At 62.8% G+C, this 57,671-nt stretch carries 52 protein-coding genes (1 of these 52 running past the window's edge); 25 read left to right on the forward strand and 27 right to left on the reverse strand.

What is annotated here, in order from left to right:
- From GY769_24045 to GY769_24055, 3 genes are all read right to left on the reverse strand, one after another.
- The coding region (locus GY769_24045; GenBank protein MCP4204991.1) for a DUF4215 domain-containing protein at positions 1–3,332 on the reverse strand (3,332 nt) is incomplete at its 3' end.
- A gap of 175 nt (positions 3,333–3,507) precedes the next feature.
- Positions 3,508–4,404 (reverse strand): protoheme IX farnesyltransferase, encoded by an 897-nt coding sequence (cyoE, locus tag GY769_24050; GenBank protein ID MCP4204992.1) that lies wholly within the window; start codon positions 4,402–4,404, stop codon positions 3,508–3,510.
- The gene (locus tag GY769_24055) at positions 4,401–5,351 is read right to left on the reverse strand and encodes a heme A synthase (GenBank protein MCP4204993.1); all 951 of its coding nucleotides are present in this window, start codon (positions 5,349–5,351) and stop codon (positions 4,401–4,403) included. Before GY769_24055 ends, cyoE begins: the two co-directional genes overlap by 4 nt.
- A 73-nt stretch (positions 5,352–5,424) precedes the next feature.
- Between GY769_24055 and GY769_24060 the strand changes: the two genes are divergently transcribed.
- From GY769_24060 to GY769_24070, 3 genes are read left to right on the forward strand one after another with little or no spacing between them, the layout of a single operon-like run.
- On the forward strand, positions 5,425–5,724 hold the full coding sequence (locus GY769_24060; protein MCP4204994.1) for an FHA domain-containing protein: 300 nt from the start codon (positions 5,425–5,427) through the stop codon (positions 5,722–5,724).
- Complete coding sequence (locus GY769_24065) at positions 5,714–6,211, forward strand: serine/threonine protein kinase (GenBank protein ID MCP4204995.1); 498 nt, start codon at positions 5,714–5,716, stop codon at positions 6,209–6,211. Before GY769_24060 ends, GY769_24065 begins: the two co-directional genes overlap by 11 nt.
- Before the next feature lie 45 nt (positions 6,212–6,256).
- A complete protein-coding gene (locus GY769_24070; GenBank protein ID MCP4204996.1) occupies positions 6,257–7,705 on the forward strand; it encodes a tetratricopeptide repeat protein in 1,449 nt (482 codons plus the stop codon).
- 80 nt (positions 7,706–7,785) lie between these two features.
- On the opposite strand, the gene GY769_24075 is transcribed toward GY769_24070, so the two are convergent.
- The 12 genes from GY769_24075 to GY769_24130 form a co-directional block, all read right to left on the reverse strand.
- Entirely contained in the window at positions 7,786–8,562 is a 777-nt protein-coding gene (locus tag GY769_24075; GenBank protein ID MCP4204997.1) for a hypothetical protein, read from the reverse strand.
- 57 nt (positions 8,563–8,619) lie between these two features.
- Positions 8,620–11,553 (reverse strand): c-type cytochrome, encoded by a 2,934-nt coding sequence (locus GY769_24080; GenBank protein MCP4204998.1) that lies wholly within the window; start codon positions 11,551–11,553, stop codon positions 8,620–8,622.
- A 4-nt stretch (positions 11,554–11,557) separates the two neighbouring features.
- Positions 11,558–12,475 (reverse strand): cytochrome C, encoded by a 918-nt coding sequence (locus GY769_24085; GenBank protein MCP4204999.1) that lies wholly within the window; start codon positions 12,473–12,475, stop codon positions 11,558–11,560.
- 181 nt (positions 12,476–12,656) lie between these two features.
- On the reverse strand, positions 12,657–13,442 hold the full coding sequence (locus tag GY769_24090; GenBank protein ID MCP4205000.1) for a DUF4405 domain-containing protein: 786 nt from the start codon (positions 13,440–13,442) through the stop codon (positions 12,657–12,659).
- A 10-nt stretch (positions 13,443–13,452) separates the two neighbouring features.
- Positions 13,453–14,079 carry a ubiquinol-cytochrome c reductase iron-sulfur subunit gene (locus GY769_24095; protein MCP4205001.1) on the reverse strand — a complete coding sequence of 209 codons (627 nt, stop codon included), beginning with the start codon at positions 14,077–14,079 and terminating at the stop codon, positions 13,453–13,455.
- Positions 14,080–14,278: 199 nt separating this feature from the next.
- Complete coding sequence (locus GY769_24100) at positions 14,279–14,659, reverse strand: cytochrome c (protein MCP4205002.1); 381 nt, start codon at positions 14,657–14,659, stop codon at positions 14,279–14,281.
- 103 nt (positions 14,660–14,762) lie between these two features.
- Positions 14,763–15,671 (reverse strand): universal stress protein, encoded by a 909-nt coding sequence (locus GY769_24105; protein MCP4205003.1) that lies wholly within the window; start codon positions 15,669–15,671, stop codon positions 14,763–14,765.
- Positions 15,668–16,687, reverse strand: coding sequence for a universal stress protein (locus GY769_24110; protein MCP4205004.1), 1,020 nt, complete (start codon positions 16,685–16,687; stop codon positions 15,668–15,670). The genes GY769_24105 and GY769_24110 overlap by 4 nt, the downstream gene beginning before the upstream one ends.
- Before the next feature lie 123 nt (positions 16,688–16,810).
- Positions 16,811–17,461 (reverse strand): response regulator transcription factor, encoded by a 651-nt coding sequence (locus GY769_24115; GenBank protein ID MCP4205005.1) that lies wholly within the window; start codon positions 17,459–17,461, stop codon positions 16,811–16,813.
- A gap of 2 nt (positions 17,462–17,463) precedes the next feature.
- Positions 17,464–18,801 (reverse strand): GAF domain-containing sensor histidine kinase, encoded by a 1,338-nt coding sequence (locus GY769_24120; GenBank protein ID MCP4205006.1) that lies wholly within the window; start codon positions 18,799–18,801, stop codon positions 17,464–17,466.
- A 45-nt stretch (positions 18,802–18,846) separates the two neighbouring features.
- Positions 18,847–19,056 carry a DUF2892 domain-containing protein gene (locus GY769_24125; protein ID MCP4205007.1) on the reverse strand — a complete coding sequence of 70 codons (210 nt, stop codon included), beginning with the start codon at positions 19,054–19,056 and terminating at the stop codon, positions 18,847–18,849.
- 208 nt (positions 19,057–19,264) lie between these two features.
- Complete coding sequence (locus GY769_24130) at positions 19,265–20,161, reverse strand: HEAT repeat domain-containing protein (protein ID MCP4205008.1); 897 nt, start codon at positions 20,159–20,161, stop codon at positions 19,265–19,267.
- Positions 20,162–20,321: 160 nt separating this feature from the next.
- On the opposite strand from GY769_24130, the gene GY769_24135 reads away from it, so the two are divergent.
- The 16 genes from GY769_24135 (at position 20,322) to GY769_24210 (ending at position 37,565) form a co-directional block, all read left to right on the forward strand.
- Positions 20,322–20,981, forward strand: coding sequence for a cytochrome c3 family protein (locus tag GY769_24135; protein ID MCP4205009.1), 660 nt, complete (start codon positions 20,322–20,324; stop codon positions 20,979–20,981).
- Positions 20,982–21,017: 36 nt separating this feature from the next.
- Entirely contained in the window at positions 21,018–24,065 is a 3,048-nt protein-coding gene (locus GY769_24140; protein MCP4205010.1) for a TAT-variant-translocated molybdopterin oxidoreductase, read from the forward strand.
- The gene (gene nrfD, locus GY769_24145; protein MCP4205011.1) at positions 24,062–25,447 is read left to right on the forward strand and encodes a polysulfide reductase NrfD; all 1,386 of its coding nucleotides are present in this window, start codon (positions 24,062–24,064) and stop codon (positions 25,445–25,447) included. Before GY769_24140 ends, nrfD begins: the two co-directional genes overlap by 4 nt.
- The gene (locus GY769_24150) at positions 25,444–25,986 is read left to right on the forward strand and encodes a DUF3341 domain-containing protein (protein MCP4205012.1); all 543 of its coding nucleotides are present in this window, start codon (positions 25,444–25,446) and stop codon (positions 25,984–25,986) included. The genes nrfD and GY769_24150 overlap by 4 nt, the downstream gene beginning before the upstream one ends.
- 58 nt (positions 25,987–26,044) lie before the next feature.
- Entirely contained in the window at positions 26,045–26,617 is a 573-nt protein-coding gene (locus tag GY769_24155) for a cytochrome c (GenBank protein ID MCP4205013.1), read from the forward strand.
- On the forward strand, positions 26,610–27,803 hold the full coding sequence (locus tag GY769_24160) for a hypothetical protein (GenBank protein MCP4205014.1): 1,194 nt from the start codon (positions 26,610–26,612) through the stop codon (positions 27,801–27,803). Before GY769_24155 ends, GY769_24160 begins: the two co-directional genes overlap by 8 nt.
- Complete coding sequence (locus tag GY769_24165; GenBank protein MCP4205015.1) at positions 27,800–28,180, forward strand: hypothetical protein; 381 nt, start codon at positions 27,800–27,802, stop codon at positions 28,178–28,180. The genes GY769_24160 and GY769_24165 overlap by 4 nt, the downstream gene beginning before the upstream one ends.
- On the forward strand, positions 28,177–29,055 hold the full coding sequence (locus GY769_24170; GenBank protein MCP4205016.1) for an SCO family protein: 879 nt from the start codon (positions 28,177–28,179) through the stop codon (positions 29,053–29,055). Before GY769_24165 ends, GY769_24170 begins: the two co-directional genes overlap by 4 nt.
- On the forward strand, positions 29,056–30,048 hold the full coding sequence (gene coxB, locus GY769_24175; protein ID MCP4205017.1) for a cytochrome c oxidase subunit II: 993 nt from the start codon (positions 29,056–29,058) through the stop codon (positions 30,046–30,048).
- Positions 30,045–31,673: a cytochrome c oxidase subunit I gene (gene ctaD / locus GY769_24180; GenBank protein MCP4205018.1), complete on the forward strand. Its 1,629-nt coding sequence runs from the start codon at positions 30,045–30,047 to the stop codon at positions 31,671–31,673. The genes coxB and ctaD overlap by 4 nt, the downstream gene beginning before the upstream one ends.
- An 82-nt stretch (positions 31,674–31,755) precedes the next feature.
- On the forward strand, positions 31,756–32,340 hold the full coding sequence (locus GY769_24185; protein ID MCP4205019.1) for a cytochrome c oxidase subunit 3 family protein: 585 nt from the start codon (positions 31,756–31,758) through the stop codon (positions 32,338–32,340).
- 50 nt (positions 32,341–32,390) lie between these two features.
- A complete protein-coding gene (locus GY769_24190; protein MCP4205020.1) occupies positions 32,391–32,624 on the forward strand; it encodes a hypothetical protein in 234 nt (77 codons plus the stop codon).
- Between the two features lie 1,079 nt (positions 32,625–33,703).
- Positions 33,704–35,095, forward strand: a complete 1,392-nt coding sequence (locus tag GY769_24195; GenBank protein MCP4205021.1) for a sodium:proton antiporter — start codon at positions 33,704–33,706, stop codon at positions 35,093–35,095.
- An 84-nt stretch (positions 35,096–35,179) separates the two neighbouring features.
- Positions 35,180–35,542, forward strand: coding sequence for a hypothetical protein (locus tag GY769_24200; GenBank protein MCP4205022.1), 363 nt, complete (start codon positions 35,180–35,182; stop codon positions 35,540–35,542).
- Positions 35,543–35,553: 11 nt separating this feature from the next.
- Positions 35,554–36,357, forward strand: a complete 804-nt coding sequence (locus tag GY769_24205; GenBank protein ID MCP4205023.1) for a tryptophan 2,3-dioxygenase — start codon at positions 35,554–35,556, stop codon at positions 36,355–36,357.
- Positions 36,358–36,359: 2 nt separating this feature from the next.
- Positions 36,360–37,565: a kynureninase gene (locus tag GY769_24210; GenBank protein MCP4205024.1), complete on the forward strand. Its 1,206-nt coding sequence runs from the start codon at positions 36,360–36,362 to the stop codon at positions 37,563–37,565.
- Between the two features lie 98 nt (positions 37,566–37,663).
- Here the strand turns inward: GY769_24210 and GY769_24215 are convergent, their stop codons facing one another.
- Genes GY769_24215 through GY769_24230 form a run of 4 tightly spaced genes read right to left on the reverse strand, consistent with a single transcriptional unit; the run spans position 37,664 to position 42,831 of the window.
- Positions 37,664–38,380 (reverse strand): hypothetical protein, encoded by a 717-nt coding sequence (locus GY769_24215; GenBank protein ID MCP4205025.1) that lies wholly within the window; start codon positions 38,378–38,380, stop codon positions 37,664–37,666.
- A gap of 8 nt (positions 38,381–38,388) precedes the next feature.
- On the reverse strand, positions 38,389–39,306 hold the full coding sequence (locus tag GY769_24220) for an NAD-dependent epimerase/dehydratase family protein (protein MCP4205026.1): 918 nt from the start codon (positions 39,304–39,306) through the stop codon (positions 38,389–38,391).
- Between the two features lie 19 nt (positions 39,307–39,325).
- Positions 39,326–41,650, reverse strand: coding sequence for an LPS-assembly protein LptD (locus tag GY769_24225; GenBank protein ID MCP4205027.1), 2,325 nt, complete (start codon positions 41,648–41,650; stop codon positions 39,326–39,328).
- Positions 41,647–42,831 carry an acetyl-CoA C-acyltransferase gene (locus GY769_24230; GenBank protein ID MCP4205028.1) on the reverse strand — a complete coding sequence of 395 codons (1,185 nt, stop codon included), beginning with the start codon at positions 42,829–42,831 and terminating at the stop codon, positions 41,647–41,649. Before GY769_24230 ends, GY769_24225 begins: the two co-directional genes overlap by 4 nt.
- Before the next feature lie 137 nt (positions 42,832–42,968).
- Here GY769_24230 and ruvX point away from each other — a divergent pair, with 137 nt between their 5' ends.
- The 6 genes from ruvX (at position 42,969) to GY769_24260 (ending at position 49,136) form a co-directional block, all read left to right on the forward strand.
- Positions 42,969–43,394 carry a Holliday junction resolvase RuvX gene (gene ruvX / locus GY769_24235; protein MCP4205029.1) on the forward strand — a complete coding sequence of 142 codons (426 nt, stop codon included), beginning with the start codon at positions 42,969–42,971 and terminating at the stop codon, positions 43,392–43,394.
- A gap of 11 nt (positions 43,395–43,405) precedes the next feature.
- Positions 43,406–44,512: an endolytic transglycosylase MltG gene (gene mltG, locus GY769_24240; protein ID MCP4205030.1), complete on the forward strand. Its 1,107-nt coding sequence runs from the start codon at positions 43,406–43,408 to the stop codon at positions 44,510–44,512.
- Between the two features lie 81 nt (positions 44,513–44,593).
- Positions 44,594–46,909 (forward strand): TonB family protein, encoded by a 2,316-nt coding sequence (locus tag GY769_24245; protein ID MCP4205031.1) that lies wholly within the window; start codon positions 44,594–44,596, stop codon positions 46,907–46,909.
- Positions 46,910–47,019: 110 nt separating this feature from the next.
- The gene (locus tag GY769_24250) at positions 47,020–47,733 is read left to right on the forward strand and encodes a penicillin-binding protein activator LpoB (GenBank protein ID MCP4205032.1); all 714 of its coding nucleotides are present in this window, start codon (positions 47,020–47,022) and stop codon (positions 47,731–47,733) included.
- Positions 47,734–47,855: 122 nt separating this feature from the next.
- The gene (locus tag GY769_24255) at positions 47,856–48,548 is read left to right on the forward strand and encodes a DUF3891 family protein (GenBank protein ID MCP4205033.1); all 693 of its coding nucleotides are present in this window, start codon (positions 47,856–47,858) and stop codon (positions 48,546–48,548) included.
- A 33-nt stretch (positions 48,549–48,581) separates the two neighbouring features.
- A complete protein-coding gene (locus GY769_24260; GenBank protein MCP4205034.1) occupies positions 48,582–49,136 on the forward strand; it encodes an MGMT family protein in 555 nt (184 codons plus the stop codon).
- A 1,203-nt stretch (positions 49,137–50,339) separates the two neighbouring features.
- Here the strand turns inward: GY769_24260 and GY769_24265 are convergent.
- The 8 genes from GY769_24265 to GY769_24300 all read right to left on the reverse strand — a co-directional run.
- The gene (locus GY769_24265; GenBank protein ID MCP4205035.1) at positions 50,340–51,329 is read right to left on the reverse strand and encodes a hypothetical protein; all 990 of its coding nucleotides are present in this window, start codon (positions 51,327–51,329) and stop codon (positions 50,340–50,342) included.
- A gap of 5 nt (positions 51,330–51,334) precedes the next feature.
- Positions 51,335–52,687 (reverse strand): peptidoglycan DD-metalloendopeptidase family protein, encoded by a 1,353-nt coding sequence (locus GY769_24270; GenBank protein MCP4205036.1) that lies wholly within the window; start codon positions 52,685–52,687, stop codon positions 51,335–51,337.
- A 99-nt stretch (positions 52,688–52,786) separates the two neighbouring features.
- Entirely contained in the window at positions 52,787–53,263 is a 477-nt protein-coding gene (locus GY769_24275) for a redoxin family protein (protein MCP4205037.1), read from the reverse strand.
- Positions 53,263–53,499: a mycothiol system anti-sigma-R factor gene (rsrA, locus tag GY769_24280; GenBank protein ID MCP4205038.1), complete on the reverse strand. Its 237-nt coding sequence runs from the start codon at positions 53,497–53,499 to the stop codon at positions 53,263–53,265. Before rsrA ends, GY769_24275 begins: the two co-directional genes overlap by 1 nt.
- Positions 53,500–53,537: 38 nt before the next feature.
- On the reverse strand, positions 53,538–54,185 hold the full coding sequence (locus GY769_24285) for a sigma-70 family RNA polymerase sigma factor (GenBank protein MCP4205039.1): 648 nt from the start codon (positions 54,183–54,185) through the stop codon (positions 53,538–53,540).
- A gap of 69 nt (positions 54,186–54,254) precedes the next feature.
- Entirely contained in the window at positions 54,255–55,721 is a 1,467-nt protein-coding gene (locus tag GY769_24290; GenBank protein MCP4205040.1) for an NADH-quinone oxidoreductase subunit N, read from the reverse strand.
- A gap of 5 nt (positions 55,722–55,726) precedes the next feature.
- Complete coding sequence (locus tag GY769_24295; GenBank protein ID MCP4205041.1) at positions 55,727–57,322, reverse strand: NADH-quinone oxidoreductase subunit M; 1,596 nt, start codon at positions 57,320–57,322, stop codon at positions 55,727–55,729.
- 77 nt (positions 57,323–57,399) lie between these two features.
- Positions 57,400–57,671: part of a hypothetical protein coding region (locus GY769_24300; GenBank protein ID MCP4205042.1), annotated on the reverse strand (this coding region is incomplete at its 5' end). Its footprint extends 164 nt past the window's final position; the window shows 272 of its 436 annotated nt.

Consider the following 57,671-nt stretch of genomic DNA (forward strand, 5'->3'; position numbering starts at 1 on the left):
ACCAGGTAGTCGAGAGACGCCGACTGCAGGTTTGCCAGACTGAAGGAGTTCGAGATCAGCTCGGTGTCGAATTCGACAAAGCCGGCAGCGTCACTCGAGACACTGGCCGCCTCGCCGTCGCCGCCGGTGTAGTTCCCGCCCAGGCCCGAGCTCGCGATGTCGGTCCAGACCACGCCGGTGCCTTCGTTGTCGACCACGGTCCAGCCACCGGCGATGCCGTTGTCCCAGCCCACGACGGCGTTGCAGGCAAGATCATCGGCGAGGGGCAGGCAAACACTGGGTGTGGCCGGCGTCGGCGTATTGTCATTGAGGACCACGTCCTCTACAAAGAAGTTGCTGTGGGTACCGTTCGTACCACCAACGGTGCCACCAATGAAGAGGGTGTGCGACCCGCCGTCATTGAAGGGCGCCACCGGGAAGGTCTGTTCGACCCAGCCTCCATCGACGCCATCACAGACGACCGTCCCGATGTCGGTGCCATCGAGGCTGACGTGCAAGGTATCGCTCGGGTCATCACAGATTCCGCGCCATGTGTACAGCTTCAGGTCGGTTGCTGCCGCGGGAATGGTGATGTCCTGGTCGACGCTGCTGGTCACACCGGTGGAAAGACCGCCAACCCAAACGAGCCAACTGCCTGTCCTGGCCAAGCTGGTGGCCGGACAACCGTTGCCTGGGCCGCACAGCGGGAACTCTGCGAATCCACCAAAGGTCGAAAACGCCGTCCAATCCGCATTGGGTACACCACCTTCGAAGCTCTCGTCCGCGACGACGTTCGAGCCGTCGGGGTTCGAGGGCACCGGATCCGCACAGATCCAGCCGTCTTCGACCTCACAGGTGCTAGAGCAGCCGTCGCCGTCGGCCATGTTGCCGTCGTCGCAGACCTCGTCCGGATGATTTAGCAGACCGTCGCCGCAGATCGGCAGCGGCTCGTCGGAGCAGGTGTAAACGTGGACGTCATCGACGTACCAGCCGACCAAGCCGTTGCACTCATCGACGCCGAAGTCGAAGCGCAGGCGCACCGTGTCGCCGGGGAAAGCCAGACCGAAGAGATTGACCTGGGACTGCCCCCAGCTGCCGCCGGTGGAACCCCCGTCTGAGCCGGTAAAGGCGTCTTCACCCCCGAGCGGACTGCCGAGGAGCGTAGCGTTGTAGGCATTGAACGAGTAAGCACTGCCTGGTACCGGCGTCCAGGGGCCGCCGTTGGCGCTTACCTTGACGTTGCCGCCGTCATATCCGAACTCGGTCGCCACCCAGTGGTCAAAGGCCACGTGCGGTACTTCGCCGACCGGGAGCACAATCGCCGGGCTGTCCAGAAAGAGCGCGCCCGCCGCGTTTTCAGAAGCGCAGTTATCGCCCGCGTCGATGATGTCCTCCACGAAAGCGGCGTAGGTGCCGTTCGCACCGGCCGGCAGGCCGGTGACGACCGCCCAGTCGGGCGTGTCGAAGTCCGCGGGAACGACCGCGTCATGGCCGACGGTCCAGCCCGCGGGCAGAGAACCACTCTCGAAGTTCTCGAAAGAGGTGGTCTGAGCCGTGCCGAAGCCTTCGCAAAGCGCCGGCGCGTCGGGATCGAGCAGCGCCGTGAAACCGCACTGGGTAGGTGGCGTCCGGAACTCGACCGCATCGACGATGTCGGACACCTGGGAGCAATCCGCGGCGTCGATCATCATCCCGGAAGGAAGGCCGGTGCTCAAGTCGAGCAGGTTTGCGCCAATGAGGCTCGAGCAGGCCGCTTCCAGGGCGTCGGCGTTATCCAGGAAGTTGCTCGCTGGCGTGAGCATGATCTGGGCGGCCCATTCGATGTGGGCGGCCTTGGTCAGGCCCAGGCCGGCGCCGCTGTAACCGTTGAAGGTACCGCCATCGACCATCAGGGAGAATGCGTGGTTGGGGATACCCGAGTTGATGTGCACACCGCCAAAGTCGCTCCCGACCGGTCCGCAGTGGTATTGCGTGTCAGTGACCTTGCCGGGGTCGCCGTAGCAGGTGGGGGTCCACATGTCGCGGATCGCACCCACCAGGCCGGGAGCGTTGACGTCTTCGCCCATGAGCCAGCGCAAGCTGTTGTCGGTGCCGCCGGTGTGAACGGCGCAGGCTCCGTCGGTGCGCGGGCCGCCGGGCAGGTCAGTTTGGCGACCGTTGATCAGGTCGACGGTCTCACCCCAGATATCCGAATAGGACTCGTTGAGAGCGCCCGACTGCCACTGGTAGATGAGGTTGTTGGTGAAATCGGTATAGGCGTGGCCCCACTCGTGGGCGGTCACGTCGTCGGTGGTCAGCCCCGGGCAGAACGAGATGTAGATGCCGTTCCAGGAGGCGTTGGGGCAGCTGTCGCCCCGGTTGAAGATCGCGTCCATGGTCGCGCCGGCGGCGTCGAAAGAGTCGCGGCCGAAGGCGTTGTCGAACAGGTCGTAGGTCTCCTCCGAGGCGTAGATCATGTTGTCGGCCTCGACGTTGCCGGTCGGGAACGGATCGCCCTCGACCCAGAACGGGAACCCGTCGTAGTTCGGTCCCGGATGGGGAAAACCCTCGGCGTCATACGCCCGGCGGAAGAGTGCGTCGTGAATGCCGGTGATCCGATCGAGCACCTTGCCGCCGTGGGCGTCGACGTAGACGAACTCACGCACCGTGGGCCCGTCGTTGACCACCTCCACCTCGTAAGCGAGATAGTCGCGGCCGGGCACCCCTTGCACGAGGCCGGTACGGAAAACCATCAGCGTGGTGGCCGCCACGCTCAGACTCTCGAAGCTCTCGTCGGGGCCGACGGGCTCATCGCCCACTTCAAGCCCGCCTCGGGCGCGCTTGAACTGCATCAAGGTCACGTCACGGATCGCTCGCCCTTCCGCCTCTTCTTGACTCAGGCTCGGCGTCATGTCGAGCTTGCTGACCGGAACGAAGTTGCCGTTGGCCGCGTAGAGCTCGCCTTGGTTATTGAAATGCGCGCGCAGCTCGCCGCCGAACACTGGAATACCCATGTAGTTCTGCTTGAAAATCGCGTGCTCATTGCCGTAGCCATCGCGGACCATTCTCACAGCCTGGAGCTCGTCGTCGGCCGCGGTCACGCCGAAGGCGCTGCCGTAGGCGCGGAAGAAGTTCATCGCTCGATCACCCGCAGGAGCGATGGGACCGCGAGCGAGCGGAGCTTTCCCCTTTGTCGGCATCTGGACAAACCTCGCCAGGCCGGTCTGGTCGTCAACGCTGATTAGCGCCTCGCCCAGGGTGTCGTTGATCAGGTTTTGCACGCCTTGTGCGTGCGGGGACGGTCCCTGTGCCACCGCCAAAGATGCGGTAAGAACAAAGCCCATCACGACGGCTAGCTTCCGAGATAGCGACATTTCCAGCTCCTACTTGTCAGTGATCGGACCCGCCTCCTGCGGCTTCGCGATCGGATCAGCTCTCCTTGGATGCCGGGGAACCTAGCACACTCGAGCGCAGAAAGGAATCGACGATCATGAATATATTCCCGCCGCAAGGACTTCCTCCACACCGTGTCGGGGTCTCTTGCCCAGCCTAGACGATCCGATTCAGCACCAGTCCCAAGCACAGCGCCGGCAGATAGACCACCGACGCCAAGAGCAGACGCTTCGCCGTGCGCTCTTCCACCGACCTGGCAAACCCCACGGCCGTGCCCAACAGCCCGAGCGAGAGGAGCAGACCCACTCCAAGATACCAGCTGCCGGTGACTCCGAGCACGGTCGGCAGGAGACTCACCGGCACCAGCGCGGCGGCGTAGAGAACCGCCTGCCGGGCGGTCGATCCCCCATCGGGCTCCACCACCGGCAGCATCGGCAGCCCGGCGCGCGCGTAGTCATTGCGGCACATCCAGGCGATGGCCATGAAGTGCGGCAGCTGCCACAGGAACAGAATCGCGAACAGCGCCCAGGCGCCGGGCCCGAGCCCTCCGCTCGCCGCGGCCCAACCCATCATGGGCGGCAGAGCGCCCGGCACCGCGCCCACAAGCGTCGATAGGTGGGATACCCGCTTGAGCGGCGTGTATACCCAAACGTAGCTCACCAGGGCGACCGCGCCCAGAAGTGCCGCCAATGGATTCGCCTGCCAACCCAGGATCACGATGCCCGCGGCACTCGCTCCTAGCCCGAGAACGATCGCCGACCACGGCTCCAGACGCCCGGCCGGCAACGGCCGGTTGCGGGTTCGCTCCATGAGGGCGTCGATCCGGCGCTCGCCATGGTGGTTGAACGCCGACGCACCGGCGGAAACCAGCGCGGTTCCGACCACCGTCCAGGCGCAGGCCAGCCAGTCGACTCGCGCGGACGAGCCGAGCACGAAGCCCATCGCCGCCGTCACCGCCACCAGGAAGGTGATTCGCGGTTTGGTCAGCTCCCAGATGTCGTGAGCGCGGCTGCGTCCTGGCTCCTCCGGGACGGCCGGCTCCGCGATCGTCACGTCGCGGCCTCCGCCCTTGGAGCGGTAACCGCCACGCGCCGCGGACTGAGCCTCCAAGCGCGAAGCGTGAGCATCAGGCTGGTCGCCAGTACCATCGCTCCGACCGCCACGTGCACGGTATTGGGGAGCACGGCCTTCTTCGAAAGCACCACGGTCGCCCCCAACGTGATCTGGACCGCCACCAGACCGATCAGCGCTTGCGCTGGACGGCGGAGATGCCCCACGGATCGTGGGCCGCGGAATACGCGCAGGACGGTCCATGCAACGAGGCCGCAGACGACCAACGCGCCCAGGCGATGGCTGAAGTGAATCGCGATCGAGAAGTCGAAGCGTGGTGGAATCAGCCGCCCGAACGCCAGCGGAAAGTCCGGTATGGCCAGCCCCGCCCCGGAGTGGCGCATCACCGCGCCGACCAGGATCTGAACGTAGACCGCTCCGGTCGTGACCGCCGCCGCCGTGAACACACTCGGTGCCGCCCGCTGGGGGGACGGCTGGTCCCGCCACCAGCGCGAGGTCGCGACGGCGATCGTTACGATCAGACAGAGGAACAACTGCGCCAGCCCGGCATGGCTGACCGAGATCGGTGTCGGCAGGAAAAAAAGCACGGTCAGGCCGCCGAGAAGAGCCTGCAACAGCACCGCGACCACGGCGGCGTAGCTCAGCTTCCGCAGCCAGCGCCTCGGCTCGACGCGCGACATCGCGATCGCCAGGCCGACCGCGAGCAGGGCCACCGTTCCCGCAATGAGCCGGTGCCCGTGCTCGGCCCGGACGTTCTCGATCGTCCACCAGCGAGGCGGGTTGAGAGAACCATACGACAGGGGCCAATCGGGCACCGACAACCCGGCCTCTTTGCTCTTAACCAGGGCGCCGGCTCCGATCAGAAAGACGATGCAAGCCACCAGCGCGACCGCGTATCGATGGACCCAACCCGGGGTTTCCTCACGCATTGCCGGTCGAGTCTATCCCCATCTCGATCCCGTCCGCGGGAGCCAGCGAAGCGAAGCGTACCCGTACAACAGGATGTTAGTATCCCGCTTTCACCCGCCCGACCCGGACCATGGCAAGGCGCTCAAGCTCGACGGCTCCGAAGTGAAGATCGGGCGCTCCGGAGATTGCGATCTCGTGCTCACCGAGCCTCGAGCCAGTTCCGAGCATCTCCAGATAGCATGGCAGCCCGAAGAAGGTTACAGACTGGTCGATCTCGAGAGCCGCAACGGCACTCTGGTCAACGAGCGACTCGCCGACGATCAACTCTTGCAGCATCTCGATCGCATCCGGATAGGGGACACGGTCGTGACATTCGAGATACATGGACACTGATCATCCAAAGAACATCGGTCCTTACGAGATCCTCGGCGTCATCGGCAAAGGCGCCATGGGCAAGGTGTACAAGGCCGCGCGGCCTTCCTCGAACCAGATCGTCGCGATCAAAGTGCTGCCGGCCGATCTCGCGGAGGATCAAGAACGAGTCGAGCGTTTCAACCGCGAGGCGCAAGCCGTGGCGCTGCTCAACCATCCCAACGTCGTGCGGATCCTCGAGAAGGAACAGGCAGACGATCTGCACTACTTCGTCATGGAATACGTGCCGGGAACCTCACTCGACGCGGTCCTACGCCAACGGCGACTCTCGCTGCCCGAAGCGATCCGAGTTTTCAAGAGCGTATGCAAGGGACTCGACGCGGCCCACCAGAAGACCATCGTTCATCGGGATCTGTCGCCACGCAATATCCTGGTCTCGGAAGACCTGTCCGCGGTCAAGATCGTCGATTTCGGCATCAGCCGGATCGAGACCATCTCGCAAGATTAGGGGACCCTCTCAACGAGCGAATTCAGCCTGGGTTCGCTCCACTACATGGCGCCCGAGCAGGCACGCAACATGGTGAGCGCCGATCACCGCGCCGACATCTACTCGCTTGGAGTCCTGCTCTACGAAATGCTCACCGGACGGGTGCCGGTCGGCAGGTTCAACCTCCCGAGTCAACTCAACTCCGAGGTCCCCCCTGAAGTTGACCCGATCGGGCTGAGATGTCTGGAAGCCGATCCCCAGGACCGCTACCCGACCGTGGCCAGGCTGCTCAAGGAAGTCCGCCGCCTGGAAGACCAGCTGCGGCTCGGCCTCGTCCACGAGGTCAGAGGCATCGGCAGTCAGACCTCGAAGATCCTGCTCAAATCGACCAGCAGCCGCGTGATCCGGACGGGGCTGATCGCGGTTGGGGTGATCGCGCTGATCGGAGCGACCTTCCTGGTTGGGCACTCGCTCAAGAGCGAGCGCGAGGCGCCTTCGACGACGGCAAAGCGGCCGGTGGAAGTTGTCCAACACGAGCGGCCGGAAGTGCCGGAGACGGAAACCGACCCCTTCGCCGGCGCCCTCGACGGCCTGAACGCGCCCGACACCGAGGCGTCCGACGAAGATCCGACTGCCTCTGACGACCCCGGCGGGGCTGGCTCCCCTGGCTCCGCTGTCACCGCTGGCTCCACTGGCTCAAATCGAAAGCCTGACGCCGAGGCGGCCGCGCCGGCCGCCACGCAGTCCATGGCTGCTTCCGCGCCCGAGCGAAGCCCAGCCGGATTGGCGGCGGACCTCGAGGTGGCGCGCAACCAGCTCGAGGCCGGTCTGCTCGACGAGGCTCGACAGGACCTGGAGAACCTGATCGCGCAGCACCCCCGCGCGGAGCTGACTCCGCGAGCGTACCTGTTGCTCGGGCGGATCCACGAGAAGCGCGCCAACCGCGACAGAGCGCGCGCAACGTATGTCGAGCTTCAGAGCCGCTTTGGAGAATCCGATGAAGCGGCGGAGAGCGTGTATCGCAGCGCGAAGCTGTTGCAGGACCAAGGCGGTCGGGATCGCCTTCGCGAGGCACGCTCACTGCTGGGCGAGCTCGCGAAACAGCACCCCGATAGCCCGTGGGGCGCCAAGGCACTGCTCGAGAAGGCCGCCCTCGAGACCAAGGCCAAGTGGACCCTGGTGGACCCTATTCTCCAGACTCGCGTTCCAGCGGCCCTGGCCACCTACCGCACGCTGGTTACCAGGTACCCATGGCACGCCGGCTCCGAGGACGCTCTCTGGAACCTGGGTGAAATGTACTTGGAGCTCAAGAAGTTCGACCTGGCGGTCGAGGCCTTCGAGAACCTGGGAGACCACTTCCCGTCCACCAGGCATGACACCTGGTGGCGCGCGGGCCAGACCTACGATCGCCGTCTCGACGACAAGACGAAGGCTGTGGCCGCCTATCGCAACGTGCCCTCCAGCTCGCGGCGTTACGGCGAAGCCCAGCGCCGTATCAACAAGCTGAGCAAGTAGCGAGCCGGGATCCGGCGCAGGCAACAAGAGCGGCCGCCTGGCCAGGCGACCGCTCTCTCAAAAAGGGGCTTTTTCTCGCTCTAGCTGGCAGCGGGAGCGAAATCGAAGGAAACGCCGACGGCGCCGTCGGCCGCGACGGAAACAGACTGAGTCTGGGTTCCGAGGGTCTCGTGCCACGCCTCGAGGACGTAGTCACCCGCGGGCAGGCCGTCGATCTCGAAGGAGCCGTCGGCTCCGCTGACCGCGAAGAAGGGGTGGTCCAGGACCGCCATGTAGGCGCCCATCCACGGATGGACGTCGCACTTGAAGCGGACCATCACCTCTGCCGTGGTGAATTCCTTCTCGAGCTCCATCCCCTGGAACGGCTGCCCCTGGTTGAACTCCTCGTTGTTCTGCGGCAGGGCGTGGACATTGTGGAGCGTCGGATCGCTGTTGCGAACCACGAGCTTCTGCCCGGTCATGACGCCCGAGACATGCGGTCTGTAGGTGCAACCTTCCTGATTCAGCAGGTGGGTATCTTCGGGAGCCGAGTAACTTCCGGACACGCCCTCTTTGACGTAGACGAAGACGTTCGCCAGTTTGCCGGCATCGGCCACGACGGTTTCGGTCTCGACCGTTTCCCCGTGGAGACCGGCGCATACCGGATCGGCATCCATCTTGATGGCGGTATCCGGGTCTCCGTTCGAGTAGTTGACCACACCGGCCACGGAGCCACTACCGGCGCCCGGGGCCGGGGCCGCGGTCGGCGCCGGAGCACTTTGCTCGGCAACGGTCGTGTCACCACCACCGCCGCCGCACGCGACGAACATCGGTACGAGAAGAATTGCTGAGAGCGTGGTTAGTCGAGTTTTGTGCATTTCGACAGACCTCCTTGTGATCTTGATTATGGAAAAACACTCGGGCCGAAAAGCCCCTCAGTTAGGAGACAGATTCCACCAGATGTGATCACGCAGCGCAACCACAACCTGGTCGGGATCGGAAAGAAAGGCCTTGAGCTCTTCCTCGGACTCGAAATGGTGCATCATCTCGCGCTTCTGGGAGGCGAACATCGGCGCCGCGAGCGCCTGGGCCAGGGGCGACTGATAACTGCCATCCTTCATCTTCTGGAAGTTGGCGGGCATGTTGGTGCCGCGCACCCACGACTGCGGATCCTTGATCCACTCGGGCACCCAGTCATGCCGTAGGCGGCCGGGAGCCAAGAGGAGAGATGGAGCGAGCTCCGCTGCGCTGACCCCTGCCGTTCCCGCTTGAGGTCCTGCCGGGTGGCACTTTGCACACTGCAACATACTGAACGTCACCCGGCCGACAGCCCGGCTGCGCGCGTCGGCAACCGTTGGCGTCGAAAGAAACGCGTCCCGCTCGTCTCGTGTCTGGAAGTAGGAAACGACGGTATTGACTTCCTCGTCCTCGAACCCGAACGTCGGCATACGTACGCCCAGCCAGGGTCTCATGGAGACTTTCGAAGGATCGTGCAAGTAGCCAAACAGCCATTCGCCCTGGACGCGAGCTCCCTGCGACGCCAGATTCGGCGGCAGCTGACCTACGTCTTCGATCGCCGACTTGATAGCGTGCCCCTGGCCTTCGATCAAATGGCAACCCTGGCAGTTGTAACTCGTGATGAGCTTGCGCCCGGCTGCCAGGGCAGCGGCACCCGGGCTCTGGTCAGCGCGCCGGCTCGTTATCACGTAATCCTTGGTGAAGCCGAGCACATTGGCCACGACGGCTTCGGCCTCGCGCTCCGACATCCCGAAGTCGGGCATTCGGTAGAGCTCCTGGTAGGTCTTGACCGCTTCCTTGCCCTCGTCCCAGATCCGCGGCTCCAGCATCTTGGTCTTGAGCCAGTCATGCCTCGTATGCGGCACGTCATGCACGTGGCCGAAGTCGAACTGGTGAATCGGTTTTGAGCCCTCTTCTGTCAGCTCAACGCCAATCGGTTTGGCGTTCTCGAATCCCTCGACGTCGTGGCAGCCCCAGCAGCCGTACTTTTGAATGGTCTCCTCACCGAGATAGCTATCTCGCTCACCGTCGTCCATCTTGTCGAGCGCGGCATGACTGGCCTCGATGGTGAGATTGTTCTGGAGATAGATGAGTACGAGCTCGTCTCGAATGTCGCTGTCCACCTCCGGCAGCGACAGGTTCTCGAACGCGGGCTCCCGGCTCGACAGCAGGTAGGCGGTGATGTCGGCCGCCTCCTGGTCGGTCAGACGCATGCTCGGCATGCGCGTGTCGAGATTGTACTGCTTGGGATCCTTGATCCAGGCGTAGAGCCAGCCGCTCGAGAGCTTGCTGCCCGCTCTGATCAAGTTCGGACCGTGCAGGCGGTTGATCTGCGGGAAGAAGTCGTCCCGCTTGGCTTCGGCGTCACGAACATGACAGCCTGTGCAGCCGACCGTCTCGAACAGCTCCTGTCCGCGCGTCGCATTGCCGGGCGGTGCCGGCAGATACTCGGCCGTCTCGGACTCGCCCCAGAGATAGGCAACGATGGAGCGAATCTCGGCCCTCTGGCGCTCCAGATTGTCCTCCGAGGTGGTATTGGGCTGGAAGAAGAAATGCGGCATCCAGCTGGTCGGCCTGAAGTCCCGCGGTGCCGAGATCCATTTGTACGCGAACCCGGGCGAGATCTTGGACGCCACTTTGCGCAGCGAGGGGCCCGGCCGCGGGAGGTCTTCGTAGGCCTCATAGTCGATCTTGTGGCAAACGTAGCAGCCCATCTTGTTGATCAGCTGACGGCCGGTGTCCTGAAGCTCGGAGCCGGGAGTCCAGAGATTGCCCTGATGACATCCGATGCAGCCGGCCTCGGAATACTTCGCAGGGAAGATCGGGCTCTCGAGGTACTTCTGCTTCTTCCAGCCCCACTTCTCGATCCATTCCTTCTCTTGCTCGTCGTCGATCGGCGAATGGCCGGCGCGAGCAAAATCCGTCGCCCGATCGAGTCCGCCGTGACAGGTCGTGCATCCGAACTCGTTGTACGGATGGGGTGAGCTCGCGCTCAGGAAGATCTCAGGCCTGGGGTGACTGCGAAACGGCTCTTCCCATTCCTCGCCTTCGAAACCGACGCGCGTAGCCGCTACGTGACAGGTCATGCAGCGATCCACCCGATCCACGTCGGTGAAATTGATGTCGTTGTAGAGGCCGGAGAGGATCACCTGCTCGATCTTGAGGTCCGGGAGAACGAAGTCCATGAAGGGCGCGTTCAACACGAAGTAATCGATTCTCTTGTCGAGACTCGCCACCTGCTGCTGGAGGTTGTCGTAGCCCGAATGGAGCGCCGTGAGTCGTTGCTCGGCTTCTTCAACGCCGCTGCGCTTGCTCTCGATCTCCGCCTCGAGCGACTTCTTCTGCTCGGTAAAGGCCTCCAACTCTTTACGCTCCTCGGTGAGACGGGCGTTCAGGCTCTCGACCTTCGCTCGGCGCTTGGCGATGCGACCTTCGTTGCCACTCTGCAGCGCGGAGTCGTACTCGAAGCGTTCGGTATCCAACAACGATTTGGTCGTTCTCGAGCGCACGTCGGCGGCGTAGAGGTTCTTCCCGGTCTTGATCAGCGTCGCAGCCAGCTCTTCGATCTCACTGCGCTTGCCTTCGAGCGATGCTTCTTCGGCGGCAATATCCTGCTGGATCTGAGCGATCTCGTTCTCGTTGAGCTTTGCTCTTTCGGCTTCCGCCTCCACCACAAGCTGCTGGCGCTCGCGCTCGCGGAACTCGGCCTGGAACCGCTTCCACGGTTTCGCATAGTCGTCCCAGACCATCCACAAAGTGGTCGCGAGCAACGCTATGGAGCTCCACGCGAAGACCGCGTTCATGCCGCGGAAGTTGTAGTGCCGATCGGGAGTCTTTTTCGGTGCCGCCATGGCTTTAGATATTGAAGAAAAACTCCTGAATGTGGACGATGTACTTCAGATTGAAGATCCAGCGGGCGAACATCTTGATCGGCAAGAGCATCATGGTGAGGAATAAGGTGATACCCGTGTAGTAGCGCGCCCCTCCCATTTCGTCGTAGAAACGCTTGAAGTACTTCACCTTGGTCAGCGCTACCGGCAAGACAATGAAGTACCCGATCATGAGAAGAATGCCGAAGATCTCTCGCGGCAACCAATGCGAGGGCAGGCCGACGCCGAGCATCTTGATCCAGATGATCTCCGAGAGATCGATGTTGACTAGGGGCTCGATCTTGTTGATGTCCCAGAATTCGTAGGGCCCGAAGAAGTTCCAGTTCGGCCCGCGCAGGAAGGTGCCGATGACGATCAACTGCACCCACAAAACGATGTAGCCGAACAGAAAGAGAACAATCTCGGTCTTGCGTTCTTTGAAAGTGTAGTAGCCGTTGCCCCTGGGATTAGTATCGATATATGGAATCGCCATCAGGCCGACGATGATCAATCCGGGCAGCACCACGCCGGCCATCCAAGGATCGAAATAGACCAGCATTTCCTGTAGGCCCAGGAAGTACCAGGGCGCCTTCGAAGGGTTGGGCGCCACCGACAGGTTGGCCGGCTCTTCGAGCGGCGCCTTGAGCACGATCGACCACACCACCATGCCGACGGTGAGGACGACCATGCAGATCAACTCGGAAAAGACCAGGTCCGGCCAGGTGAAAACTTTGTCCTCCGATTCACTCTTCTCGAACGTGGGCGCGCCGTTCTCGGTGGACTCGTCGTTTTTAATCGCCTTGTACATGGCCAGCCACCAGAAGTACCCGGCGAGATAGACCATCATGACGATGGGCACGTTGTCGGGCTTCGCCACGACGCTGCGGAAGTTCTCATCGAGCATGCTGACGCAGAAAAAAAGCGTGATCAACGCCAGCATGATCCAGCCGCCGGTGCGCGTCCAGAGTTTCTTCATCTTCACCGATGCCACAAAAAGGACGACGGAGAGAGTGAACGAAAACTGGGGATACGAGAGCGTATTGATGAGATTCTTGATGGCTTCCATGGCTTCTCGGGGCTGGCGCCTAGACCGGGCCGGAGATTCCGCCGTCCTTGCGCACGCGCCAGAAATGCACCGCCATCAAGCAGGCTGCGACGAACGGGATACCCAGGCAGTGGAGAACATAGAAGCGAATCAAAGTGCCGCCGCCGATCGTTCGGCCGGCGATCAGTCCGAAACGGGCGTCGCTGCCGACGTGAATCAGTTTCTCCCCTCCCAGGGTCAGAAACGCCGCACCGGGCCCCTCATGGCCCAGCAAGGGCGTCGCCCTTGCCATGTTGGAACCGACCGTAATCGCCCAGATGGCTAGCTGATCCCACGGCAGGAGGTATCCGGTGAAAGAAAGCAGGAGGGTCAGAACCAGCAGAATGACGCCGACATTCCAGTTGAACTCGCGCGGGGGTTTGTACGAGCCGGTCATGAACACGCGGAACATGTGCAGCCAAACCGCAATCACCATGGCGTGGGCCGCCCAGCGATGGAGCTCGCGCATAATGCCGAAGGCCACAACCTCGCGCAGATCGACCATGTCGAAGTACGCATATTCGACTGTGGGCCGGTAGTAGAACATCAACAACAGGCCAGTGATCGTTTCGACCAGGAACAGGAAGAAGGAGGTGCCGCCCATGCACCAGGTGTAGCTCATCCTCAGACCTGATTTCTTGACCTTGATCGGATGCAAGTGGAGAACGACGTTCCCCAGCGTCGCCAGCGCGCGCTTGCGGTTGTCGGTCGGAATGCCGACCCGGAAGATCGACTTCCAGATCTGGGATTTGACGATCGCTTTCTGAAGGTCCTTCAGTTGCTGCATAACGCTCCGCTCAGCTCACCTCGATAAAGGAGCTCGGATCGTCCCACTGCCCCTGCTCCCAGAGATACTTCTGTGATTTGTCGACCAGAATCTGACCGTCGTCGGGATCGATCGAGATCTTTGCCCTCTCGAGCGGCCGCGGCGTCGGTCCCTCGAAGTTGATGCCATTCTTGTAGTAGCCACTGCCATGGCAGGGACACTTGAACTTGTTCTGGGCCTCGAGCCATGCTGGCGGGCATCCCAGGTGAGTACAGATCGCGATCAAAGCGGTCAGCCGGCCCTCGTTGTTGACGATCCAAACCCCGTTGGCTTCCTTGAAGCGCTCGTCGACCACGCCGGGAGGAAAGTCCTCCGTGTTACCGACCTTGAATGAAGTCGGCGGCTCGAAGAGCACGTTGGGGAACATGAACCGCCCGAACGCGGTCATGCATCCGCCGATGGCGGCGGTGAAACCCACCCAGCCTACGGCGGCCCACGAGAACAACCCGCGGCGGGTGATCTCGGCCCCTTGGGAGGTCGCCTGTGCCGGTTTCGCTGCCGGCACCCTGGCTACCGTCGCTTTCGGCGACACCGCCGCCGGGGCCGAGGATCCATCCGCCTCGCTAGCGGCGCCTGAACTGCTCTTTTCGTCGGTCATCGGCTATTCGGACCGCGATCCCGAACCCCAAAAGAGGGTCAAGACTGTTTCGCGTAGCCGTGTTTTACGTGAACCGGCCTGTGCTGTCAAGGCGCAGAACGCCTGAGCGGCCGGGTCATTTCGAGTGGACCCGGACGGTCATCCCAAGCTCGTGCTCGAGCGTCTCCAGCCTGCGGTGCCGACCGCTACCCTGCGTTGCCTACTGGAGCGACCGGATGTAGCCCGCGATCAACAGAAAGTCGGCGTCGGTCAAGGTCGGATTCCCGCCCATGGGAGGCATCTCCACGCCGCGCTCGTTCAGCGGATCGGTCGCCGGCCGGCCCTTCTTGAGGAACGCGACGAGCTCCTGATCGCTCAGGTTCTGGGTGAACTCGTTATTATGAAGGTCCTTGCCCAGCGCCGGCATACCACCGCCATCGGGACCATGGCAGGTGGCGCAGGTGCCCTTGAACAACTCGTGGCCCTGGGCTACCTCGGGCGAGGCTCCCGCGCCTCCACCACCACAAGCGACCAGGGCGACCAACGACAGAGCGGCGACTCCAACGACAAATCCCGACAGAATCATTCTTCGATCAATCATCAGTAGCTTTCTCCTTCGGCTAACGTACTCGTTCATTATCCATCAAAGGAGCGAAACCGGCGAGCATCGCTCGGGGCTCTCGGATTCGCCCGCAAGAGGGTGGCTAGAGAATCACCTTGCCTTTGGATTTGACGACGAAAACGGGGCACTCGGCCTCTCTGATCACCTGCTCCGCCGTACTCCCCACGAGCATCCGCTCCAAGCCGCTCAGGCCGTGGGTGCCGATTGCCAGCAAGCCAATGTCGTTCTCTCTCGCGTGGTCCAGAATCTCGCTAGCCACCCGACCCGAGCGAACCGTTGTGGTGTAGTTGAGGCTCTTGGAAAGGGTCTCTGTCGCCAGCTTGGCCAGTGCTTGCCGCGCGCGCTCCAGCCGCTCCATCACCACATCCGATTCCGAGGGAACGTAGAAGTACGGATAGGGAATCTCCTCGGTGACGTGGAGCAGCTCGAGACCGGCATGGTAGAGATGTCCGAGCTTCTCCGCGTACCGAATCGTCAGCTCCGAAGCCTCGGAGAAATCCACCGGTACCAGGATTTTGCTAATGCTCTCTTCCTTGACACTCGTCGCGTCCGCGCGAACCGTGAGTACCGGGCAGGAAGCGTGACGGGTCACAGCCTCGGCGACACTGCCCAGGAAGAGCCGGGCCGGACCCCGGCGTCCGTGAGTCCCCATGACGATCAAGTCCGGGTCGATCTCCTCGGCATACGCGAGAATGACGCTGGGTGCCGAGACGCCGCGTCGCTTGATCTGGTGCAGTGTCAACATCTCGCGACCCTGCTGCTTGAGCAATCCCGCCATGTTCGAGTCGGCGATCTCGAACAGGTGGCGAAAGACCTCCTCGGAACCGGGGAACTCCTGCTCGGGATTATTCGGATCGAACTCATGCAGCACCACAGCGTGGAACATGTAGAGCTCGGCCTCCAGACGCTCGGCCAGGAACAACGCCCGACCGAAGGCCGCGTCGGCCGACTCGGAGAAATCCGTCGGAAAGAGAATCTTCTTGATCTTCACGACACACCACCTTTGTCAGCAGTCTTTACGTTCTCAGCACTAGGCTCGCGCCAACGGGGCTCGGTCTGCTCGATCACTGCTTCAGCCACCGATGCCCCCAGGGCGATCTCGGGAGGGATGAAGAGGACGGCACAGCCGGCCTCGGTCGCAACGACTCTGGCGACGCTACCGAGGAGCGCTCGCTCGACGCCGCCCTGGCCGTGAGTACCCAGAACCACCAGGTCGGACTGAAATTGCTCGGCTGCCTGGAGAATCTCATCCGCCGGACGGCCCACGGCAATCCGCGACGAAAGCTGCGCTGAACAGGTTCCGGCTGCCTCTCGACCGAACCGCGTCAGCTCTTGGGTTGCGAACTTCTCGAGCTGATCCGATGAGAACGGCTCGGACAGCGAGAGCAGAAGCTCGCTGACCGCGAAAAACAGCTCGACCTTCGGTGCGGGAACGCCGATCTGCAGAAGGAAGCCGAGCCCACACTCGAGTGCGTCACCCGAAAGAAGCGAGAAATCGACCGGCGCAAGCACCCGCTCGATCGGAAACCTCCAATCTCCGCGAACCACCAGAACCGGGCACTTGGCCTGACGCAGAATCCGGTCCGCCGTGCCTCCGAGGACCTTCGCGAAGCGACCTCTCTCCGAGGCGCCGATGACGATGAGTTCGGCACCGAGCCTGTCCGCGTTGTCCAAGATGACGCGATGCGGAGTTCCCGACTCGACCCGTGACTCCATCGCTACCGTGATGTCCAGGCGCTCGATCTGTGAGATCAGCTCGGCGCGCTGCATCTCGGACCACTTCCGGTAGAAGTCCGACTCCGCCCAACCCGTGCCGAACCGCGGTACCAGTGCATCCAACGGCAGTGAGTGCACGATATTCAACCGGCCTTTGACGGCGCGAGCCACGTCGAGCGCCGCGCCGACAACCACGTCGCTACCCTCCAGCAACGAGGTCCCGACAACTACGGTCTCGATGGGCTTGAGGGCAATCCGGGCACGCCGCCCCTCGGGTCTCGGCTGGTCCACAACAGGCTCCTTCCTCCCCATTCCAGCCTATGAGGGCACAGCCTGTCGTTCACCACCCGGCCTGACGGGAGAGGCCCCCACCCTGCCGGGCGGCAGTCAACCTGGACGCGTCAAAGACCGGTTCTATTCCGGCGTCGGAGGCTCTACCAGCCGGTGCTTCAGGGCGTAGGCCACGACTTGCGCGCGGTTGTGAAGATGTAGCTTATCGAGGATGTTGCGGACGTGGAACTTGACCGTGTTCTCGCTGATCCCGAGTTGTTTGGCCAGCCGCCGGTTGGTGGTCACACCATCAACCATGAGCTCAAGGACTTCCTGCTCGCGCACGGTGAGCGCGTCCGGGTCGTCGCTCTTCTTACCGGCCGGCCGCGCGAACTCGTCAAGGAGCTTGCGCGCCAGCGAGGGGGTCAGAGCGGGCTCGCCGCGCCCGACCGCTCCGAGCAGCGAGAAGAACTCGTCCGCCTCGAGGTCCTTGAGCAGGTAGCCCTTGGCCCCCGCCTTGATGGCCTCGAACAAGCTCTCATCGTCATCCGAGGCCGTCAAGATGACGACCTTGATCTCGGGTAGCTCCGCGGCCAGGTGCTTGGTCGCGGCGAGGCCGTCTACCTCGGGCATCGCCAGGTCCATGAGCACGACGTCGGGTTTGAGCTCCCAGGCTTTTTCCACGGCTTCGCGGCCGTTGCTGGCCTCACCCACTACTTCCAGCTCTCGGGCGATCAACAAGCTGCTCAGGCTCTCCCGAAACAGGGCATGGTCATCGGCAATCAGAATCCGCATCTTCATTCCTCCATCTTGGGCAGCTCGAACAATACACGAGTACCGCCTCCAGTGCTCGATTCGATCTCGAGACGCCCGCCGGCACTCTCCGCGCGCTCACGCATGATCGTCAGGCCGAATCGGGGTAGTTCCGCGCGCGCAACCGACTCGGGGTCGAAGCCTACCCCGTCGTCCTCGACCACGGCCTCGAGCCCGCTCGAGTGGCGCCGGATGCTTACCCGGACCTTCGTCGCCTTGGCGTGCTTGCGCACGTTGGCGAGCGACTCCTGGATCACGCGCAAGAGCTGCAATTCCACACGAGGAGGCACCGAAAGCGGTTCGTCGAGCGTCAATTCACCGCTGATGCCGCTAGAGATCTGCCACTGCTTGAAGTATTCCTTCAAGACCTCTGCCAGCGGCCGGTTTCCGGAGGGCCGTGACCGAAGCGCCAGAATGCCCTCACGTACGTCAGTGTACGCCTCTCGCGCGGCCGCCGATAGCTGCTCGAACTGCTGGTTGGCCTGCTCGGTTTTGCCCGCTTTCAAGTACTCGCGGATCGCCTGTGCCTTGGCGTTCACGTACGCCAAAACCTGGGCCATGCCGTCGTGCATTTCCCGGCCGATCCGGACACGCTCTTCGGCGATCGCCACATTCTCGAGCTCCTGGTGCAGGTACGACTTGTCGATAGCCACCGCGGCGGTGACGGCGAAGCGAACCAGGGTCGCCTCATCCTCCTCCGAAAACGCTGAGCCATCGGTCTTCTCGGTAAGGTAGAGATTGCCGCGAAACGGACTCTGACAGAGAATCGGCACCGCTAGCAGGGTACTCATCGCCGGGTGATGCTCGGGAACTCCGTAAGCGCGGGGGTCCCGACTGATGTCGACCAGCCTCAGGTGGCGCTCCTCGTGCAAAACGACACCCAGCAGCCCCTTGCCCATCGGAGGATGGCCGATCTGCGCCCGTTCCTCCTCGCTCAACCCGCAGGTAAGGAACTCCAGGATCTGCTTGTGCTCGTCGATCACCGCCAGGGCTCCGTAGCGCGTGCCCAGCAGCTGGCACGCTTGATCCACGACTTTTTGTAGGATCGCCGCGAGAGCCAGTTCGCCCTGAATATCGCGCGCCGCCTTGTCGAGAGCCAGCAACTCCCGGTTTCGCCGCTCGAGCCGCTCTTGCGTGTGCGCGAGCACGGTGAAGACGGCGCCCACCAGAAAAAGAACCGTCAGAGCCACGACGCCCGCCCACACCAGCCGCCCCGGCCAGGTTTGCAGATAGGGGTCGAGTGGCTTGCGCGCCAGCTCGAGGATCAGCAGGACAAGCAACAATCCCGCTAGGTAGGCCCACTTGAGTCTCCGGATATCCATTCGACGCCGGCAGTATAGCGATGCTTTCGGCGGATCGCTCTCGGCCTAGCGTCGGATTCTTCGCGTGCTCCAACCCAGCACGGCGTAGAGCGGGGACCAACCGATGAGTCCCGTCACCAGCGGGTACCAGCCCAGAATCCGGAACGCCACTCCGGCGAGATCGTCGACGGGGCCGAACCACCCGACGCCGAGAATCAGGGCACCGGCGATCAAACGGATTGTCTGGTCGAAACGGCTCTCGTTTGGAAAGGCCATCAGCCCAGGTCCGTCCTTGGAAACATGAACGCAAGTCTCCCCGAGCCAGTCGGCCGGTGCCACACCCTCAGGGGTGGGCTTCGCATTACTACCGGGCGGGATTCTTGCGGCCCCGCGACCCGGCTCGGATCCACGAATCGCGAGAACAGGGGCCAGACACCAACAACAGCGGCATGGTTGTTGGAGTGCAAGCGTCGGTTCCCTGTTGTTAGGTGCCTGTCCTCGTTCCCTGCTGCTCGACGTACTTGCGCGCGTCGATCGCGGCCTGACGGACGCGGTAGCTGGGGTCGCTCTCGGCCAGTTCCTCGAAGGTCCCGAGCGCGTTCGCTCCGTCGATGCGAGCGAGAGCGCCAAGCGCGCCGATCATGGTTTCTTCCTGCTGTTCCGGAGTGATCTCGGGCACTTTGCCGATGAGGTTACGATCGAGCATGCGGTGCAACACCGGCACCGCTTCGCGGCTGCCGAGACGACTCACGGCGAGCGCCGCGTTCCAACGCACGTCGGCGGTGCCGTCGTCCAGCATCGCCTCGAGTCGGGGAATCGCGGCCAGATCGCCCAGCTCGCCCAGCGCGTAGGCCGCCACCTTACGGATCCCGGCGTCGTCGGAGCCGAGCTCTTCGGTCAACGCCGGCACCGCGCTCGAATCTCCGATTCGCCCCAACGCCCACAAAAGATAGATCCGCGTCTGCGAATCGCCCTCCTGCTCCAGCGCGTCGGTCAGCACCGGCACGGCTTCCGGATCGTGGGTGTAGCCAAGGACCAGAGCGAGATAGCGCTTGATCTCCACATCCTCGGCTTCCAAAAAGAGCCGTCGAACTTCAGCCGCAGCCTCCGGCTGCTCGGCCAGGGCGTCGGGGTCGGCGATCAGGATCTTCGACAGTTCGTAGGCGGCCTGAGCCCGGCGAGGCCGCCACGACGAGCGCAAGTCGTTCAGATAATCATCCAGATCTTGGTGGTCGTAGGCGATCCAGCCGAAGCCGACGAAGACCCCAACGCAGATCAGAACCACGACCAGCGGAACGATGAAGAGCCCGAAGAACGCCCGCAGCGGGCTATTGGTGTCGGCTTCCTCGAGAGACGGCTTCGGCGTGGGTTCTTCGCTCATTGAACGCCGGAGTTTACCGCTTCAGAGAAAGAAATCCGAGGTTGACAGCGGCAGGTATCTGTATATCCTGTCGCGAACCTTGTGAAAGCTTTCACAAGCCCCGGCCGGGGTTGCCCGCCCGGCCCAGGCAAGTTAGTTTCAGGCTCGCTCCCGACAGCTCATGGCTCAGATCTTCCATCGCAGCACGAATACGCTCTCGAAGGTAACGATCTTCGGAGCCGTTTTCTTCGTCGGAGCGCTCGGTTGGGTGTTTGCGGAGCTGGATCGGTCGTCCTACAGCACCGGCCAGGGCGTCGTCATCAAGCAGCCGATTCCGTTCAGCCACGACCACCACACCGCGGCGCTGGGCATCGATTGCCGCTACTGCCACACCTCGGCCGAAGAAGCTGCCAGCGCGGGCATCCCCCCCACGGCCACGTGCATGAACTGCCACAAGCAGATCTGGGCCGACAGTCCGATGCTCGAGCCGGTTCGCCGGAGCTACCGCGACGACGAACCCATTCGGTGGGAACGAATCCACGACCTGGCCGACTTCGTTTACTTCGATCATTCGATTCACTCGGCGAAGGGAATCGGCTGTGCCTCCTGTCACGGCCGTGTTGACGAAATGCCCCTCATCTACCAGGCCTCGTCTCTGCAAATGGAGTGGTGCCTGGAGTGCCATCGCAACCCAGAGCGATTCGTTCGGCCGCGATCGGAAATAGTCAATATGGCCTGGAAAGCGCCGGGTGGTGGAAAGGGCCAGGAACAGCTCGGGAAGCAGCTTGTGACCGAGTACCGCATCCAAAGCAAAACCAACTGTTCCGTCTGTCACCGATAGGACATCGTGAGCGAACCGAAGAACACCGCCAAATTCATGGAGCTGCGCAAGCGCCTCGAGCGTTCGCACGGCAAAAACTTCTGGCGCAGCCTGGAAGAGCTCTCCGGGGATCCGGCGTTCGAAGAGCTGATTCACCGCGAGTTCCCGGCATTCTCGGCTGAATGGCCCGAGGGCGTCAGCCGACGCCGCTTCCTGCAACTGGCCGGAGCGTCTCTGGCTCTGGGCGGCCTGACCGCGTGCACGAACCAGCCACCAGAGAAGATCGTACCGTTCGTGGACCAGCCTGAGAACTTGGTCCCGGGCCAGCCGCTCTTCTTCGCTACATCGCTCGACCTGGACGGTTTCGCCCAGCCAGTCATGGCCGAAAGCCACGTCGGCCGGCCCACGAAGATCGAAGGCAATCCCGAGCACCCGGCAAGCCTGGGCGCGTCCGACCTTTTTCCCCAGGCTGCGATTCTAGGTTTGTACGATCCCGATCGCTCGCAAGTCGTCAAGCAACTCGGCCGGATATCCTCCTGGGCCTCTTTTCTAAGAGAGGCTCAAAGCACACTCTCGGCGCTGTCAGCGTTCGGCGATCTGAAGCTCCGGATCCTGACCGAGCCGGTTTCCTCTCCAACGCTTCGACGCCAAATCGATGGGCTTTTGTCAGCGCATCCCGCCGCTCGCTGGCATCAGTATTCGCCGGTTAGTCAAGAAGCCGTCTATGCCGGCTCCAAGATCGCCTTCGGCCGCGAGCTCCAGCCTCGCTATCGGTTCGACCGGGCGCAGGTCGTGATAGCGCTCGATTCCGATTTCCTCACCCAGGGTCCGGGCAGCGTGCGCTACGCCCGCGACTTCATGGCCGCTCGCCGAGTGCACTCGGCCCAGGATGCAGAAGGCCCGCGCCCGATGAACCGGCTCTACGCGCTCGAATCGAGCATCAGTGCCACCGGCGCCAAGGCCGATCACCGGCTTCCGATTCCGGCGGCCGATTTCGAGACCGCGGTGCTCGCCCTGGCTCACCTGCTCGGTGTGCCCGCTGTTGCCGATATTCCCGCTGCCAGCGGTCTCGGAGAGGCGGAAGCCGCGTGGCTCGAGGCGGCAGCGGAAGACCTGAAACGCCATAGCGAGCTCTCGCTCGTCGTCGCGGGCGACCACTGTTCCGCGGCGGTCCACGCCTTGGCTCACGCTATCAACGCTCATCTGGGCAACCTCGGCCGAACTGCCGAGCTTCACCAGCCGAATTTCGAGATCGACGGCCTCGGTGTGGATTCCCTGAGGGAGTTGACGAGCTCTATGCAGGCCGGTGAGGTCGACGTCCTGATCTTGGCCGGAGGCAATCCTGTGTTTGACGCGCCCGCCGACCTGGATTTCGCCGCGGCTCTGCTCAAGGTGCCGAACCGCTACCGCTTCGGCCTCTACGAGGACGAGACTTCCGCCTACTGTCAGTGGCACATACCCCAAGCCCACGATCTGGAAACCTGGGGCGACGGTCTCAGCTACGACGGCACGATTACTCTTCGCCAACCCCTGATCGAGCCGCTCTACGACGGCAAATCCGCGCTCGAGTTCTTCGCGGCGATGTCGGAGGACGGACAAAAGACGTCGCGCGAGATCCTCGAGGCCTCGTGGTCCGAAGCCTGGGGAGGGGATTCGGAATCCACCGAGGAAGCCGTAAGCTTCGAGGCGCGCTTTCGCCGTGCCATCCACGACGGTTTCCTGGTCGATTCGGCGCCCGCGGCCGAAAGTGCCGTTCTCGATCCGGCCGCGGTATCCAAGGCCGCTTCCGGGATCGCCAACAGCGTCACCGGCGAAAGCGCGGTCGTTTTCCGACCCGATCCGACAATCTACGACGGCCGCTTCGCCAACAACGGCTGGCTCCAGGAATGCCCGAAACCGCTCACCAAGCTCACCTGGGACAACGCTGCCATTGTCGGTCCGGGAATGGCCGCACGCCTCGGCGTCAAGAACGAGGACAAGGTCGCGGTTGCCGCCGACGGCCGGGAAATCGAGCTGCCTGTTTGGATCCAGCCTGGACAGCCCGATCGCACCGTGACAGTTCACCTCGGCTACGGGCGAACGGCCGCCGGCCGGGTTGGCAACGGAAACGGCGCCGACGCCTATCGGCTGCGCTCTTCGTCCCACCCCTGGATCGCTCCCGGGGTCAGTGTGCAGAAGCGTGAGGGATCGATCCCGCTTGCGAGCACGCAGCTCCACAGCAATATCGAGCTCGAAGGCAAAGAAGCCGAGAAACGGCACCTGGTTCGAACGGCTTCCGTGGAGCACTTCCGCCAAGACCCTGAGTTCGCGAAGCACCTCGGGCACTCGAGCGAAGAGGACCTGAGCCTCTATCCCCCGGTCGAGTACAACGGTTACGCCTGGGGACTGTCGATCGACCTGACCAGCTGCACCGGCTGCAACGCTTGCGTGATCGCCTGTCAATCGGAGAACAACATTCCTGTGGTGGGCAAGGAGCAGGTCGCCCGCGGCCGGGAAATGCACTGGATCCGTGTCGACCGCTATTTCGAAGGCAGCCTCGACAACCCGAAGGTGTATCACCAGCCGGTGATGTGCATGCACTGCGAGCAGGCGCCATGCGAAGTGGTCTGCCCGGTGGCGGCGACCACGCACAGCTCTGAAGGTCTCAACGAGATGACCTACAACCGCTGCGTCGGCACCCGCTACTGCTCGAACAACTGCCCCTACAAAGTACGGCGCTTCAATTTTCTTCTCTACCAGGACTTCGAGACGCCGGTGGCGAAGCTGATGCGCAACCCGGACGTCACCGTGCGCTCACGGGGCGTCATGGAGAAGTGCACCTACTGCGTGCAGCGCATCAACCAGGCGCGGATCACCAGCGAGCGCGAAGGTCGCCAGTTCCGAGACGGCGAGATCGTGACCGCCTGTCAGCAGGCTTGTCCCACTGAGTCGATTGTCTTCGGAAACATCAATGACGCCGAGTCCAAAGTCGCCGAACGCAAGGCGTCACCTCTCGACTACGGAATCCTCGAAGAGTTGAGCACGCGGCCGCGGACCACCTACATGGCCGAGCTGCGCAACCCCAACCCCGCGCTCGACGACGAGCCGGAAGCGCATCACGGATGAGCGAGAAGCGCACGAACGTCTCCACCGAGATCCTGACGAAGCCGCCGGTGGTCGGTCCCGGACACACTGCAGGGTCGGTTACCGACAAGATCAGCGAGGTCGTCCTTGCCAAGACGCCCAAATGGTGGTTCCCCGCCTTCGGGGGCGCCTTCCTGCTGATGAACCTGCTGCTGCTGGCCCTGGCCAAGTTGTTCTTCACGGGCACCGGCATCTGGGGCCTGAACATTCCCGTCGGTTGGGGATTCGCAATCATCAACTTCGTCTGGTGGATCGGTATCGGCCACGCAGGCACTCTGATCTCGGCCATTTTGCTACTACTCAGGCAGCCGTGGCGCACCTCGATCAACCGGTTCGCCGAGGCGATGACGCTTTTCGCCGTCGCCTGCGCCGGGATCTTTCCGCTGATTCATGTCGGTCGCCCGTGGCTCGCCTACTGGTTGCTGCCCTATCCCAACACCATGCAGCTGTGGCCGCAGTTTCGCAGCCCTCTACTTTGGGACGTATTCGCGGTTTCGACCTACGCGACGGCCTCGCTACTGTTCTGGTACGTCGGTCTGATCCCGGACATGGCGACGCTTCGCGACCGCACCACGAAGCGCTTCAAGCAGATCGTCTACGGTTTCCTGGCGATGGGCTGGCGCGGCTCCGCCACGCATTGGCACAACTACGAAACCGCATATCTGCTGCTGGCCGGTCTGGCCACTCCGTTGGTGGTCTCGGTGCACACGATCGTCAGCCTCGACTTCGCCGTCGGTCAGATTCCCGGCTGGCACGCGACCATCTTCCCGCCGTATTTCGTGGCGGGCGCGATCTTCGCCGGCTTTGCCATGGTGCTGACACTCTCGGTACCGCTGCGCAAGGTCTTCAACCTCGAAGACTTCATCACCCAACGCCACATCCAGAATATGGCCAAGGTCATGTTGGCGACCGGGCTGATCGTGGCCTACGGCTACATGGTCGAGATCTTCATGGCCTTCTACAGCGGCAACCAGTACGAAGAGTTCATGCTCCTCAACCGGATCCAGGGGCCCTACCGGGTGCAGTGGCACCTGCTGCTCTTGTGCAATGTGTTGGCTCCGCAAATGATCTGGATCAGCAAGGTCCGTCGCACTCCCTGGATGGTCTGGGTGGTCGCGATGTTCGTCAACGTCGGCATGTGGCTCGAGCGCTTCGTCATCGTCGTAACCAGCTTGCACCGCGACTTCCTGCCCTCTTCATGGGGAATGTTCCACGGGACTTTCTGGGACTGGGCGACTTTCATCGGCACGATCGGTCTATTCCTCTCGCTCCTGTTCCTGTTCCTGCGCTTCCTGCCGATGATCTCGATCTTCGAGATGCGCACCATCGTGCCCGAACCGGACGTCCATGAGGAGGAAGGATGAGCCTGGAACGCCAGCCGCTGTTCGGGCTCATGGCGGAGTTCGGAGGTCCGCGTCGCCTGATCCGCGCCATCGAGGCCGCCCGCGAAGCCGGCTACACGGAGTTGGAAGCCTACACGCCCTACCCCATCGAGGATGTCTGGGAGGCGCTCGGACAGCACAAGTCGAAACTGCCGGGGATCGTTCTCGCCGGCGGCATCCTGGGCGCGATTCTCGGATTCGGACTCCAGTACTGGGCTTCGGTGATCGCCTACCCACTCAACATAGGCGGCCGACCGCTCAACAGCTGGCCGGCTTTCATCCCGGTCACCTTCGAGACGACGATCCTGGTGGCCACCTTCTTCACCGTCCTGGGAATGTTCGCCCTCAACGGCCTACCGCAGCCGTACCACCCGGTCTTCAACGTCGAGCGCTTCGCGCTGGCTTCGCGAGACCGCTACTTCCTGTGCATAGCGGCGTGGGACCCGATCTTCGACCGCAAGGGAACCGCCGATTTCCTGAGAGCTCAACAACCCGCCGAGGTCTCCGAAGTTGCGTCTTAGCGAGGGGGCGGTCCTTTGTCTGATTGCCGTCGCCGGCGCCGGCGGCTGCCGTCAGGACATGCACGACCAGCCGGTGCTCGAGCCCAACGAGGCAAGCGACTTCTTTGCCGACGGCAGAGGAAACCGGATGCCGATCGAAGGTACTGTCGCCCGCGGCCAGCTCCGCGACAACGAGGCTTTCTACACCGGGCTTTCGGGCGACCAGTTTCTGGCCGAACTACCGGTGGCCAACACGCGCGGACTGCTCGAGCGCGGGCAGAACCGCTACGACATATTCTGCAGCCCCTGTCACAGCCGCATCGGTAACGGCCGGGGCATGATTGTCCGTCGCGGCTTCAAACAGCCGGCTTCCTTTCACGAGGCCCGCCTCCGCGACCAACCGGTGGGCTACTACTTCGACGTCATGAGCCGGGGCTTTGGCGAGATGTCGAGCTACGCCCCGCTGGTCAAGGCCGAGGATCGCTGGGCAATCGTCGCCTACATCCGCGCTCTTCAGCTGAGCCAAAACGTGGTGTTGGCCGATCTCGATGAGCCGAAGCGCAAGGCAATCGAAAGCGCGGTCGAGGCCCAGGCCACGCCAGCCGCCAACGAGGCCGGCGAGGTCAACGAGGAGACTGCCGCTCATGATTGACGCCGGGCGCTTCTCACCGCCTGCCGCTCTGGGCCGGCTCAACAAACGGGCTCTCCTGATCGGGGCCGTCGCGGCCCTAATCTCGGTGGCGGGCCTGTTTCTCGACCGGACCCAGTTCTTCCGGTCCTACCTGGTCGCCTGGCTTTTCTGGATGGGCATCGCAATGGGCGGCTTCGCCACCATGATGCTGCATCACATGTCATCGGGCGCCTGGGGGCTGATGATCCGGCGCATCTTCGAGGCCGCAGCGCGAACCCTGCCCGCCATCGTCGTTCTGTTCCTGCCGATTCTCTTCGGCATGGAAGAGCTGTTTCCTTGGGCTCGAGCGGAGGCCACCGACGACCCAGTGTTGCAGGTCAAGGCCTGGTACCTGAACTCACAGTTCTTCACTCTCCGGGCTTTTCTCTGCTTCGCGATCTGGGGAGGATTCATCTGGGCTCTTCTGCGCTTGTCGAAGCGGCAGGACGAAGCCGGCGATCCCCGACTGTTCCGCAAAATGCAGAGTTTCGCCGGTCCCGGTCTCGGCATCTACGGTCTCACCGCGACTTTCGCCTCGGTCGACTGGCTGATGTCGCTCGATCCGCACTGGTACTCGAGCCTCTTTGGCGTCTACTTCATCGGCGGGCAGGCGGTGGCGGCGATGGCGTTCGCGATTCTCATGGTGGCCTTCCTGGCCCGGCGCGAGCCGATGCAGGGCACCTTCCGCCCTCAGCACTATCACGACTACGGCAATCTGCTTTTCGCCTTCGTGCTGCTCTGGTCCTACTTTGGGCTGTCACAGTTCCTGATCATTTGGATGGGCAATCTCCCCGAGGAGACGGCCTGGTATCTCCATCGTCAGCAGCACGGATGGATCTGGGTCTCGCTGGCTCTGGTGATATTCCACTTCGCGGTTCCCTTCGCCCTGCTGCTCTCGCGAAAACGGAAGCGCAACATCCATGCGCTCGCCAAGGTCGCGATTCTGCTCCTGGTCATGCATTGGATCGACCTTTTCTGGCAGGCAGGACCGGCGTTCTCCGACCACCCGGGCTCCGGCTCCTCGGGATACCCGATCCCGCACTGGCTGGATCTCACTACCCTCGCGGCAGTCGGAGGTCTCTGGTTCGCGGCTTTCACCGCGCAGCTGAACAAGCACTCGCTCCTGCCGGTTGGTGAACCCCACCTCGAAGAGGCTCTCGAGGCATGAGCTCGCAATGGAACGAGCAGCTCGATCGCGAGCTCAGCCTGAAGGGCCTGATCATCTTTGCCGTCGGCCTGACCGTGGTCGTCGTCGCCATGGCCGCTCTCATGTGGGTCTTGGCCGGCACACTGAAGGGGCGGCTGGCGGATCAAGACCCGCCGCGGCCGAAACTACCCGCCGCTCGCACTCAGCCCTTGCCACCGGAGCCGCGTCTTCAGGCCGAGCCCGAGGAAGACCTGCGGCTCATGCGTGAAGAGGAAGAACACTTGCTTTCTACCTTTGACTGGGTCGATCAAGCTTCGGGCGTGGCGCGAGTGCCGGTTGCGACAGCGATCGACCTGCTGGCTGAAGAGTCGAGGCCGGGCTCGGAGGAGGCGCCGTGAGCGCGGGTAGAAAGGCGCTTCTATGGGCGTTCTTGGGTACTGTTCTTTGCGGTGCCGGAGTCGGCATTGGACCCGCTGAGGCGCAACCCACGGCGCCGCCCAAAGTCGGGCTTCCCGCCGGCCAGGTACCCGAACAGCTGCGCGGAATCGGGTTCGAGCAACGGCTCGGCGAACCGATTCCTCTGGATCTCGAGCTCGTGGATGCCGCGGGACGGACAATCCTACTGGGCGATCGCCTCAGCGAGCGCCCGGCATTGCTGGTTCCCGTTTACTACGACTGCCCGATGCTCTGCGGCCTGGTCCTCGAGGCCCTGTCCAAGAGTCTGAGGGTTCTGTCGCTGGAAGTCGGTCGCGATTTCGACGTCGTCGTCTTCTCGTTCGATTCCACCGAGGGCCACGAGCTGGCGGCAAAGACCCGCAAGCGGATTCTCCGGTACTTCGACTCGGAGGCCGGCTGGAGCTTCCTGGTCGGTTCGGACGAGTCCATCCGGCGACTCACCACCTCGATCGGCTATACCGCCAAGCGCGATCAAAAGAGCGGCGAAATGGCACACGCGGCCGGACTTTTCGTTCTGACACCCGAGGGCCGGATCGCCCGAGTTTTCTTCGGCATCGACTATCCACCGCGGGATCTTCGACTGGCTCTGGTCGAAGCCGGCGAAGGCACGATCGGCGGCTTTGTCGACCAGGTGCTCTTGTTCTGCTTTCGCTACGACCCGGCGACCGGGCGTTACAGCACGGCAATCCTGAGAATCGTTCGCGTCGGCGGAATGCTGACGGCCTTGGCCGTCGCTGCCTTCGTCTATCTCGCACGGCGTCGCGAGCGCGTCCACTCGCCGAACACAACCGCCGGCAGCGCCGAGGGAACCGCCTAAATGTCAGACAGGTTTCCACTCTTTCCCGAAAGCGCGACCAAGCTGGCGCGAGAGATCGACGCGCTCTACTTCACGGCACTGGGCATCACCGCGGTCTTCTCCCTCCTGATCGCGGTTTTGGTTCTCTATTTCGCGATCCGTTATCGGCGTCGAAGCGAGGACGAGGTCGGCAAGCCCGAAAAAGGCGGCCTGTGGCTCGAAATCGTGTGGTCCGCGATTCCGCTGGCAATCCTCATGGGTATGTTCGGCTGGGGCGCCAAGATCTTCTTCGAAGCCCGGAGACCTCCCTCCGACGCCGTCGCCTACTACGTGACCGCGAAGCAGTGGATGTGGAAGTTTCAGCATCCCGACGGCCGGCGTGAGATCAACGACCTGCACGTCCCGCTCGGCCAGACCATCAAGCTGGTCATGACTTCCGAGGACGCGATCCATTCATTCTTCGTTCCCGCCTTCCGGGTCAAGATGGACGTGCTTCCCGGTCGCTACACCACACTGTGGTTTCGGGCCGAAAAAGCCGGTACCTTCAGGCTCTTCTGCACCGAATACTGCGGAACAGAGCACTCCTTCATGCGCGGCTCGGTGGTCGTGATGGAGCCGCGGGACTATGAGGCCTGGCTGGGGAACCGGACCCTCGGCCCGCAGCGGGTCGCGACCGGCGAAGAGCTCTTCGCGCAACTCGCCTGCGACACCTGTCACCGCAGCAACAGCGCGGCTCAAGCTCCAATTCTCGACGGTATCTTCGGCAAGGTGGAGAAGTTCGCCGACGGCTCTGAGGTTCTGATCGACGAAAACTACTTGCGTGAGTCGATTCTGAATCCCGGCGCCAAGCTCGTCGAGGGATACATGGCGATCATGCCTACCGCGCAGGGCCGGCTCTCCGAAGAAGAGCTCCTCCAACTCATTCGCTACTTGAAATCACTCGGCGAGGAAGCACCGGCTGAGCCCGAGACGGCGGGATCGTCAGAGGGACCGGCAGAGGAACAGGGATCATGAGCACACAGGTTGCCAAGGCCGATCGCCGGCGAACGCACTATCTCAACGCCGACTTCGGCGTGAAGTCCTGGCTGCTGACCAGAGATCACAAGCGGATCGCGCTTCTCTATCTCATCTCGGTCAGCCTGTTCTTCCTGCTCGGCGGGCTGATGGCCGTCTTCATCCGGCTGGAGCTCGTGACGCCAGCCGGCGACTTCGTCCAGGCCGGCACCTACAACCGCCTGTTCACCATGCACGGCATCCTGATGGTGTTCTTCTTCTTGATTCCGTCAGTGCCGGCGGTCCTGGGAAATTTTCTTATACCCCTCATGATCGGCGCCAAGGACCTGGCCTTCCCGAGGATCAATCTGGCGAGTTGGTACGTCTACACGATCGGCGGCCTATTCACGCTCTGGGCGGTCCTTCAGGGAGGCGTCGACACCGGCTGGACGTTCTACGTACCGTTTTCGACGACCTACTCCAATACCTATGTCATCGCCGTCGGGCTGGGGATCTTCATCACCGGCTTCTCGTCGATCATGACCGGGGTGAACTTCATCGTCACCATCCATCGCATGCGAGCCCCGGGGCTGACCTGGTTCAGGCTGCCGCTCTTTGTCTGGGCGCACTATGCCACCAGTCTGATCTTCATTCTCGGGACCCCGGTTCTGGCGATCACGATTCTGCTGCTGGCGGCCGAGCGCATGTTCCACATCGGGATCTTCGATCCCGCCCTGGGCGGCGACCCGGTTCTCTTCCAGCACCTGTTCTGGTTCTATTCGCACCCGGCGGTCTACATCATGATTCTGCCGACGATGGGAGTCATGTCGGAGCTCGTCACCGCGTTCGCCCGCAAACGGATCTTCGGCTACAAGGTCATGGCCTTCGCGTCGGTCGCGATCGCGATCCTGGGTTTCCTGGTCTGGGGCCACCACATGTACGTCTCCAGCCAGTCGCCTTACGCCGGAATGATCTTCTCGGTCCTGTCGATGCTGGTTGCGGTGCCGTCGGCGGTCAAGGTCTTCAACTGGACCGCGACGCTCTATGAAGGTTCCGTCTCCTGGGAGACGCCGATGCTCTATGCGCTGGGTTTCATCGGCCTGTTCACCATCGGTGGCCTGACCGGCGTCATGCTGGCCACCCTCGGAATCGACATCCACGTTCACGACACCTATTTCGTGGTCGCCCACTTCCACTACATCATGGTGGGCGGCGCGATCATGGGCTTTCTCGGCGGCCTCCACTTCTGGTGGCCCAAGATCACCGGCCGGCTCTACCCGATCTTCTGGTCCAAGTTCGGAGCCATCGTAATTTTCCTGGGCTTCAACCTGACCTTCTTTCCCCAGTTCCTGCTCGGGTACATGGGCATGCCCCGGCGCTACTACAGCTATCCGGACGACTTCCAGGTCTTGAACGTCATGTCCTCGGCCGGAGCCACCATCCTCGGCATCGGTTACCTGATCCCGGTGATCTATCTGATCTGGTCGATGCGTTACGGCAAGCGCGCGAGCGCGAATCCCTGGGGGGCCGTGGGCCTCGAGTGGGAAACCCACTCGCCGCCACCGACCTTCAATTTCGACGAGCCGCCGACGGTGGACCACGAGGCCTACGAGTACACCAAGAGAAAGGAATCTCGTGTCGAATAGCACGGCGTCGGAGGCGCACGTCCCAGGCCTGGCTCACCACTGGGATAGCCATTTACAGCAGCAGGAGGCCTCGTTCTTCGGAATGTGGGTCTTTCTGATCACCGAGATCATGTTTTTCGGTGGTCTTTTCACGGCCTACGTGGTCTACCGCACCGCGAATCAGGAAGCCTTCGCCCTGGCAAGCAGCGAGCTCTCGATCGAGTGGGGAGCGTTCAACACGGTCGTTCTCATCAGCTCCAGCCTCACCATGGTGCTGGCTGTTTGGTCGGCGGCCACGGCTCAACGCAAGGCGACCGTCGGGTTTATCTTCGGCACCATTGTCCTGGGTTCGGTGTTCCTGGGCGTCAAAGCCATCGAGTACAGCCACAAGTTTCACGAGCACCTGGTTCCGGGCCCGGGCTTCGATGCCTCGCACTTCCCGGAGGCGATGGCGAACTCGGCGCAGATGTTCTTCAACCTCTACTTCTTGATGACCGGCCTGCATGCACTGCACATGGTGATCGGAATCGGCCTTCTGATCTGGCTGATGGTCTTGGCCTGGAAGGGCAGGTTCACGCCCGAGAATCACAACTTCGTCGAAGGCATAGGCCTTTACTGGCATTTCGTCGATATCGTGTGGATCTTCCTCTTTCCCCTGCTCTATCTCCTGGGAAGGAACGCGGCGTGAGCGAACTCGTACCCGCGGTCAGAATCCACATCGCGGTCTTCCTCGCTCTGATGGTCGGAACCGCCCTGACCGTGGCCACCGCGTTTGCGGACCTCGGCGCCTTCAACGACGTCGTCGCCCTGACCATCGCAGTCGTCAAGACGACCCTGGTTGTGCTCTTCTTCATGCATGTCCGCAACAGTGCCCCGATGACCAAGCTGTCGATCATCGCCGGGTTCCTCTGGCTCGCCATCCTCATCGGCCTGACGCTCTCGGACTACTTCAGCCGCGGCTTCCTGGGCTAGACCTCGGGGCCACCATCATCGGGGACATCCTCATCGGGGACATCATTCCTTGGTGTCCCCTCCCGACTGGTTCTCGGAGCCAGTCAACCTTGTAGCGGTCGAGCCCCGCTTGCCCTGGAGCGAAGCGAAGGGTCTCGACCGTCCTATCGTCACCGACGACCCTTCGATCCCCACTACCGATTGAGGCCGCCGGTGCCGCCTCTCCGCGAGCGAAGAGAGGCTCGCTCCGAGGCGCACGCGGCCGGCCCCCAGCCGCGGCTCGCCGGAGTCCCTGTAGCGGTCGATCTCCGCTTGCCCTCGAGCGAAGCGAAGGGTGTCGACCGTCTTCTCTGCCGCAAACGGCAGCTCAGCCGACGGGCTCCGCGTTCTGGGGCATGGACGCCGCTCGGTGTCCACACCTCCGGCCAACGACGACGCCCGCGATGTGAAACTCAAGGAGCGCACCCTGACGAAACTCTCCAGCCAAAGGCCCACCTGGCTCGCTTCACCCGCAGGGAGCTCGACGAGGCGGTGTTCGCGGCCTACGGCTGGCCGCCGGACCTGACCGACGACGAGATCCTGCAAAGGCTCCTCGCTCTGAATCTCGAGCGTGCCGAGGAAGAACGGTCCGGCGCGAAGTAACTTGAGTCTCTCAGCAGACCACTCCACGTTCTCGGTGCTATCCGGAAGGATTCTTCGGCCATCTTCGACGGCCTCAGAATGACAGGGTGGGACTGATCTGCCGCGAGTCAGAAGCCGAACCTCCGAAGCAAACCGATGCGGCAGGCAGCCGGCCCAGGGGGCTCGCCGCAAGCGCCCGAGAGGCCGAAACGGACAGCGCTCTCGGCTTGCGCGTAGCGGCGCGCAGGCGAGGGCCCAACCGCCGCAGGCCTCCTAGCCCGAGCCGGCCCCTGGCCGGGTGCCTGCCGATCGGCGACGACCCGCGCTTGAAGGAGTGGCGCGTGGGTTCCGGAGCGAGCCTCTCCGCGCTCGCGAAGGGACCCACCGTCGCGACTCAATCGGCGCACCGACCTCAGAGCCGGTCGACACTCTTCGCTTCGCTCGAGGGCAAGCGGAGATCGACCGCTACAATTCCCGCCATGACGCTCTTCGAAATCTTCGCAACGCTCATCACCCTGGCCGCGATCTTCAGCTACCTGAACTTCCGATTCCTGAAGCTGCCGGCCACCATCGGCCTGATGGTCATGGCGCTGGTGACTTCGCTGATTCTCATCTGGGTCGGACACTACTCTCCACCGGTCTTCGAGGCCGCCCAGGGGCTATTGAACTCGATCGACTTCAATCAGACCCTCATGCACGGCATGCTCGGTTTCCTGCTGTTTGCCGGTGCGCTTCACGTCAATATGAGCGACCTCCGAGAACAGAAGTGGGTGATCGCGCTTCTGGCAACGGCGGGCATCTTGCTCTCCACTCTTCTTGCCGGCAGCCTGGCCTGGGTCGTCTTCAACCGAGTGCTCGACTTCGACGTCCCGTTCATCTACTGCCTGCTCCTGGGGGCCATCGTGTCGCCGACCGACCCGATCGCTGTCATGGGAATTCTAAAGACGCTCGGAGCGCCCAAGTCTCTCGAAACCAAGATCACCGGGGAGTCCCTGTTCAATGACGGGGTCGGCGTGGTGATCTTCCTGGCGATCGCCGGGGTGATCGGCTTCGGGCACGCCTCGGCTCAGGGGCACGAATCCGCAAACCAGCTCAACGCGCCGGCCGCCGTCGTGAGCCATGAGGCGGCCGAGACAGCGCATACAGCATCTGAAGCCGGCGAAGCCGGATCGGAAGTCTCGGTAGGTGACGTCGCCAAGCTCTTCGCGCTCGAAGCGGTCGGCGGAGCGCTCATCGGGTTGGTCCTCGGGTTCATGGCTTTTTATCTGCTGTACACCATCGACAATTACCACCTCGAGGTCTTGATCTCGCTCGCCCTGGTTGCCGGCGGTTACGCGCTTGCCAACCGGCTTCACCTGTCGGGCCCGATCGCCATGGTCATCGCGGCGCTCATCATTGGCAACCACGGCCGTGAGGTGGCGATGTCGGATTTGACACGCAGCAACCTGGACACATTCTGGGAGCTGATCGACGAGATTCTGAACGCCATTCTCTTCCTGTTGATCGGTCTCGAAGTGCTGGTGCTGCGCTTCAACCGGGAGTTCCTGCTCGCAGGCCTGCTGATGATCCCGGCGCTCCTGGCGGTGCGTTTCGTCTCGGTCGGAATCCCGATCACCCTTAGGAGGCGCTTCAGGGGCTTCACGCCCCATGCGGTGAAGATCCTCACCTGGGGCGGACTGCGCGGTGGAATCTCGGTTGCGCTGGCGCTATCGATACCTAGAACGCTCCACGGAGAGCCGGTTGCCTATCGTGAAGTCATCCTTGCCGTGACCTATTCGATCGTCGTCTTCTCGATCATCGTCCAGGGGCTCACGGTCGGCCCCCTCGTTCGACGTTGCCTGGGCGATCCGACAGCCGAGCCGGCAGCCTGACACCCCGGCCCGGCAAGGCCCCGTTCAGGCGATCAGCCGTGAAATACTCCCCGCAAAGAGATTGACGTCGAAAGGAGTCGGGGAATGCCCTATACGGTCTACAAGCTGATTCACCTCAGTGCGATCCTGTTTCTGTTTACGACTGCCGGCGGCGTTGCGCTCTATGTCGCCAACGGCGGCACCCGGGAGAACAACGTTGCCAACAGGTGGGTCTCCGCGATTCACGGGCTGACCCTGGTCTTGATTCTGATCAGCGGTTTCGGTCTCGTCGCCAGGATCGGCACCGGCTTCGAGCTCTGGGTCTGGGCCAAATTCGCGCTCTGGTTCATCCTCGGGAGCCTGGCGCTGCTGCCACTGCGCAGGCCCAACCTCGGCTATCTCTTCTTCTTTCTGATTCCGCTACTCGGTGGCCTGGCCGCCTCGCTGGCGATCTTCAAGCCGTTCTGAAGGGCTGGTCGATGAGCTCCGCAGCCGGCGGCAAGCCTCTCAGCTACAGCAGCTATCTCAAGATCGACGAATTGCTCGATCTGCAGAAGCCGCTTTCCGAGGGACCGGAGCATGACGAGACCCTGTTCATCATCATTCACCAGGTCTATGAGCTCTGGTTCAAGCAGATCAACCACGAGATCGACTATGCGCGAATAATGCTCGAGGCCGACCGAGCCGAAGACGCTCTCGCCGTCCTCAAACGCATCCTCACCATCCTCAAGATCATGGTGGCTCAGGTCGACGTCCTCGAGACCATGACACCGGTTTCGTTCAGTTCGTTTCGAGCCCGTCTGGAGTCGGCCAGCGGCTTTCAGTCCGCTCAGTTCCGTGAGTTCGAGTTCCGGCTCGGCCTGAAGAAGCACGCAATGGTCAATCACCACCCCGCTGACAGCCCGGGAGGCAAACGGCTGCGCAAGCTCGTGGATGAGCCGACGATCTACGACTCGTTTCTTCGTTTTCTCGCCGGGCGCGGCTACGCGATTCCAGAGGAGCTCTCGGCTCGCGACGTGCGCGAACCGATTCCCGAATCGCGAGCCCTTCAGGACATCCTTGTCGACATCTACCAGAGCGACCACCTTTGCTCCACGCTCTGCGAGCGCCTGGTCGACCTGGACGAGGGAGTCCAAGAGTGGCGATATCGCCACGTCAAGATGGTCGAGCGCACCATCGGGACCAAGCCGGGCACCGGCGGCTCCGAGGGAGCCGACTACCTGAAGACCACCCTGTTCCAACCGTTGTTTCCCGACCTCTGGGCCATTCGAAGCCGGCTCTAGCGATGCCAAGGAATCCCGAGGAGTTTCGGGCGGATCCCTGCCCTCTCGTCCGCCACTACTCACGCTTCCGCGTCGGCGAGCGCTGGCTTCTGAGCGGCCATTCCCACCAGGCCTGGCCGGACCGCGGCTTTCGCGGCCAGCAACGGGCCTGGGAGGACGCCGCCCTCCACGTCGACGACAAGTGGGAGCGGGCGTTCGCCAAGGCCGAAAGGGTTCGCGAGGGCTACCGGTGTCTCCTCGATGACTCCGGCGGCCTCTACTCGCTGGCCGCTTCCACCCACGATCTCCTGATCAAGCTCTTCTCCGCCCTTCCGCTCGCCGAACGACCCAAGATCGTGACGACGACGAACGAGTTCTACTCGATGGCCCGGCAATTGGCGCGATGGCAGGAGGAGGGGATCGAAGTCGTGCGGGTGCCCTCGCTACCGGCGCTTACCGTCGGCGAGCGGCTGGCCGAAGAGGTCTGCGAGCGCACCGCCGCCGTTTACACCTCAACCGTCTTCTTCGATACCGCAGCGATCGCCGGAGACCTCACCGCAGTGGCGGACCGCTGCCGGCACCACGGCGCGGCTCTCGTTCTCGACGTCTACCACCAGTTGAACGTCGTACCGTTCTCGCTCAGACAGCGGGGACTCGAAGACGCCTTTGTCACCTCTGCCGGCTACAAGTACTGCCAGCTCGGAGAAGGCAACGCGTTTCTCCGTTTTCCGAGGAATTGCAGGCTTCGACCCGTTGCTACCGGTTGGTTTGCCGAGTTCGGAGAGCTGACGCAGGAGAAGAAGCCCGGCCAGGTCCGGTACGCTTCCGGCAACGATCGCTTCGCCGGAGCGACTTACGATCCAACCAGTCACTACCGGGCGGCCGAGGTTTTCGATTTCTTCCAGGAGGAAGAGCTCGAACCAGAGCTTCTGCGAGCGATCAGTCAACACCAGGTCGGCCTGTTGATGCGCAGGTTCGACGAGCTCGACCTCGATCCCGCTCTGATGTGCCGCAATAGAGACCTCCCGCTGCCCGCGACAGGAGGGTTTCTGGCCCTCTCCTCGCCCATCGCCGGCGCGGTTCAACGCGCGCTCAAGCGGGCCGGTGTCTTCACCGACAGCCGGGGCACGACCCTGAGGCTCGGGCCGGCACCATATCTCTCCGACCGCCAGATAGAGCAAGCCGTCGGGATTCTCGGTGAGACCGTCCGCTCCCTGGCCCGCCAATAAGGAACCTAGGGCTATGCACCGACGCGACCCTATCGGCCCGCGTTCCGGCATCAGTGATCAAGGGGGAGTTGGGGCGGGCAGTCTGGCCAGCAGGCGGCTCAGCCCACCAGAGCCCTGAGCGCGTAACCGACGGCGTACGCCAACCCCGCGGCGACTCCACCCACCGCCAGCGTCGCGAGCCCGGTCTTCCAGTAGGCGTGCAGCGACCAGCGACTGCGGGCGCACCCGATCAGAAAGAAGACGACGCCGGTAGCGACAATCGACACAACGAATGCGCTCTTCAGTCCGAGCAGATAGGGCCCGAGAGGTACGGCCCCACAGATCAGAAAGGCCGAGAAGGTGCTTGCGGCTGCCCACCCGGCGGAGCGAGCTTCGGGCGGCAGACCGTACTCCTCGGTCAACATGGTCTTCACCCAGCGCTCCCGATCGGAGCTGATGACCTCGACGATACGATCCAGCGTCTGTCCTTTGAAACCCTTGAGCGCGAATATCTGCCGGAGCTCCTCGCGCTCACCCTCGGGTGCCTCTTCGATATGACGGAGCTCGATGCTCCGCAAGTGGTCGATCTGGTCGTGCTCGGCCTTCGTGCCGGAGTAGTTGCCGGCCGCCATGGAGAAGCCGTCCGCCAAGAGATTGGCCAGTCCCAGTACTACGATGACCGTCGAGGACAGCTCGGCTCCCACGACACCCGAGACGATCGCGAATGTCGTCACGGCCCCATCGATGCCGCCGTAGATCCAGTCGTGGAGATAGCTGGCATCGGGACCACCGGCGAGCCGCCTTCCGATTGCCTCGGGGCTGTGGTCGTGTTCCATGGCAACGGTCAGGCGGAACCGTGAGCCACCGGTGTGGATGCCTTCGTCGCCTGCCAGAGATCCTCGAGCGCACCATTCAGACCGCGCCGGGATCGCCAACCGAGTGCGTTCAGCTTCGATGTGTCGGCACACAAGAGCGGAACGTCGACGGGCCGCAGGCGCTCGGCATCGACCTCGACCGATACGGTCATGCCGGTAATCTCGATCAGTCGATCCAACGCCTCCTGGATCGACACCGCCGTGCCGCTGCCGAGATTGTAAATTTCGCGAGCCTCTCCCCGCTCGACCAGTTTGACGAAAGCGGTCGCTCCGTCCGATACATGGACGAAATCCCGCCGGGCCTCGAGGTTGCCCACCTTGAGGACCGCCGAATCTAGCTCCCGCTGGTCGGCCAACTGAGCGGCAAAGCTCGGCAGGGCAAACGCGGTTTCCTGACCGGGGCCGACCAGATTGAACATCCGAACGACGATGCCACCGGACGCCAGAGCCAACCTTTCGGCGGCCGCCTTGGTCAATCCGTACGGATTCCGCGGCGCCGGCCGGCGGCTCTCGGGAATCGGCTGGCTCGCGGACGGAACCGAGCCATAGACCTCACTGCTTGATGCGAGCACGATCCTGGCGCCAGGTGCCGCGGCGACGATGTTCTCTACGCCCAGAACATTGGTCGCGAAGTACTGCGGCATCCGATCCCAGGATCGGCCGACGTGGCTCAAACCCGCAAGATGGATAACCGTCTCCGGAGCCATCTCCGATACGACCCCATTCAACGCGGAGCGATCCAGAATGTCGACCTGCGTCTCGACCACTCCCTCCCGCGGCTCGCCTCCCTCGAGTCGAATCCCGTAAACCTCGTACCCTTCCGCGAGGAGCTTGGGCGCCAAGTGCCTGCCCAGGAACCCTGAGATACCTGTAATCAGGACTCGCATGGCGGTCGCCGGTCTCCGATCAGCGGAATCGATCCTGTTCGCCGTGGTTGAGATCGAGAAACGTGCCGATGTTCTTGAGTGACACAGCCATCCGGATGTCGCGGTCCCTGCGCACGGTCGTCTTGAGCTCGCGGAACTCGAAGCGGATCCCGTAGCACTGGGAGGTGTAGTAGAAAATGTGCCGATGCTGCTGAACCAAGCCCGTAAGGAGATCCAGGTTGATCTGGTTCTGCATGCGCAAGTGGTTCTTGACCAGAGTCAAGTCCGTAAACACGCGGGCCTGATGACTGCGTGTCGTTCCCTGCTCGGGATTGATCGAGGTCACCCATGTGAGTCCGACGGAATCGGCTCCAAACCGGAGACCGCCCAGAAGCGAAGCCGAGCTCAACCGGTCGAACAGGGCACTGTAGGAAGTTCTCGCCTCCAGACTCGCCCGGTCCGAGGGAGTGAAGCGCAAACGCGCTGTGATCGGCGATTGCTTTCCGAGTCGGCTCATGTCGAGGGACTGCTCGAAAGGCTTATCGCTCAGGCTAAAGGACTGACCGATCTCGAACGACAGAATCTCCCGTGCCCCGACCAGGGAGTCCTCGTCCGCCGGCTTGGCCAGCAGGCGATTGACCAGGCTGACGCTGAAAATCTCCTGATCGACCAGAGTATCGACCTCGTCGAACAGAGGTACGAACTCCTGGTCATCGAACTCGTCGATGCGCGTATACGACCATCGCGGCTCGATGATGTGCTTGAACTTGCCAAAGCTGCCGACTCTCTTGTCGACGACCTTCGAAAAAGAAGGGCCGATCAGCGACGCGGAGACCGAGGGCGCGGTTCGAGTCAAGGACTCCCCTCGGAAGGCCGTCTTGCTTGGGATGACGCTATCTTCGTACCAGGTCATGCGGGCCGAGGCCGCAACCGAGAACGAGAGCCAGGGCACCGTACTGATCGGAAGCGTCAGGCTCGGCAGGAAATCCGCTCTGGCGTAGCTTCCCTGGATGACATTGGTCCGGTCGACCTCGAGCCGGTTGGCCGAGCTCAACAGGCTCAGGTAGAGCGGCAGTCGGCCAAGGCGGGTGGGACGAAGGCGATACTCGATCTCGGCGAGCTGCCTCTGCGTGACGGTTACGTCTCTTCGAATGAAGGTCTCCCGCTCGTCCGCCAGGATATTGAGGGAGTGCGATCCCCAGTTGCCCGACACAAAACCGGCCGAATAGAGCGAGCGGATCGAGATGTCGTTGAAGTTGCGCTCGAAGTCCCGAAAGAACTCGAAATCCGAAAAGTCGGTGTAGTTGACGACGCCGCGCATTCCGAGCGGTAGCCGGTCGCTGGTGTGCTTCCAGGACGCCTTCCAACGCACGCTGTCCTCGATCGGATCATCGATCGCGAACGCTTGGAAGGTGCCCCCGGTGAACAGACTCGGCCGATAGCGAAACTCCGTGCCGAGGCCGTAGTACTCATTGCCGTAGAGATCGCCGTAGATGGTGGTGTCGTAACTGTCGCCGAACGGCTGGAAGTACGCGAGTCCCAGAACCGCACCACGGCTCGACGAGTACCCGAGATTGGGAAACAAGAGACCCGGCACCCGGCCGCTCTTGACCGGGAACAGAGCGTAGGGCATATAGAGGATGGGGAGCTTCTTCACCCGCATCCGGGTGTTCTTGACCTTGGCGAAACCGTCCACCTTGACCCGCGCCTTGCCGAGCCGGAAGCTCCAATCCGGTGTTCGGTCCTCGCTGCACGAGGTCATGGTGCCGTCGGTGACGGTGTACACATCCTCGTCGACCTTGGAAATCTCGGTGCCCTCGAAGTACACATCCGGCGAGACGAAAGCCTGCGCTTCGAAGAAAGTACCTTTCTTGGTGTCGAGATCGAAAAGAACTCGCTCGCCGGTGATCCGGCTGGGGCCCTCATCAAGTATGACTCGACCTTCGGCGGTCAGCTTCTTGGTCTCGAGGTCAACCGTCACCTGCTCAGCCTGCAGCCTGATGTTCTGATAGCTGAACTCGACCGCATCCGAGGCGGTCACGACGTTCTCTTCAACGTATTCGAGCGTGCCCGCGGTCCCGGACGCGATGCCGCCACCGGTCTCCGAAGCGAACGGGAGAGAGAAGGTAATCCTCTCGACCGGAGCCGGCTCTTCCTGCTCGGCATCGCCGGCCGGCTCATCGAGCGCGTCGTCGATCGCAGCGGATTCAGAGACGTCACCCACTGTCGGCGGTTCTTCGGCCGCCGAAGGGGCTTCGGGCGCTTGAGCCGCCTCCTGTGCCTCAGCGACCGGGATTCCGACCAGCACCAGGGCCGCGACCACCAAGGCGCTGAGAAGACCCGCTTGCCCCCGCGCCCGCCTCATCCGAGCCTTTCCACGACAACGGCCGTAGCTTCGCCACCCCCGAGGCAAATGGCGGCACAGCCGCGTCTGGCACCTCGCTGTGTCATCGCGTGCAGGAGGGTCACCAGGATTCGGGCTCCCGAGGCACCGATAGGGTGTCCGAGTGCGACCGCGCCGCCGTTGACGTTGACCCGATCCTCGGACAATCCCAACTCCTCGATGAACGCCATGGCTACCACCGCAAAGGCCTCGTTCACCTCCCAGAGATCGATGTCCTCGATCTCGACTCCGGCGCGGGCGACCGCCCGACGGGCGGCCTCGGCCGGCGCGGTCGTGAACCACTCCGGCTCCTGTGCGAACGAGGCATGAGACACCACTCGGGCCATCGGTGGCGTGCAGTCCAGGCTCTTGGCGTGCTCGGCGGTCGTCAGCACGAGCGCCGCGGCGCCATCGTTGATCTTGCTCGAGTTCGCTGCGGTGATCGTGCCTTCCGGGTCGAACGCGGGCCGGAGCTTGGCCATCTTCTCCAAGTTCACTCGCTCCGGCTCCTCATCGTTGGCTACACGCCGGGGATCGCCCTTGCGTTGCGGCACCTCGATCGGGACGATCTCCGCTTCGAAAGAACCGCTCTCGCCAGCTCGCTGGGCGCGCCGGTAGCTTTCGGCGGCAAAAGCATCCTGGCGCTCGCGCGAATACGCGTACTTCCTGGCGCAGAGCTCGCCGCAGTTGCCCATGTGCCCGTCGTTGTATGGGTCCCACAGGCCATCGTGAATCATCGAATCGATCAACTTCCCGTGGCCGAGTCGCAAACCGGCCCTGGCATTGAGCGCCAGATAGGGGGCCTGGGACATGCTCTCCATCCCACCCGCGACGACCAGATCGAAATCCTCGCAGCGCAGCTCGTTCGCGGCGACCATGACCGCTTTCATCGCCGAACCACAGACCTTGTTCAAGGTAACTGCGCCGGTTGTGACCGGGCACCCAGCGCCCAGCGCGGCCTGCCTCGCGGGCGCCTGACCGACGCCGGCCGCGAGCACCGAGCCCATGTAAACCTGTTCAACTACCGCCGGCTCGACCCCTGCCGCTTCGATGGCGCCGGCGATTGCCGCCGCCCCCAGCTGGGGCGAAGTAAGTGAGCTCAACTTCCCCTGGAAGGCGCCGATCGGCGTCCGCACGGCGCTTAGAATCACGACTTCCCGCATAGCTGTGCTCGGTTTCGCGGTCGGGCTGAAGAAGTCGTAGTGGCCCGAATACCTCCGCTCAAGCAGCGAAATCCTAGCACACACCAATGGCTCTCGACTCTGTTGACAGATCTCCGAACCGGGGAGAGATTAGGTCGATGAAAGCCCTGGGAATCGACTTCGGCGAGAAGCGCATCGGGCTGGCGATCTCGGACGCCGACGGCCGCTTCGCGATGCCCTGGAAGACTCTGGCGCGCCGCAATGACCAGCAGGCCATCGAAGAGCTCGGCGAGATCGCCGCGCAGGAGTCGATCGATCTGATCGTTGCCGGTGACCCGCGAAACCTGGATGGCGACGCGGGCCCCCAGTCCGAGCGTGTGGCCGCTTTCCTGAAGAAGCTCTCCGCCGCCCTCGATCTGCCGATCGAGACGGTCAACGAGAGCCTGACCAGCCGCGAGGCCCACTCCCGGTTGCGCCAAGCGGGGCTGACCGCGCGCCAGCGTCGAGAGCGCGTCGATTCGCTGGCAGCCCAGATTCTGCTGCAGGAGGCTCTCGACCGTCGCCGAAGGGCGGACCCGGCCTGAAACGGCAATCCATGGGAGCCGCTAGACGCACAGTCGTACTGGCCAGCCTGCTGGCAGTACTGCTCCTGCTCGGCGCCATTGCCGCCGGCCTCGGTCTGGCGTACGCGCACCGCACGCTCGAGGAGCCATTTCAAGCGTTCCCAGGCTCTGAAACGGTGGTCACGATCTCCTCGGGCACATCCGTGCGGGACAGTCTGAGCCTGCTCGAACGCCAGGGCGTCATTGCCAACCAGCACCTGGCACGGCTGTATTGGAGGTTCGTGCTCGAGGATCCTGTCCTGATCGCCGGCGAGTATCTATTCAGCGGACCGGCATCGACCCTGGAAGTGCTGACCAAGATCAGGCGCGGCGAGGTCCTAGCTCATCCGGTAACGATCCTCGAGGGCCTCACCTACGATGAGATCGCGATGCGTCTTTCCACCGAAGGCTTCGGATCGTACGAGGTATTCCTGTCCGAGATGGCTTCACCAAGCCTGATCGAGGACCTCGATCGGAACGCCGTGGATCTGGAGGGCTATCTATTCCCGGACACCTACGCTTTCGCACGCGGCACGAGCGAGGCGGAGATCGTCAAGACGATGGTAGCGGCCTTCCGCGAGCGCTTTCTGGAGGCCAGGGCGATGGCCAAGGCCGAGGGCTCGAACGGCTCTCCAACCGAGGGTGTGACAAGGACTCCGCGCGAGGTCGTGATTCTGGCGTCGATCGTCGAGAAAGAGGCGCTTCTCGATCAAGAGAGACCGCTCATCGCCGGCGTCTATGCCAACCGACTCGAACGAGGCATGGGCCTCTATGCCGACCCCACGATTATTTACGCCCTCAAGCGTGTCGGCACGTGGGATGGCAACCTGCGTCGCCGGGATCTCGAAATGGACTCGCCCTACAACACCTACCGAACGGCAGGGCTACCCCCGGGGCCCATTTGCTCGCCCGGACTCGCCAGCCTGGCGGCAGCGCTGGCGCCCGCGGATGTCCCATATTTGTACTTCGTCAGCAGGAACGACGGCACCCACGTGTTCGCCCGGACTCTGGCCGAGCACAACCGAAACGTCCACCAATGGCAGAGGCTCTACTGGCAGCGGCGGTGGGCCGAGAAACGAGAGGGTGAAAAACTGCATTGACGCGACCCAAGAGACTTCGTTACGAAGGGGTTACCCGATCCAGCCGATTGTCGGTTTCAGGGATCAGGCACGGAGTTAATGATGGACCAGCCCCAGAATTTCGGCCAGTTTCTCCTATTCCAGAAGAGCGAATCGAATAGCTACCGATCGTGTTATCGGGCCGGTGTCACCCGCGGCCGGGCGATCGAGCGGATCATCCGGCTGGAAGTCCTCGACCAGCCTGATATCGACGCCGAACGGGTGCTCAGTGGCCTGGATTCCTCGGCAAGTCTCCAGGAGAAGCTCAAAGACCCCCACATAGCCGCCGGTGCCGGCGTCGGACAGGTCGAGGGAAGCCCGTATGCAGCCTACGATTTCAAGCTGGGCACGACACTCTCGGCATTCCTGAGCGCCGCGCGGCGACGCTCCTTCCCGGTTCCCTTCGACCAGGCGCTCTTCATAGGCGAACGAATCGCACTGGCCCTGGCCGCCGCCTATCGGATCGAGCACGACGATCGTCATGTGCTCCATACGTTCCTGACTCCGGATTCGGTCTTGCTCTCGAACGAAGGCGAGGTCAAGGTCGGCGGATTCGAGTTCGGACGCGCTCTGCGCGATCAACTTGCCGGGCGCCCCTTCTGCGCGCCTTACCTTTCGCCCAAGTGCCGTGCAGGCCAGGCTCCGCTCGATCAAGACGACGTGTTCTCGCTCGGTTCAATTCTGTACGAGCTGGTAACCGGAGAGATTCTCGCCATCGAAAACGTCGATCTCGACCATATGGTCGTCCAAGCGACCGGCGAACCGGCCCCGGAGAGCCTGCGACTTCTCCTCGAGGGGAGCTTCGCACCGACAGCGAGTCGAATCCCGCACGTCATGGCCTGGCAGCAGAGTCTGGGCCGGCTCATCTTGGACGGCGAGTACAACCCCACGACATTCAATCTGGCCTTCTTGATGCACACTCTCCTTCGAGACGAGCTCGAGCGCGGAGTCGAGGACCTCAAGAAGGAGAAGAGGTATGTGCTTCCTCAACCGAGAGAGAGTGAGTCGACCGAAGAGGCGACAGCTGAGATCTCGACTACGCTTTCATCAGTAACCGAGGTACCCGAAAACGTCGAGGAGCCCGACGTGGAGCTCGCCCCCGGCGATCACGACGAGCCGACGGCCACCGGAGTCGAAGCACTATCCTGGGCGCACGCGGCTGAGGTACCCGGTATAGCAGCAGACTCGGCCGGCCGCAGACCCTTCTGGCTCGGCTTTGCGGTTTCCGTCGTCGCCGCAAGCGCTGTACTGGGCGCACTCTTGGTTTTCGGAAGCAGCGCCGAAGAATCCGCCACGAGCCCGCTGGCTGCTCCGGCAAACGCAACCACGCGACTTCCGCTGGTCGAGGAGACGCCGGTGTCCTTGCCAGAGCCTCCGCCGACCGACCCTGGGGATGCCGAAGGGTCGCAGACCCCGTCGGCGCCCGTGGTGCTCAGCGAGGTCGTCAACGGAGAAGTCGGCCAGCCCCTGGACGAGGAGGAGGTTCGCCGGGTCGTAGCCGAGCGCGCAGAGGAGATCGAGCGCACACTCAAGGCCGAGTACGAGCAACAGCTGGAGAGCCTGCGCTCAGAGATCATCGAGAGCCGAGAGCGCGAGCTCGCAGCCGAGATGGAAGCGGCGCCGCCTGAAGAAGTCGTCAGCCCTTTCAGCGAAGCGGCCCGAGTCACCGAAATCGCATCCCTTCAGAGCGGACTCCAAAGCGAGGGAACCCCCGAGACGCCTCCGATGGATGCCGTGAATGCCCTACCGCAGCCGGCCGGGACCGAACAAGCCGCTCCAGCCCCGGGCGGCGCGCTCGCGGCTCGGGATGAGCCCTTGACTCCGGCTCCGACGGACCCAGCCGCTCGAGCAGCGGCAGCGACCGAGAACGAGCCGCTCGAGACCCAGAATGCAGCGAACCGGTCGATGCCGGCGCTGGAGCCTCCAGCAAAGGCTCCTTCCCCTGTCGCGCCGAAGAACCAGGCGCCGACTCCGGACGAACTCGTCCGGTTGTCGCCACCGCGGCAAACGGCGAAACCGACGGCGACGGCCCCGAAGCCTGCAGCGCAGGCGCCTTCCCCAGCCGCCGCCAAGATCCAGGCGCCGACCCCCGTCACCGCCAAGATTCAGGCGCCGACCCCGGCCAAGCTCGTGCGGTTGACTCCACCCACCTACCCGCTGGCGGCGCGCCGACTCCAACTCTCCGCGACCGCCAGAGTCAAGGTCCTGATCTCGCCCCAGGGCAAGGTCAGGGAGGCCGAAGTCCTCGGTCCGCCGCTCGGCAGCGGCTTCGACAGCGCCGCGATCGCCGCGGTGCGCAGGTCACGCTGGCAGCCGGCCACCAGGAATGGCGAGCCGGTGGAGTCCTGGACCGCGGTCACGATCCAGTTTCAGCCCTGAACTTCTTCCGACAGACTGGCCGGTATTGTCACTTGCCTTCGTATTCTGGATAGAAGCCCTTTATAATAAGGTTTTGTGCAGACGATTGGCCGCAGGCCGGGAGGAGACGTATGAAGCTATTTTTCAGGAGTTCGATTGTGGCCGCCGGGGCGCTGGTATTCATGGCAGGCATTGCTGCCGCGGAAAAACCCTCGATCGGAGTGGCCGAGTTTCGCAACAAGACCAACGCCGGCTGGTGGTACAGCGGTGTGGGCTGGGACCTCGCCGACACGGTCACCAACGAACTCGCTTCTCTAGGTTCCTTCACCGTGGTCGAGCGAGCCAACCTCGAGCCGGTGCTCCGGGAGCAGGACCTCGCCGACTACGGTCGGGTGAGCAAGGGCACCGGTGCCAAGATCGGCAAACTCACCGGCGCCAAGTATCTGGTTATGGGTAGCCTGTCGTCGTACGAAGAGAACGTCAAAGGCGGCAAGGGCGGAATCGGCTACAAAGGTATCCGGCTCGGCGGCAAGAAGAACGAGGTCTACATGGCCGTCGATCTGCGGGTCGTCGACACCACGAGCGGCGAGGTCGCCTTCACGCGCACAGTGGAAGCGCGGACCGGCGGCAGAGGCTTCAACGTCGGTGTGTTCAGGAGCGGCTTCGGCGGCAACCTCGCCAAGGAGGAGAAGACACCCGCGGGCAAAGCCATTCGCGCATGTCTGATCGAAATCGTCGACTATCTCGAGTGCGCCATGGTCAAGCAGGATTCATGCATGGCCGAGTTCGACGCCAAGGAGCGCAAGCGGAGAGATAGCGCGAAGGGCTCGATCAAACTCGACTAGAACGATTCGAACCGGTCCGCGGCCTTGCCGCGGACCGGTTGCTTTCCCGAACAACAAGCTCCCGGACGGGCAACCCCCTCCGAAACCAGACCGTGATCGTCACTGAGCGAAGTGATGAGCTCTTGCTCTTCACACAACCGGATCATGCCGCGCTGGCCGGCTCCTTGATGAATCTATGGCGGAGCGACGGTCTCCCCGAGCATCCGCGACGCCAACAGCTGCTGCACGCGATCCGCGAGCACGACAATGGCTGGCGCGAAGCCGATGCCGCGCCACAGGTCGACCCTGTGTCCGGCAAGCCCTTGACGTTCAACGAGATACCGTCCGAGGATCGTCTCCGGATCTGGCGGCGCGGCGTTCACCGCGTCGCCGCCGAGGCCCCCGTCGTCGGACTCCTCGTCCTGAAGCACGCGCTCGAGATTCATCCGGACTACTGGAGCGAGGCCGGCTGGAATGAACTCGGAGAGGACTTTGCCGAGCTCGAAGAGGAGCTTCTGGCGGTTGCCGGAGTCACTCGATCACTGGTCCAGAACGACTACAAGTTTCTCGAGCTCGCCGACACCCTCTCCCTGGGGGCCTGTGGGGCCTTGGGCACCGACCCCGTCCAAAGCGTCTCGGACCGCTACCGATTCGAGCTCGAGGTGGGACGTATCGCGCTCAGCCCCTTCCCGCTTGCCGGGGCGACGACTCTGGGCATCGCCTGCCGAACGCTGACCAAAACGACCTTCGAAAGTGACGCGGCCCTCGCCGCGGAGCTCGCCGTCTCGACTTGGAGCCGGCTTCCGGTACACGTAGAGCCCCTCGATGGCAGATGATCCGGCACCGACTCCGTGATAGCCTTTCGCCCCATGTTGGAATCCGCAGATGCGGGGCAAGTGGCGACCGAAGCCCCTGAGCCGATTCAGCGTGTGCTGGTTCCGTCCGCACTTGGGGCGCTCGGCCTGGAGCTCACCGGCGAGAAGCTGACCCACGTGGTGATCGTTCCCAAGGGTCGGGAGCGAAAGGAATTCACCCCATTCGGAGATCTGAAAAGGTCCGAACGCAGCGACTTTCTGGACGAGACGCTGGGTCGTTTCTCAGAGTACCTGGCCGGCGCTCGCAGCCGCCTCGGAATCGACTATGACCTCGGCCCGTCGGGCGTGACCGGCTTCCCCAGGCGTGTGCTCCGCGAGACCGCCAAGATCTCGTACGGGAGAGTCCGCACTTACCAGCAGATCGCTTCGGCGGCCGGAAACGGGGGGGCCTACCGTCAGGTTCTGGCAATCCTCCTGACCAACCCACTGCCGCTGGTGATCCCCTGCCACCGGGTCGTGACCGTAAAGTCGGGGCCCGGCAGCTATGTTGCCGGGCCCAAGAAAAAGCTTTGGTTACTGCGCCTGGAACAGCGCGGCTTGACGATTTAGGCCTCGTCGAGCTCGACCCGCAGCGCGGTTTCTTCGCCGGAGTCCACGAAGAAGGCGATCTCCTCCGAGTCGAAACCGGGCCGGACCACCTCGAGGGTGTGCTTCCCGGGCGAAACCATCAGGCCCGAGTGAAGCCGCGCCAGCTCATGGCCGGAACCGAGGAAGCGACCGTCCAGATAAATCGAGGCATCCACCGGATCGATTTCCAGGGTGAGCCTGCCCGGCTCCTCGCGAGCGTCCATACGGTCCGAGCGCCGAGCCGAACCTCGATCGGTGTCAGCCGGCTGGCGGTAGCTCTGGACTTCTTGGCGTTGGCGCAGCTCATCTCGGTCGAAAGCCGTCAACTCTTCCGCCGGGATTGCTTCGCCCGGCACCATGTGGTGATCGATATCGAGCACCACGCCTTCGAGCACGTTCACCTCGCGCCGTACGGTCTCGAATCCCTGCCTATAGAGGATTAGCTCGTGCCGGCCGTCCCCGAGCCAGAGGTGCCCGGGATACCCGTCAAACCGACCGGCCGTTCCGACGTACTGGCCGTCCACCCACACCTCGGTCTTCTTCGGACGAACGTTGAGATCCAGCGCGCCAAAGTCGCTGTAGTGCCGAGGATGATAGGGATAGTAGACAGGGTAACCGTAGTAGAACGGGCTGTAGTAGTAGCCCCCGTAGCCGCCGTAGTAGGCACCCCAGCCGCCGTAGTATCCCAGCCCGAAACCGTAGCTATAGTGAGAGCGGCGGTGGTGGCCCCGGTAGCCGTGATGCCCGCGAGACCCCCTGCTGCGTTCGCTCCCACCGCTGCGCGTCGAAGCCGCTCCGCGCGAACGACTGGGGCCGCTTCGACTCACGGCGGTTCGACCCGAGCTGCCCCGGCTCTGTGAGCTGTCCGAAACCGATGTCCTGCTGCGCGCCTGTTCCGCGAAGCTCTGGCTCGCGCTGAAGGCGCCGATCGCCACCACGAGTCCGGCGGTGAGAACGAGTTTCTTTGAGAGTTGCTTCTGGATCATCGGCTACCTCCTTGTTGCCCATCTCCGAGCATGCGTCCATTGGTCTAGTTTGCAAGCTCCAGACCAGCGTCGCCGAAACTGAGGTAGCCGGAAGGAGCAAGCGCTCCGGTCTCAAACGGCCCGATCGGCACGGACTTGGCTGTCCTCTGACGAGGTCAATTCCGCCGATCTCCTGTACACCCTCTCTCCCAGCGCCGCATCATTGGACGCAAAGCTCGAAGGGCCTGACGCTGGGCTTCGCCGGAAGAACCTCGGCGATCTCGGACAGCGCATCCACGACCTGGCGACGCCTCTCCGGCGGTGCCAGCACGGCCACACAGCCGCCTCCACCCGCACCACAGGCCTTGCCCCCCCAGGCGCCGGTGTCCGTCGCCAATCGCAACATGTCCTCGATCCGGGGCGTGGAAATGCCTTCTGCCAGTTCGCGTCTGTGGGCCCACTCGCGGGACATCAACTCACCGACCCGCTCGAGGCTTCCCGCCCGAAAGGCCTCCACGACGGCACGAGCCGTACGCGCGATCTCCGTGAAACCCTCGATCACCGCGGGATCGCCATCGAGCCGGCGGCGAACGATGCGCCAGTTGTTTCCCGCAGAGAAGTGGCTCTCGCCCGAATAGGCCACAACCAGCGAAGCTCCAAGCGCCTCCCAATCCGCTTCCAGGCTCTCGACCCGCTCGCCACCCGGCTCGTGCTCGATCGCGAGCAGCCCGCCACAGAGAGCCGGCAGGTGGTCCTGTCGACCGGTCGGCAGGCCCATCAACCGGGCTTCGACATCTCGCGCAAACCGGCTCCGAGCGTCAACGCTCTTTTCGACTGTACCGGCGAACTTCTCGGCTGCGGCAACGAAAGCGACCGCGATCGCGGAGCTCGCTCCCAGGCCTCCGCCTTTCGGTGAATCGCTGTGAATCTCGATCTCGAGCGCCTCGAGCTCGAGACTCGAGACCAGGTGGCCAACCAGAGCCGTCGAAGGGTCGACCAGCCAGTGGGCCAGATCGCGGGTCGTCCGCACGGTCGCGCCGGTCACCAGCCGGTACTCGCCATGGCTCGGCCGCAGCACTACCTGGGTTGCGATGTCGACTGCCAGGCCGACCGTGACCGCACCCGGGTGGAGCAGTCCCAGGGGCCAGATATCCAGGGTACCGCCAGCAAAATCGACACGGCACCACGTGCGGGCGGAAACCTCTTTCACGGCTTCTACTTGGTACCGACAGACGAGCTCGAAGAGCTGCTCGAACCTGCGTCGGCGAGCTGCGCCACCTCGGCCAACCGCGAGGGTTCGAACGTCTTGCCCTCGTTCATGCTCAGCCGCAGCTCATCGCGCCATGCCAAGAACTCGGGCAGGCGGCGATGGGGCACCGGATCCGCCGGAACGCTTTTCAGAGACAGCGGATCGATCCAGCGGCCATGGCGCTGCACCCGATAGTCGAGGTGGGGCGCGGTCGAAAGCCCGGTGCTCCCGACATAGCCGATCACGTCGCCCTGCATGACTCGCCGGCCGGAGCGAATCCTCTTGGCGTAGCCGGACAGATGGAGGTACGCGGTGAGATAGCTATTCGGATGGCGAATCTTGACGGTCTTGCCTCCGCCCCGATCCCAACCGGCCGAGACCACGGTGCCGTTCGCGGTGGCTCGCACCGGCGTGCCGATTCGAGCTCCATAGTCGACGCCGTAGTGAGGGCGATAGCGCTTCAGAATCGGGTGGAAACGCTTTCGGCTGAAGCGCGAAGTAACCCGCGAGTAACGCAGTGGCGAGCGTAGGAACATCTTCTTCAGCGGCCGGCCGTCGGCATCGTAATAGGCACCGTCGTCGCCGAATCTGTAGGCTTCGAGAAGACGACCTCCGTTCTCGTAGGAAACTCCGAGAATCGAGCCGAGTCCGTCAGCGACTCCATCCAGGTACACCGTCTCGTAGAGAATTCGAAAACGGTCGCCGGTCCTGAGATCGCGGGTAAAGTCCAAATCCCACTGAAACACGTCGGCCATCAGAATGGCCAGGTTGATCTCGCCTCCGGCGGAGGCGATCGCGGTTTCCAGCGCACCCTCCAGAGTCCCCTCTATCGAGCGCACCTTGACGGAGCGCTCGAACGGGTGCCAGTCTCCCTGCCAGCCATCACCGCTGCGCGCGACTCGCACTCTGCCCTTCCTCGCCATCCAGAGCTCGAAGAGCTCGACGCTGCCGTCTTCGGCAAAGCTGGCCGAATACTGGTCCGCCGGTCGGATCTTGCGCGGGTCGGCCCAGGGCGAGAGCTCGTCGACGACCTCCACAACTTCGGATCGAGCCAATCCCACACCGGTGAGTGCGTCGCTCAGGGTTTCGCCGCTCTCAAACGGGTACAGAAGCAGGTAAGGCTCGACGGCGCCCCGCTCCATCATCGACTGAACCGCCGCAAACGGCACCGTCGGGAAGATCGGATACGGGGACTCGGCATAGGCCGCCAGGCGACGCTCGGTAATGTGCAGTGCCGCGACGACCAGAAACAGCGGGACGTAGACCCACTTTCTCCAGCTACGCGAAGGGGCTCGTTTGCTGGAAGTGGAGGTCGGCACTGCCGCTGGGAGACCGGCCGGGAGGCCTGAAAGGCTGCTAAAGCTCGACCGGCAAAAGATACCACAGCCCTTTGCCCACCCGTCCAGACGACGAGTCGACTATTCGAAGATCGGTCGGAGGACCGGCCCGACGTCCGACGGCAGCTTGCCGCGGAAGGCCGGGCTGCCGTCTCTTACGGCCAACAGGCTCGGCAGATAGGTGATCTTGTGCTTCTTCGAGAACGAGGCATCCGGGTCCAAGAGCACCTTCACTTTCGGCTTCCGGCCCGCGAGGAACTTCTCCACCGCGCCAGCGTCCTCCTGAAAATTGACCAGAAACACCTGGGCTCGGTCTCCCCAATCGGAGTGGATCTCGTTGACCAACTCGACAATGCCCCTGCATTTCGGAGACCACGTCGAGAAAACCACGAAGAGGGCGTTCTCTGAGACTTCGTCGGCCGTTATCGCGGTCCCGTCCAGATGGGTCAATCCCGCGACGTCAACCGTCGCCGCGGCGCTCAGCGGTGCCACCAGAACCGTGGCCAAGGCCAACAGAGCCGCCCAGCCGAGTTTTTCGCGTGGGATCCGGGTAGGCATCAATCCCCGGCCTGATAGTGGCGTAGGCCGCTCAGGATGCGCTGTCGCAACTGCTCCGGAGCGACTGCTTTCACGCAGCGTTTCCGCACCACCGTGATCAACCGTTCGGCATAGATCGTCCGGCGCGCGCACTCCGGGCAAACCGCCACGTGCTTGCGGAACGAGACCAGAAGCTCACCTTCCATCTCGTTGTCAGCGTAAACGAATACGACTTCTCTGACCTTGCGGCAGTCCATAGATCGTCCGAATCCGCCCAAATGGCCCCACACCCCAGTTAACGGCTGGCCTTGTCGCGATATTCCTCTGGCGAGCGCTCGCGATTGCGCATCTTGGCGGGCGATCCGTCGCGAAGATAGCCGTGCTCGCGAGCATAGGTAAGCATGGTTCTCTCCAGGAGCTTTCGACCCCGGTAGAGGCGGCTCATGACCGTGCCGAGGGGGACCTCGAGGATTTCAGCGATCTCCTTGTACGAGAACCCCTCCAGGTCGGCCAGGACAATTGCCATCCGATAGTCGTCGGGTAGCTCGTCCATCGCCCGCTGAACGTCCTCGTCGAGCACGTTCTCGAGAAGTTCTTCTTCCGGGCTCTTGATCTTTCGAGTCGCTTCTTCGCTGACGCGACTCTCCAACGCATCTTCGATCTCGGCGAAGTCGGTCTGAAGAGGTCGGCTCTGCTTCTTTCGGTAGTTGTTGATGAAGCTGTTCTTGAGGATCTTGAACAGCCAGGCCTTGAAGTTCGTGCCTTCCTGAAACTTGTCGTAGTGACGGTAGGCCTTGAAGTAGGTCTCCTGCACCAGATCCTGAGCGTCCTCGCTATTGCGCGTCATGCGAAACGCGGTGTTGTAGAGCGAATCAACGAAGGGCATCGCCGCCGCTTCGAAGTCCCAGCCTTCGCTGTGGCTCATGTCGGGTTTGGTGCTCATCGCCTCAGACTCCGGCCCCGTGCTACGCAGAAACCGTGCCAAGAATTACGAAGCCGCGGAGCCCAATCGTCAGAGCAGCCCGCCCAGACTGCTCTTCGCAAACTGAACCAGGGGCCCCGGGAGAATGCCCAGGAGGACCGTGACTACGGCGCAAAGAGCGATCGTACCGACCAGGCCGGGTGCGTGAAGAGCAGAGGGCGTATCGTCCGAGGAATCCTTCAAATACATCTGCACGGCGATGCCGATGTAGTAAAACAGCGAGATCGCGCTGGTCAAGACGCCCACGACGGCCACCCAGATCCAACCCGCTTCGACCGCCGCGGCAAACAGATAGATCTTGCCGAAGAAGCCGCCGGTCGGCGGGATTCCCGTCAGCGCGAGCATGAATACCAGCATCATCGCCGCCAGAAACGGCGAGCGTTGAGCCAATCCGGCGTAGTCGTCGTAGGTCTCGCCGGCGTATTCCTTGCGCTCGAGCAGGATAACGGTACCGAAGGTACCTATCGTAATGAAGGTGTAGGCGAAGAGATAGAACAGCACCGACCAGAGGCCGTCCTCGGTGGCCGCGAGCACGCCCATCAGCACATATCCCGCGTGGGCGACCGAGCTGTAGGCCAGCATGCGCTTGACGTTCGACTGGGTGAGCGCCGCGAGGTTGCCCCAGATCATCGTGATCACGGCAATGCCCGCCGTAACCCATTGCCAATCCGGCCGCAGATACGGCAACCCCTGATAGAAGATGCGCACCAAGATGGCGAACGAGGCGGCCTTGGACGCCGTCGCCAGGAAGACCGTGACCGGGGTGGGCGCTCCCTCGTACACATCCGGCGTCCAGACATGGAAGGGAACCGCCGCGACCTTGAAGAAGAGACCCATCGCGAGCAACAACCAGCCCGCGGCCGCGAGCCGATAGCCGGCGTCCAAGCTCATCGCACTCGGCAGTGTGGACGCGAGCAGATCGAGTTGCACCGTCCCGGTGGCACCGTACAGAAGGGAAATTCCGTAGACCAGGATCCCACTCGAGAGAGCACCCAGGATGAAGTACTTGAGCGCGGCTTCGTTCGACTTACGCTCGTGCTTGAAGAAACCCGCGAGAATGTAGCTCGACAGTGCCATCAGCTCGAGTGAGATCCAAATCGACAGCAGGCTGTGGCCGCTTGCCATGAACAGCATGCCGGTCGTCGCCAGCAGAATCAGCGAGTAGAACTCCGCCGGCCTGTAGCCGCCATCGCTCAAGAAGCGATCGGACAGCACGACCGTGAGCGCCGCGGCCATCAGAAACAGCAACTTCCAGAAGAAAGCGTATCCGTCGACGATGAACATCCCCGACAGGATCACCCGCGGAGTCTCGGGCACTCCCTGCACCGTGACCAGGAGAACGGCGGTGCCCACAAGAGCCGCCAGTGAAACCGCGGAGCAGATTCGATAACCGTTGCTGGATTTGAGCGCTCCGCTCAGTAGGAGCAGCATCCCGGCCGTGGCCAGGACGATCTCAGGGAGAAGAACGAGGAACTCCTGAGGCTGAATCGAATCCACTTGCTTCAGTCTCCGCCGTGCTCAGAGATCCGGTGTATCGAGCCCATATCGGCGTGCTGCCCGGGCTCGGGCCGATTCGATTCGACGATCTCGACGATGTAGCTCACCGGCTTCTCCAGAATCCTGAAGAAGGGCTTCGGATAGAGGCCGATCCAGAAACACAGGACCACCACCGGCACGAGGTAGAGCAACTCCCTCCGGTTCAGATCGGACAGGCCCTTGTTCTCGGGATTCTTGAGCGGACCGAAGAAGACGCGCTGGTACATCCACAGCATGTATGCGGCGCCCAGGACGATCCCGATCGCGCCCATGAGCGCCCAAAACCAGCTGCGGTTGAAAGCGCCGACCAGAATAGTGAACTCACCGACAAATCCGTTCAAGGCGGGCAGGCCGATCGACGACATGGTGATGATCAGGAAGACCGTCGCGAACAGAGGCATCTCCGCGGAGATGCCGCCGTATTCGGCGATCATGCGCGTGTGGCGGCGCTCGTAGATGACACCCACGAGAAGGAAGAGAGCTCCGGTAGAGAGGCCGTGATTGATCATCTGGAGGATGCCGCCGTTGAGTCCCGGACCGTTGAGGGCGAAGACCCCCAGCATCACGAACCCGAGATGGCTCACGGATGAATAGGCCACCAGCTTCTTCATGTCTTTCTGCGCCATCGCCACCAGCGCACCGTAGATGATCCCGACGATGGCGAGAAAAGCCATCCAGGGCAGCAGCTCCCAGGTCGCAACCGGCAAGATCGGCAACGAGAACCGGACGAATCCATAGGTGCCCATCTTCAAGAGGACACCGGCCAGGATCACCGAGCCCGCTGTCGGCGCCTCGACGTGGGCGTCCGGAAGCCAGGTGTGAAACGGAAACATCGGCACCTTGATCGCAAATCCGACAAAGAACGCCAGAAACACCCAGAACTGCAGCTCCGCTGGTATCTGAGACGCAATGTCGTGGAACTGCGTTATCGAGAACGTGCGCGGATTGCCCAATCCCTCCATGTCCAGTAGCCCGCCGGCGTTGTAGAAGTAGAGCGCCAGAATGCCGAGCAGCATGAGTACCGAGCCGACCAGCGTGTAGAGGAAGAACTTGATCGCAGCGTAGAGCCTTCTCGGACCACCCCAGATGCCGATCAGGAAATACATCGGCACCAGCATCACTTCCCAGAAGACGTAGAAGAGAAAGAAGTCCATCGCCATGAACACGCCCAGCATGCCGGTCTGGAGCAGGAGCATGAACACGTAGTACTCCTTCTCACGCACCCGGATCGCACTCCAGGAAGAGAGAAAGGCGAGGACGCCGAGCAACGTCGTCAGCAGAACCAAAAGTAGCGCGATGCCGTCGACGCCGAACTCGTAGCGGACTCCGAGAGTCTCGATCCAGCTGTGGCTCTCCCGAAACTGGAACAGCTCCCCATCCCTCTCGAAGACGAACCAGAGGGGCAGTGAGATTAAGAAATCCAGGAACGCAATGGCTGTCGCGAACTTTCGAACTCCCTCGCCCTGCTCCTTCTTGAAAAGGAACATGACCGCCAGCGCGCCCAGCAAGGGCAGATAGCAGACGATGCTCAGGATCGGAACTTGTAGAACCCAATCGAACATGGACTAACTCCCAGACGTGGAGAAAACGGCTTCCAGAACGGCCTCGACTCGGCTCTTGGGCTTCGAGTAGGGCATCATCAACTCATTCGGACTAGCAGATAGAACACGCTCAGAACCAATACGCCGACGGCTAGCACGGTTGCGGATTGCGACACGAGCCCGGTCTGCAGCGAGCGGAAAAAGCGCGAGCCCGACCGCATCACCCAACCGTTGAGATTCACCAGCCCGTCAACCACGTACTTGTCGAAGAAGCCCGAGAGTAGAGACACCCCGACCGTCAAGTGGCGCGAACCGTTGACCAGAAACCCGTCGATAAAGCTCGAGTCGAAACGGAAAAGGCCTCGTGCCG

Source organism: bacterium, from assembly GCA_024224155.1.
In the GTDB taxonomy this organism is placed as follows: Bacteria; Acidobacteriota; Thermoanaerobaculia; order Multivoradales; family JAHEKO01; genus CALZIK01.

Excerpts from the sequence above, each read along its gene's own strand:
- GY769_24275 (MCP4205037.1), bottom strand. The coding sequence starts at position 53,263 with ATGCCTACCCGGATCCCACGCGAAAAACTCGGCTGGGCGGCTCTGTTG.
- GY769_24075 (MCP4204997.1), bottom strand. The coding sequence starts at position 8,562 with ATGCACAAAACTCGACTAACCACGCTCTCAGCAATTCTTCTCGTACCG.
- GY769_24245 (MCP4205031.1), top strand. The coding sequence starts at position 44,594 with ATGGACCAGCCCCAGAATTTCGGCCAGTTTCTCCTATTCCAGAAGAGC.
- GY769_24220 (MCP4205026.1), bottom strand. The coding sequence starts at position 39,306 with ATGCGAGTCCTGATTACAGGTATCTCAGGGTTCCTGGGCAGGCACTTG.
- GY769_24165 (MCP4205015.1), top strand. The coding sequence starts at position 27,800 with ATGAGCTCGCAATGGAACGAGCAGCTCGATCGCGAGCTCAGCCTGAAG.
- GY769_24120 (MCP4205006.1), bottom strand. The coding sequence starts at position 18,801 with ATGGATATCCGGAGACTCAAGTGGGCCTACCTAGCGGGATTGTTGCTT.
- GY769_24140 (MCP4205010.1), top strand. The coding sequence starts at position 21,018 with ATGGAGCTGCGCAAGCGCCTCGAGCGTTCGCACGGCAAAAACTTCTGG.
- GY769_24055 (MCP4204993.1), bottom strand. The coding sequence starts at position 5,351 with ATGCGTGAGGAAACCCCGGGTTGGGTCCATCGATACGCGGTCGCGCTG.
- GY769_24115 (MCP4205005.1), bottom strand. The coding sequence starts at position 17,461 with ATGCGGATTCTGATTGCCGATGACCATGCCCTGTTTCGGGAGAGCCTG.
- GY769_24070 (MCP4204996.1), top strand. The coding sequence starts at position 6,257 with ATGGCGCCCGAGCAGGCACGCAACATGGTGAGCGCCGATCACCGCGCC.
- rsrA (MCP4205038.1), bottom strand. The coding sequence starts at position 53,499 with ATGGACTGCCGCAAGGTCAGAGAAGTCGTATTCGTTTACGCTGACAAC.
- GY769_24185 (MCP4205019.1), top strand. The coding sequence starts at position 31,756 with ATGTGGGTCTTTCTGATCACCGAGATCATGTTTTTCGGTGGTCTTTTC.
- GY769_24225 (MCP4205027.1), bottom strand. The coding sequence starts at position 41,650 with ATGAGGCGGGCGCGGGGGCAAGCGGGTCTTCTCAGCGCCTTGGTGGTC.
- ruvX (MCP4205029.1), top strand. The coding sequence starts at position 42,969 with ATGAAAGCCCTGGGAATCGACTTCGGCGAGAAGCGCATCGGGCTGGCG.
- GY769_24160 (MCP4205014.1), top strand. The coding sequence starts at position 26,610 with ATGATTGACGCCGGGCGCTTCTCACCGCCTGCCGCTCTGGGCCGGCTC.
- ctaD (MCP4205018.1), top strand. The coding sequence starts at position 30,045 with ATGAGCACACAGGTTGCCAAGGCCGATCGCCGGCGAACGCACTATCTC.
- nrfD (MCP4205011.1), top strand. The coding sequence starts at position 24,062 with ATGAGCGAGAAGCGCACGAACGTCTCCACCGAGATCCTGACGAAGCCG.
- GY769_24260 (MCP4205034.1), top strand. The coding sequence starts at position 48,582 with ATGTTGGAATCCGCAGATGCGGGGCAAGTGGCGACCGAAGCCCCTGAG.
- GY769_24135 (MCP4205009.1), top strand. The coding sequence starts at position 20,322 with ATGGCTCAGATCTTCCATCGCAGCACGAATACGCTCTCGAAGGTAACG.
- GY769_24065 (MCP4204995.1), top strand. The coding sequence starts at position 5,714 with ATGGACACTGATCATCCAAAGAACATCGGTCCTTACGAGATCCTCGGC.
- GY769_24190 (MCP4205020.1), top strand. The coding sequence starts at position 32,391 with ATGGTCGGAACCGCCCTGACCGTGGCCACCGCGTTTGCGGACCTCGGC.
- GY769_24155 (MCP4205013.1), top strand. The coding sequence starts at position 26,045 with ATGCACGACCAGCCGGTGCTCGAGCCCAACGAGGCAAGCGACTTCTTT.
- mltG (MCP4205030.1), top strand. The coding sequence starts at position 43,406 with ATGGGAGCCGCTAGACGCACAGTCGTACTGGCCAGCCTGCTGGCAGTA.
- GY769_24285 (MCP4205039.1), bottom strand. The coding sequence starts at position 54,185 with ATGAGCACCAAACCCGACATGAGCCACAGCGAAGGCTGGGACTTCGAA.
- GY769_24085 (MCP4204999.1), bottom strand. The coding sequence starts at position 12,475 with ATGCTCGATGAGAACTTCCGCAGCGTCGTGGCGAAGCCCGACAACGTG.
- GY769_24150 (MCP4205012.1), top strand. The coding sequence starts at position 25,444 with ATGAGCCTGGAACGCCAGCCGCTGTTCGGGCTCATGGCGGAGTTCGGA.
- GY769_24230 (MCP4205028.1), bottom strand. The coding sequence starts at position 42,831 with ATGCGGGAAGTCGTGATTCTAAGCGCCGTGCGGACGCCGATCGGCGCC.
- GY769_24205 (MCP4205023.1), top strand. The coding sequence starts at position 35,554 with ATGAGCTCCGCAGCCGGCGGCAAGCCTCTCAGCTACAGCAGCTATCTC.
- GY769_24250 (MCP4205032.1), top strand. The coding sequence starts at position 47,020 with ATGAAGCTATTTTTCAGGAGTTCGATTGTGGCCGCCGGGGCGCTGGTA.
- GY769_24100 (MCP4205002.1), bottom strand. The coding sequence starts at position 14,659 with ATGATTGATCGAAGAATGATTCTGTCGGGATTTGTCGTTGGAGTCGCC.
- GY769_24090 (MCP4205000.1), bottom strand. The coding sequence starts at position 13,442 with ATGCAGCAACTGAAGGACCTTCAGAAAGCGATCGTCAAATCCCAGATC.
- GY769_24080 (MCP4204998.1), bottom strand. The coding sequence starts at position 11,553 with ATGGCGGCACCGAAAAAGACTCCCGATCGGCACTACAACTTCCGCGGC.
- coxB (MCP4205017.1), top strand. The coding sequence starts at position 29,056 with ATGTCAGACAGGTTTCCACTCTTTCCCGAAAGCGCGACCAAGCTGGCG.
- GY769_24215 (MCP4205025.1), bottom strand. The coding sequence starts at position 38,380 with ATGGAACACGACCACAGCCCCGAGGCAATCGGAAGGCGGCTCGCCGGT.
- GY769_24295 (MCP4205041.1), bottom strand. The coding sequence starts at position 57,322 with ATGTTCGATTGGGTTCTACAAGTTCCGATCCTGAGCATCGTCTGCTAT.
- GY769_24125 (MCP4205007.1), bottom strand. The coding sequence starts at position 19,056 with ATGGCCTTTCCAAACGAGAGCCGTTTCGACCAGACAATCCGTTTGATC.
- GY769_24200 (MCP4205022.1), top strand. The coding sequence starts at position 35,180 with ATGCCCTATACGGTCTACAAGCTGATTCACCTCAGTGCGATCCTGTTT.
- GY769_24195 (MCP4205021.1), top strand. The coding sequence starts at position 33,704 with ATGACGCTCTTCGAAATCTTCGCAACGCTCATCACCCTGGCCGCGATC.
- GY769_24095 (MCP4205001.1), bottom strand. The coding sequence starts at position 14,079 with ATGACCGACGAAAAGAGCAGTTCAGGCGCCGCTAGCGAGGCGGATGGA.
- GY769_24210 (MCP4205024.1), top strand. The coding sequence starts at position 36,360 with ATGCCAAGGAATCCCGAGGAGTTTCGGGCGGATCCCTGCCCTCTCGTC.
- GY769_24130 (MCP4205008.1), bottom strand. The coding sequence starts at position 20,161 with ATGAGCGAAGAACCCACGCCGAAGCCGTCTCTCGAGGAAGCCGACACC.
- GY769_24060 (MCP4204994.1), top strand. The coding sequence starts at position 5,425 with ATGTTAGTATCCCGCTTTCACCCGCCCGACCCGGACCATGGCAAGGCG.